A 50,867-nucleotide genomic window follows, 5' to 3' on the forward strand; every position below is an offset into this window, starting at 1 on the left:
CCACCATTTATTAACCGGGTAGCGGTTGTGGTAAACCCTGAACCAGAAGAAGTGGCAGAAATCGAAAAAAGCGGACTATTTGATTATATTCAGTTTCATGGCAGTGAGGAGCCGGAGCTGCTTGACAGTACAGCCTTAAAAAGTATTAAAGCCATCTCAATTGCCGGAGAAAAAGACCTGGATGAGCTTAAAAAATATAGGGAAAGTGCAGATTATCTCTTATTTGATACAAAAATCGGCAGTCAGAGTGGTGGTACAGGAGAGAGTTTTGACTGGTCCTTAATCAGTGCACTTAAGCTTCCATATATATTGGCCGGGGGTCTGGGAGTAGATAATATTGAGGCGGCTCTTAAAAAATTGAACCCGCTGGCAGTTGATATTAACAGCCAGGTAGAAAATGAGCCAGGGAAGAAAAATCACAGGCTGGTTAAAAGGACAGTGGAGAAAATAAAAAGTTTTAAGCCAAAAAATGAAACCAAAATCAAATTAAAATTTATTTAAATTTTGATAAATCGAAGTATAGCAAGTCAGAGAACTACCGATTTAAAAATAAAAACCTGATTCGAAACTATAAATCGAAATCAATAATTTTCAAAAAATGAAAGGAGTAGAGAAGATGAGCAGAGGTTATTTTGAAGAATTTGGGGGACGTTTTGTCCCGGAAACTCTAATGCCGGCTCTGGACGAGCTGGAAGAAGTATATTTAGAGCTGAAGGATGATCCAAAATTTATTAATCAATTAAAGTCACTGCTTGCTGATTACAGCGGCAGACCGACTTCTTTATATTATGCTGAACAGCTGACTAAACACTACGGAGGAGCAAAAATTTACTTAAAACGTGAGGATTTAAATCACACCGGAGCTCATAAAATTAATAATACATTAGGTCAGATTCTGCTGGCCAAAAAAATGGGTAAAAAGAGAATTATTGCTGAGACTGGTGCCGGACAGCACGGAGTGGCAACAGCAACAGTAGCAGCCCGCTTCAACTTAGACTGCGAAATCTATATGGGTGCTGAAGATATAGAGCGGCAGGCACTTAATGTCTATAAGATGGAAATGCTGGGGGCAGAGGTTATCCCGGTGACCAGTGGAACTCAGACTTTAAAAGATGCTACAAACGAAGCAATTCGTGACTGGGTAACAAATGTTGAAGATACCCACTACATTATTGGTTCTGTAGTTGGTCCCCATCCTTATCCGGAAATGGTTCGGGATTTTCAGCGAATAATTGGTGATGAAACAAAAAGGCAGATTAAAGAAAAAGAAGGCAGATTACCGGACTATATTTTAGCCTGTGTTGGAGGCGGCAGTAATGCGATGGGAATTTTTTATCCTTTTGTTGAAGATAAAGAAGTGAAGTTAGTCGGGATTGAAGCTTCCGGGAAGGGAATAGACAGCGGCCAGCATGCAGCTACTTTAACTGCCGGTCGGGTTGGAGTTTTACACGGCAGCAAATCCTATCTGCTGCAGGATGACGGTGGTCAGATTATCCCGGCCTATTCAATATCTGCCGGGCTTGATTATCCGGGGGTTGGCCCGGAACACAGTTATTTAAAAACCATTGAACGGGTAGATTACCAGTCAGCAACTGATATGGAAGCTGTAGCAGCTTTTAAACTATTAAGTGAAAAAGAAGGTATCATCCCTGCTCTGGAGAGTTCTCATGCCCTCTCATACTTAGAAAAACTTGCTCCAGAACTTGATCAGGATCAGATAATAGTGGTTAATCTTTCCGGTCGGGGAGATAAAGATATTAATAATTTTAAGAAGATCAGGGAGGCAGAAAAAGATGAATAAAATAACAGCACAATTTGAGAACAAAAACCCTTTAGTCACTTATATCAGTGGTGGTGATCCCAGTCTGGAGATGACCGAGAAACTGATATATAAACTGCAGGCTGAAGGTGTAGATATTATTGAACTGGGGATTCCCTTTTCTGATCCGCTGGCTGATGGCCCGGTGATTCAGGAGGCTTCTCAAAGAGCTTTAAAGGCAGGCACAACTTTAAAGAAGCTGATTGCAAAGGTTAATCAAATCCAGGATCAGGTTGAGGTACCGCTGGTTTTAATGGGCTATTATAATTCAGTTTTAAATTACGGCGAAAAAGAATTTGCCCGAGATATTTCTGAGGCTGGAATCTCAGGTGTAATTATTCCGGATCTGCCGGTTGATGAGAAAGCAGAACTTTCAGAGCATCTGGCTGATTACGGGATTTCTCAGATCATGCTGGTAACTCCCAATACCTCAGATCAGCGCTTAAAAGAAATAACCGCTAAAAGTTCAGGTTTTCTTTACTGTGTTGCCCATCTGGGAACTACAGGTGATGATAAGCAGGGAGTGTATCCTGGTCTGGAAAACTACCTTCAGCGGGTCCGCAAAACTGCCGGAGATTTACCGCTGGGACTTGGCTTTGGGATTGATGGCCCGGAAAAAGTAAAAAAAATAATTGATTATCCGGATGGAATTATTATTGGAAGTGCTCTGATAAAAGCTATTCAGACAGGGAATACAGAGGCAGAAATGTTGGACAACGCCGGTGAATTTGTAAGTAATATAAAACAGGCAATGATCGAAGAAAATTAAATAAATAGAGCTAATTCAAATTTATATAAATTTTTTTCTTGATAAACCCTCCTTAAAAAGGCCAGATTGATTCTGGTCTTTTTTGTTCTTCAGGAGTAATTGAACTTTTTATGGAAGAGAAAAATTATTTTACAATATATAATAATTATAATATACTTTACTTAAGTGATTACACAAATGATTAGAGGTTTGCTTTAGGCTTTTTGAATTTAAAATATTACAATTGGAGGAGAGATAATATGGAAGATTATATGGAAAACCTTAAAGAAAGAGTAGATAAAAAGATAATGGATATTTTTTCTGCTGGTTATGAGGCTCATTATATGCTGAAAAAGGTTTTGAAAGATGATACCTTATTTGTAGAAAATAAAGATATCATCGATGTTATTTTTATAGAAAGAGAAGAAGTTAGCGGAGGTAGTGATTCTTCCACAAAACCATATGAACCAGCTAAAGTAATTATTGCAACTACTTATGGGATTCTTTTTTTAGAAGAGGGTTTTAGAGAAATAAATGATAATTTACTTGGTTACAGGTTGAAAAAGACTTATTATAATAAAATTGATAGTGTAGAATTGGATATCTGTCTTTTAAATGGTAGTTTTAGGGTTTATAGTGGTGGTAATGTGAGTTCGGAAATTGAGTTTTCTACTGCAAAATATTTCAAAGAGTTTGAGGAATTCATGAGTATTATTCACGAAAATATTATGGAAAATAAATAGAAGTAGTGGAAGTACTAAAAACTTAATATTGTATAAAGGCATCAATTTAAATTTTGAGGCTGTCAAAATTAACTTATATTTGGCAGGCTCTTTTTTTTAATATATAATAATCTTTCATTGAAGCAGGAAAAAGAAAAGCAAAGGTTAATTATAGAAATATAAAGATAATAAATACATTTATTAAGAAAAGAGGTTAGGGAAATGAAAACTCTGATTGTCTACTGGTCTAAAACTGGTTTTGTCAAAAAATACGCAAAATGGCTGGCTGAAGAATTGGAAGCAGATATTATTTCAGGGGAAGAGATAACAGAAGATAAGCTAAAAGAATATGATGGCTATATCTTTGGCGGCAGTCTTTATGCTGTTGGGATCAATGGTGCAGATTTTATTAAAGAAAATATCAAACACCTGGAAGCTAAAAAAACTGCTGTTTTTGCAACAGGAGCTTCTCCGGCAAAAAAAGAAATTATTGAAGAAGTAAAAAATAAAAACTTTAGTCCTGAAGAACAGAAATGTTTTAAATTTTTCTATCTCCGGGGCGGCTTTGATTACAGCAAATTAGGATTTAAGGATAAAGTATTAATGAGTATTATGAAGTGGAAACTAAATAGTAAAAAGAAAAAAGGCGAAGAAATGACAGCAGAAGAAAAAGGAATGCTGGCTGCTTTTGATAACCCGGTGGATTTTACCGATAAAGAAAATATTGAAGAGATAATTTCTTATTTTAAAGAATAAAGTTTATAAATTAAATTGTAGTGTATTATACATAATTACCAAATCCTTATTTATTTACATACCCTTAATAAAATTGAAAAAAGATTGAAATAAAATATAATTTTACAAAAGTTAGAGATTTTTTAGATATTTAAATATTATAATAAAATTAGACTATTATAATGAAAGATAAAAGGAGGAAATAAAAATGTTACAATATGCCATTATATTTTTTGTGATTTCAATTATTGCAGGTATTTTTGGTTTTAGAGGTGTAGCAGGCACTACTCAATCAATCGCAAAATTTCTTTTTGTTTTATTCCTTATCCTTTTTGTCTTAACACTTTTATTTGGCAGTGCTATAATTTGATCAAAGTTAAAAAAGCCCTATTTAAACAATAGGGTCTTTTTATTAGCTAGGAAATTATACCTAAAAGGAGATTTTAAATTTATGGCTAAATATTTTAATAAGAACTTAAACTGGAGGCTAAAACAATGAGAAAAATAAAATTAGATAAAAGTATTTTTAATGATTTTTACTGGTTAAATGAGCCTAAAAAATATTATTTTGAAAATGAACTGGTGATTGAAACAGAACCGCAAACAGATTTCTGGCAGAGAACTCACTACAGTTTTGAAAATGATAATGGTCACGCTCTGCTTACTAATTTTAGTGATGACTTTTCTTTTTCAGCAAAATTTAAATTTGAACCGCAAACTAAATATGATCAGTGTGGTATAATGGTGAGAATTGACAGTGAAAATTGGATTAAAATCTCTACCGAATATGAAAATCAAGAAATCAGCAGGCTGGGTTCTGTAGTTACTAATCTTGGCTATTCTGACTGGGCAACAGAAGATATAGGCTCAGAAGTTAACTCACTCTGGTACAGAGTTAGTAAAAGAGGGAATGATTTTTTAATTGAAAACTCTTTTGACGGCAGTAAATGGTCACAGATGCGGATTACCCACCTGCATCAGGATTTTGAAGAAATAAAAGTTGGAGTTTATGCCTGCAGCCCTAAAAACAGCAGTTTTAAAGCCAAAGTTGTGGAAATGAATATTGACGATAATCACTGGGAAGCAAAATAAATATTTAATTATCTTATGTCATACTCTTTAAGGCTGATGCCGTGAGGTGATCAGCAAAACTATCCTTTTTTTAAGATTCAGGAAAGGCAAACAGGTTATAATTGGTTAGAGCACAGGAGTGAATTTGAATCTATGATTAGTTCAGCCCAAAGCCCTGGGGAGTTTTTTCTTGCGGTTGAAAAAATTGTATTCAGCCTGGCTGGATAAGATTAAAAGTTCCCAGACAAATAAACAAAAAACGAAATCAGTTAAAGAAAATTCACGAGAGTTAAAATTGGAAATTATGCAGGAAAACAAAATTGCTTATCTTAAACTTCCAAGTTTTAGTCAGGATAGGGTAAAAAAAGATAAGAAGGAGCTATTTAACTTTTATAAAAAAATAAAGGATTATTCATTTTTAATTATAGATCTCAGGGGGAATTCCGGAGGTTCTGATTTTTACTGGATGGAAAATATTGTAGGACCTTTGACTAATGAAACTATTAAATTCAAAAGATATTCTACTTATAAGGGTGGTAAATATTCAATGCCCTTTATCAAGGCCAGGGTGGATCAATTATTTTCAATAAGTAAACTACCCAAAAAGCCCAGTTACCCGCCAGAGGTTAAAAAAAGCTTTAAATATTTTAGTCAAGAAATAGTAAAAATTGAACCTAAAAATTTAGCCAATTACAATGGCAAAATCTATGTTTTAACTGATGAAGATAATTTTTCTGCTGCTGAAAGCTTTGCTATGTTTTGCAAGTCAACCAATTGGGCTGCACTAGTTGGAGAAAAAACAGGTGGAGATGGAGTAGGCTTTGATCCTATTTTTTATATGTTACCCAATAGTGGACTCTTAATTAGATTTCCTATTGCTATGGGTTTAAATTCAGATGGAAGTGCAAATTATGAAAAATGTACGGTGCCTGATATAAAAACAGGACAGCCATTAAAGAAGGTTTTAGAACTTACTAACAATAATTAAAACTGGATCCAGACAAATAAAAAATGTATAATTAAATAAAAGGAATTGATAGCCAAAATTAATATTTGAGGTGAGATAAGATGAGGGTTTATTTATTAGTTGCAATTCTGATTTTTTCCTTATTTATTTCTACGACAGTTCTGGCAGTTTCGGAAGAGGAAGTCTTAAAAGATATTTTCAGAGTGGAAGCAGATAATCTGGAATCACTTTTTGCTGCTTCTTTTTTGGAACAGGTTTCTTTAAATCAGATAGAAGCAATTGTCAATCAGTATGGTGGTGCTCTGGGGGCGGTCCAAGCGGTAGAAAAAAATGAATCTGGATATAGTCTGCAGTTTGAAAGGGGAACTGCTCCGGCCCAGATAAGTTTAAACGAAAAAGACAAGATAATTGGACTCTGGTTTGGTAATTACACTCTGGCAGAAGATAATCTGGATGCTATTCTAGCAGATCTAAAAGAACTTCCTGGTCAACTTTCAATTTCGGTAATTAAAAATAATCAGGAAAAAGTATTTAGTTATCATGATCAGAAAAAATTAGCTGTTGGATCGACCTTCAAATTACATGTGTTAAAGAAATTGTATGATCAACTTGAGGCAGCTGATAAAAATTGGAGTGAGGTAGTTGAGTTAGAGGAGAAAAATAAGTCTCTAGCTTCTGGTATTTTACAGGACTGGCCTTCCGGTACACCATTGACTTTGAGAACTTTAAGCAATTTAATGATTTCTCAGAGTGATAATACAGCTGCAGATCATTTAATAGATTATCTAGGTAGAGAAAAATTAGAGACTGGTCTGGATGACCTCAATCTTCCATTTTTAAAGACCAGAGAGTTTTTTATTCTAAAATTTTCTGATGATAATCAGCTGCGTCAGGAATACTTAAATTCAAATCTGGAGGAAAAAAGAGATGTCCTGGCTGAACTTTCCGGACGCAATCTTGAAAATATTTCAGTCGGAAATGAACCAGTTTTGATTGAAGATCTGGAATGGTATTTTAGTACTGAAGAATTAGCTGGATTGATCTATGAGTTAAAAGATGCTCCAGAAATTAAAATTAATTCTGGCCTGGTTGATAAAAATAACTATTATTTAGCCGGTTACAAAGGTGGCTCAGAACCAGGGGTGCTGCAATTTACCCATCTACTTCAGAAAACAGAGAATGCTGATATTTATGCCGTTTCGCTGACAATTAATAACAGTGAAAAAGCAGTTGATAGTCAAAAAGCAGCTCAGCTGACAGCAAGATTAATTTCTGCTGTGGTTGGTCTTTAAATTTATTAATTATCAGCTAGATATTGATAAAGTCAATTTAATCGGTGTTTCTGCAGGGGGACCAACTGCTATTTATCTGGCAGCAAATTATCCAGCGAGAGTTAAAAAGTTGGTTCTAGAGTCTGCAGCTGCCAGGGCCTGGGTAACTAAAAAAGATTTAGAATATAATGTAGGGAAAATTATTTTTAACCCTGAATTCCAGAGAATAACCTGGTTTTTGCTGCGTAAAATTGCCAATAACTTTCCCGATTTTTTTGCGAGAATATTTTTGCCACGATTTTCTACCCTGCCCAAAAGTGAAGTGATGGCTAGAATGGATAACAGCGATACAACAGAATTAGTTAAAATGATTAATCGTTATGGTTCAGATGAGGGATTTATCTATGATTTTGAGCATCAGACCGAAAAAGAGGTGCTGCAGAAAATAGATGTTCCTACTCTAATTATGCACAGTAAATATGATAAATCAGTTTCTTTTGAGCATGCAGAATATGCGGCAGAGAATATAAAAAACTCAGAAATATACTCTGATGATTTCTGGGGACATTTAATCTGGATCGGTAGAAATAAGAAAAATAGAGATAATAAACTACTGAATTTTTTAGTTTAAAATCATCGCTGAAGTCAATCAGAGTACAGCTCTACTCTCTATAGATAAGTTAAAAACAAGCAGAAATAAAGAATAAAAGAGAGAAATACTAAAATAATTTTAAATAATCCTTGACAGTGAGATATCAGAATGCTATACTATGGGAGATGGAGAAAAAACAAGTAAGAGTTCCATCGTTAAAAACTAGGAGGAATTTATTTAATGATTTACACAGGAACAGTTAAGTGGTTTGATGGGAAAAAAGGTTTTGGCTTTATTGAAAGAGAAGACGGAGACGACGTGTTCGCACACTTCTCAGCTATTGAAGAAGAAGGTTTCAAAAACCTTGACGAAGGTCAAGAAGTAGAATTTGAAATCGTAGAAGGCGACCGCGGCCCACAAGCTGCTAACATCGTTAAATTATAAAGCAAATAAAAGTTTTATGAATTTAAGGCTCTGTTCATTAATTTGGACAGAGCTTTTCTAAACAAATTGCTTTATATTAATCGAAGTTAAAATCGGATTCAAAATTGTAATTTAGAATACAAAATGTGTTTGAGCGGCTAAACACCGGTCTATAAAAGAGAAAATTAATGTTTTTTAAAAATAATGGTTGACAGAAGCATTTTATAATGCTAAACTGTAAAAGATGGAAAACAAAAAACAAGTAACACTTCCATCGTTAATAATAGGAGGAATAATTTAATGATTTACACAGGAACAGTTAAGTGGTTTGATGGGAAAAAAGGTTTTGGATTTATTGAAAGAGAAGATGGAGACGACGTGTTCGCACACTTCTCAGCTATTGAAGAAGATGGTTTCAAAAACCTTGAAGAAGGTCAGGAAGTAGAATTTGAAATCGTAGAAGGCGATCGCGGCCCACAAGCTGCTAATATCGTTAAGTTATAAAGCAAATAAAAGTTTTATAATAGAATTGAAAGCCCTGATTGCTTTTTTAAGTGGTCAGGGCTTTTTTGATTATAATAGAAAAATTGTAATATTTTTATATTACTGCATTATTATAGACAAAAGTTTTATATTTTTTTGGTTGAACGTTAGTGAATATGAATAAGTATAGAAAATAAGGAAGTTAAATTTAACTTTATAAGGGAAAGGGTTTTTAGTGTGGATAAAAGAGAAATAATAAATTTAGCGGTTATTGCCCATGTTGATGCTGGTAAATCAACCCTTGTTGATGCTTTTTTAAATCAGAGTGGAGTTTTTAGAGAAAACGAAGAAGTTGTAGACTGTATAATGGACAGCAATGACCTTGAACGCGAACGTGGAATTACAATTTATTCCAAAAACTGTGCTATTGAGCACAATGGAGTTAAAATTAACATTGTTGATACTCCAGGTCATGCGGATTTTTCTTCCGAGGTAGAACGGGTTATTAAAGCCGTGGATTCTGCAATTTTAATTGTAGATGCAACTGAGGGTCCAATGCCCCAGACCAGATTTGTCCTTAAAAAATCTTTAGAAAAAGGCATTAAACCGATTGTCTTTATTAATAAAATTGATAAAAATAATCAGCGGGCAGAAGAGGTACATGATGAGATCATTGATCTTTTTATCGAGCTTTCTGCAGATGATAATCAGTTAGAATTCCCTGTAATTTATGGAATTGCAGTGGAAGGAAAAGCATTTTTTGAGCTGGATCATGAGAGTGAAAACCTGGATCCGCTTTTTGAAACAATTATTGAGAGTGTTGACAGTTATCCAGATTTAGATAATGAGCCACTGCAGATGCAAATTTATGACCTTGCTTATGATGATTATCTTGGAAGAATGGGTATTGGTCGAGTTTATAAAGGAACACTCAAAGATGGACAGCAGGTAGAAGTTTACAAGCGTGATGGTTCTACTAAAAAGGGTAAAATTACTAAACTATCTGTATACGAAGGTTTAAAACAGAATGCGGTTGAGGAAACTCACAGTGGAGAAATTGTATCGATTGCCGGTTTACCGGATATCTCGATTGGAGAAACAGTCTGTGAGGTAGGTAAAGTTGATCCACTGCCAATGATCGAAATCGCCGAGCCAACTCTGGCCATGTATTTTCTGGTCAATGATTCACCATTTGCCGGTCTTGATGGTGACTACCTGACAACCCGTCATCTTAAAGCACGTCTGGAAAGAGAATTAGAAGTAAATGTTGGGCTGCGGGTTGAAAAAGCCGAGAATACCGAAGCTTTTAAAGTTTCCGGTCGTGGTGAGCTGCACCTTTCAATTTTGTTAGAAAATATGAGGCGTGAGGGTTATGAGGTTTCTGTTTCCAAGCCCGAGGTTTTAATGAAAGAAATTGACGGTAAAAAACATGAGCCGATTGAAAAAGTAATGGTTGAGCTGCCGGAGAAATATTCTGGAACTGTAATTAATAAATTGAATCAGCGGAAGGGAATTATGCAGTCTATGATGCCCGAAGGTGATTATGTACATTTAGAATATCTGGTACCAACTAGAGGCTTAATTGGTTTTAGAAGTGAATTTATCAATGATACCAGTGGGGAAGGTACTCTGATCCGTTCATTCGAAAAATATGAACCCTTTAAAGGTGAGGTTCCAAAACGTAAAAATGGTGTTTTGATTTCCAATCAGGAAGGAACTGCCATGGGTTATGCACTTTCTAATCTGGAAGATAGAGGCCAGATGTTTATTGAACCTGGAACCAAAGTTTATGAAGGAATGATCATTGGTTTACACAACCGTGATAATGACCTGACAGTTAATGCCTGTAAAAACAAGAAGCTGACAAATGTTAGAGCTTCTGGTTCTGACGATTCTATTAACCTGGCACCTGCCAAAAAGTTCACCTTAGAGCAGGCACTGGAGTTTATAGAAGATGATGAACTGGTAGAAATCACACCGGAGGCAATTCGTCTGCGCAAAAAGATTTTAGATGAAAAAACGAGACTGAGAAATAAAAAATAAATTTTGTTTAGTATCAATTAAATAAAAATGAATTTTGAGTTTCTTTTCATCCGACTGGAGTCAAATCTGGTCGGTTTTTTTCATTTTTAAAAAATCAATCTGCTGCTATTTGACCAACAATTAAAATATTGACATTAGATAGTAGATATGATAATTTTAACTTGATAATAATAATCACTCTCATAAAACTAAAAAGTTTTAAAAGTAAAGTACTATAAATAACTAAAAGAAGGTGTTAATTAATGAAAGCAATTGTTATTAATCAATATGGTGATAAAGAAGAATTAACAGAAGAAGAGTTAGCAAAACCGGAACCTGAAGCTGATGAAGTTTTAATTGAAGAACATGCTGCAGCAGTTAATCCAATTGACTGGAAATTAAGATATGGTTATCTAAAGGAAAAACTGAGCTTTGATTTTCCCATTGTGTTAGGCTGGGATGTAAGTGGGACAGTTGCAGAAGTTGGAAAAGATGTAAGTGCTTTTGAGAAAGGAGATCGGGTTTTTGTTCGACCTGAACTTACAAATAGAGGTGCCTATGCTGAATATACGACTGCCAGAGAGGATTTAGTAGCCAGAATGCCAGATAACATTGATTTTAAAGAAGCAGCTGCAGTTCCTCTTGCCGGGCTAACTGCTTATCAATGCCTGGTAAATGTTGGTGAACTAGACTCAGACCGCAAAGTATTGATTCATGCTGGTGCTGGTGGTGTTGGTAGTTTTGGGATTCAAATAGCTAAGAGTCTGGGTGCCTATGTTGCAACCACAGGCAGCACAAAAAATGTAGAGTTTTTAAAGTCCCTGGGCGCTGATGAAGTCATTGATTATACTAAAGATGACTTTTCTCAGATCCTTGAGGATTATGATCTAGTTATTGATACTCTTGGAGGAGAAATCCAGGATAAAAGCCTCAATATTTTAAAGGAAGGTGGAATGCTGGTTTCGATTGTTGAAGAACCTGATCACAAAAAAGCCAATGAGCTTGGTGTAACAGCTAAATTACACTGGTTAATACCTGATGGAGAAGAACTTGCTGAACTGGCTGAAATGATGGAAAATGAAACTCTAAAACCAGTTGTAGGATCAGTCTTTCCATTTTCAGTACAGGGAGTTAAAGATGCTCATGAGTTAAGTGAAACCCATCATGCCAGAGGAAAAATCATTATTGAAATCCGTTATTTGTAAGTTTTTTCTTTTTGACCTGGTTTAGCGAATGAAAAAAATTACTAATAAAACATTAAAATTAAGTTAAAATTTAACTATTTTAAATTTTAAAGCAGGAAAATTGATTTTTAGATAGAAATAATATATTAAGTGGAAGTATTCTGTTTTACTGAAATTTATCAGTAATTGTTCTTGACAGAACTTATTTTAGGATGCTATACTATTAACAGGAATTATTATTAATAATTGGAGGTATGTAAAAATGGTAAAAAATGATCAGACGGCTCAAAATTTACGTTCCGCATATGCTGGAGAAAGTATGGCTTATCAGCGCTACATAGCCTGGGGCAGAAAAGCAAAAGAGGAAGGCTTCGAAAATGTAGCTCTACTTTTTAAAGCGATTGCAAATGCTGAACAGGTTCATGCTGGAAATCACTTTGAAGCACATGGAAATGTTGACGGAGGCTTTTTAGTTGCCGGTGGAGGAGAATTTGGCTATGGAACAACTTCCGAAAATCTTGTTGGTGCTATTGCAGGTGAAGAAGGCGAAATTGAGCAGATGTATCCTTCCTATAGTTTAGTTGCTAAAGATCAGGGAGAATCGGATGCAGTACGTTCATTCCACTATTCTTTAGAAGCTGAGCAGATTCATGCTAAACTTTTCAGAGATGCTAAAGAACATGTTGATAATGGCGAAGATATTGAATTAGAATATGTTAGTATCTGTCAGGTTTGTGGACATACAGTTGTTGATGATCTACCGGATAAATGTCCTGTTTGTGGAGAGCCTAAGTCGAAATTCCGAAAGTTTACCAAACAAATAGTTGCTGAGTAATTAAATTGGATTTTTTAAATCACTTTCAATTTAGGAAGTTGATTTAGTTAATTAAATAAACAACAAAACTATAAGGAGGAATTTTTAATGGGTTACTATGATCTTAAAAAGTTAGAAAACACTGGTGAAGACAAGACAGCCTTGGAGAAAAAACATGTTCCTTATATTCAATGTCCTGATAAAGTTCAAAAAGGCGAATATTTTGAGGTAACTGTTACTTTTGGTAAGGAAATCACTCATCCAATGGGACCAGATCACTATATTCAATATTTTGATCTCTATGCTAATTATGCAAGTCTGGCAAGAGTAGATTTTACACCTGATATGAAAGCAGAAGCTACTCTAACACTTAAGTTAGAGGAATCCTGTGATTTAAATGTATATGCATTCTGTAATTTACATGATCACTGGGAAGGTTCCAAATCAATTGAAGTTGTAGAGTAAAAAAACATATAATTTAATCTAAGTATTTAAATGCCGCCCCTAGTGGGCGGTTTTTTGTAGTTTTAAAGAGAAAATTTAAAAAAAGATTTACAAAATCAAAATAATCTGTTATACTTAATTTAAACTAAAATTTAGTTACTTAAATAAATATTTAAAAATGGAGGTGCTGGCAATAGATAAGTTAACTGAAAGGGAGAAGGAAGTTCTGGAACTAATCAAAAAAGATGCCACAGTCAGCAGAGAAGAAATAGCAGATCAGCTTGCTATTTCTGAATCGGCTGTAGGTACTTATATTCATCACTTGAGCAGCAAGGGCTATCTTCTGGGCCGGGGATATATTACTGCTCCCGAAAAAAAGGTTGTTGTTGTGGGAGGGGCTAATCTTGATATCAAGGGTTACAGTCCCAATTATATCAAAGGAAGTTCCAGCCCGGGCTGGATAGAAGAAAGTTCTGGTGGTGTTGGGAGAAATATTGCAGAAGATCTGGCGCTTCTGGGTCAGGAAGTAGTTTTACTGACCACAATCAGCAGTGATCACTTTGGTCAAAAATTAAAAGAAGAAACAAAAGATGTAGGGGTTGATATTTCACATTTTAAAATCACCTCAGCTCAGGAGTATAAAACTGGAGTTTATCTTGCCCACCTTGATCAAAATGGAGATTTAATCGGAGCTGTAAATGATATGCGGATTTTAAAAGAAATTGACCGTAATTATCTGCAGGAAAAGAGAAAAATCATTGAAACTTCAGCTATGATTATTTTTGATACAAATTTAGAGCAGAGTACTATTAACTTTTTAGTTGAGCTCTGTTCAGAAAAGAAAATGACAAAAATTGCTGATGCAGTTTCAGTCGAAAAAGCGCTTAAATTAAAGGGTAAGTTAGAATCTCTTGATTATCTAAGAGGGAATCTGGATGAAATCGAAGTAGCAATGGATATTGTAAAAATTGAAGAAACTGAGAAAGCTCAAAAATTAGAGATTGTTGATAGAATTGATCGGATTAAGAATTATTACGAAAAGAATCAATATCTGCCGGAACTTGTGATTAGTGCGGGTAAAGATGGTGCTTATTATATCAGCCGTCAGGACGGTAAAGTAAAATTAAAACACTTTAATGCAGTAGAAATTAACAGTGAAGAAATTGTCGAAACAACTGGGGCTGGAGATGCACTTACAGCCGGTCTAGCAGCAGGAATTATGAATAAATATTCTGTCGCAGAAGCAATTGAACTGGGGATTAAGGCATCTGCTCTGACGGTAAAATCGGAACTGACATGTAATCCTGATCTGGCTGAACTAAAATAAACTACAATATGGAGGTAATATAATGAAAAACTTAGAAAAATATTTAGAAATTAAAGATGAGGTTAAAGAGGCACTTGCAGCTGGCAAACCGGTTGTGGCCTTAGAATCTACAATTATAGCTCACGGGATGCCCTATCCACAAAATATAGAAACAGCATTGGAAATTGAAGATATTATTAGAGACAATGGTGCGGTTCCAGCTACAATTGGAATTATTGACGGTAAAATAAAAATTGGTTTAACTAAAAAAGAAGTTGAGTTTTTAGGTGAATCAGACGAAGTAATCAAAGTCAGCCGCCGTGATCTACCGGTAGTTCTGGCCGAGAAAAAGCATGGTGCAACTACTGTTGCCGGGACAATGATTGCAGCTGACCTGGCTGGAATTAAGATTTTTGTGACCGGTGGAGTTGGAGGAGTACACCGGGGAGCCGAAAAAAGTTTTGATGTTTCTGCTGATTTAGAGGAATTAAAAAAGACTTCAGTTGCTGTAATTGCAGCAGGAGCTAAATCAATACTTGATCTTGGTTTGACCCTGGAAAAATTGGAAAGCTTTGGAGTTCCTGTTCTGGGTTATCAGACAGAAGAACTGCCGGCATTTTACAGCCGTCACAGCGGATTTAACTGTGACTATAAATTGGAGAGTCCGGAGCATACAGCAGATATTTTAAAAGCAAAGTGGGAACTTGGATTAGAAGGTGGAGTTTTAATTGCCAATCCTGTTCCAGAAGCAGATGAAATTGAATACTCTGTAATCAACGAAAAGATTGAGCAGGCATTAGCAGAAGCAGAAGAGCAGGGAATTAGCGGTAAAAAATTGACTCCCTTCTTACTGGATAGAATTAAAGAAATTACAGATGGCCAGAGTTTAGAAACCAATATTGCTCTGGTTAGAAATAATGCAGTAGTTGGTGCGAAAATAGCAAAAGCTTTTTCCAATTAATCCAGGTACCGTTAACCACCCGATTTATGTCAACAATTGTCGAAAGCCACCGTTAATCCGGTGGTTTTTCGTGATTTAAGAGCATTTTTGACAAAAGACGACATAAATCGGGTGGTTCCCGGTAGGAGAAAGTAATAGTAAATTTATAATTTGTAAATTTACTTAATTGATATAAAAAGTTTGTTGTGATAATATTAGTTAAAAGATATAGAGATGTCATAATCAGGAAGTGAAAAAATGCGGAATTATATAATAAAAAGAATACTACTTTTGATTCCAATAATATTTATTGTAGCTGTAATTGCCTTTTTTATTACAAATTTAATGCCTGGAGATCCGGTCAGAGTTATTCTCGGTAATATGGCTACAGAGTCAGAGGTAGCAAGACTGGAACAAACTTTAGGACTTGATCAGCCGCTCATTGTGAGATTTTTTAGATGGCTGGCTAATATAATGAGGGGTGATTTTGGTGACTCACTTTATTTAAATGCCCCGGTGGCAGAAGTTTTAATCAAGCGGCTGCGGCCAACATTTTTAATTGCTATTCTGGCTGAGATTTTAGGGATTGCTGGTGGTATGCTGCTGGGAATTCTGGCAGCAGTTAAACACAGAAAATTTTTAGATCAGTTTTCAATTACTCTTTCACTTTTCGGAATTTCGATTCCCAGTTTCTGGCTGGCTTTAATGCTGATGTATCTTTTTTCCGTAAGACTGGGTTGGTTTCCGGTAAGCGGCTATGAGCCCTTTGCAGAAGCTGGATTTGGAACTTTAAGATATATAATTTTGCCGGCGGTAACACTGGCTTTTATGCAGGCTGGTTTGATAGCCCGGATGACCCGAAGTGCTATGCTGGACACACTTAAACAGGATTATATTAGAACCGCAAAAAGTAAAGGCCTGTCAACTAAAAGTATAGTTTTTAAACACGCACTTAAAAATTCTATGATGCCGGTGATTACAGTAATTGGTCATAACTTTGCAGTGCTGCTTGGAGGAACCTGGATTGTAGAAACAATTTTTGTGATACCAGGTACTGGTTTTATGGCAATCAATGCAATTATGCGCCGTGATATCCCTGTAATTCAGGCTTCGATTATTTTTGTGGCAGTAATTTATATAATTTTAAATTTATTTGTGGATTTAAGTTATGCTTTTTTAAACCCAAAAATTCGTTATAATTAAGGGGTAATAAATTGCTTTTTTTAAAAAGATATAAAAAATATGAGCATCCGTATATTACAGCATCGATAATCATCTTAATTTTTTTAGTATTTTTAAGTCTATTTGCTCCGGTACTTACAGATTATAGCCCTGTAAGGAACAATGCCCGCAACAGACTGCAGCCTCCTTCCAGGGAACATCTGCTGGGAACAGATCAATTTGGGCGAGATATCTTTACCCGTATTCTTTATGGTATTCGGACCTCGATGCAGGTTGGACTGGCAGTTGTGCTCCTGACCGTAATTTTTGGCGGTGTTGTTGGGGTGGCAGCCGGATATTATTCGCAAATTGACAGGGTGGTTATGCGTATTTTGGATGCAATGATGGCTTTTCCAGGTATAATTATTGCGATTTCACTTGCTGCTATCTGGGGAGCAGGAAAATTGAATATTATTCTGGCTTTATCTTTTGCCTATTTTCCAAAAATGGCAAGGATTGTTCGCAGCTCGGTAATTTCAATTAAGGATCTGGATTATGTAGATTCAGCTCGGGCAGCAGGAGCTAAAGATTCAAGAATTATAGTTAAGTATATTCTTAAAAATTCGGCATCTCCGATTATGGTTCAGGCTACTTTTAATTTTGCTTTAGCCATTCTGGATGAGGCGGCACTCAGTTTTTTGGGGGTCGGTATTATGCCACCTGCTCCAAGTTTGGGAGCCATGGTTACAGATGCCAGGACATATATGGTAGTTGCACCCTGGATGATATTAGCACCAGGAATTATGATTGTACTTGCAGTGCTGTCTTTAAATTTATTGGGAGATGGTCTGCGCGATTTGTTGGATCCGCATTTAAAAAATACATTCCAAAAATAAAGAGGTGGAAAAATGAGAAAAGAAATAAAGATTACTTCAATTGTTGTGCTGGTATTAGTTTTTTCACTATTGTTAAGCGGCAGTGTGCTGGCTCAGGAAGAGGACCGTTATGGTGGTACACTTAATGCTGCACTTCAGATGTCAGTAGCACATCTTGATAGTGACAATTCTACTGATTCGATGATTACAGCGATGATGAACCATGTTTATGAGGGCCTTTTTGAATTCGATGAGAATTTAAACTTAGTGCCCCACCTGGCAGAAAGCTATCAGGTAGGAGAAGATGGTTTAGTTTATGAAGTTAAGTTAAGAGAAAATGTAATGATGCATAATGGTCAGACTATGGATGCTGACGATGTGGTTGCTTCCTTTAGAAGATGGCTGGAGCTGAATAATGGCGGCCAGCTGGTTGCTCCATATTTTGATCAGGTGGAAAAAATTGATCAATTCAATGTTCGTTTTACTTTTGAAGAAGCCTATGCTCCATTTTTAAATATTCTGGCTTCACCGGTTTCCAATCAGAAGTTTGTGGTGAGAGCAGAGGAAGTTGTAGAAGAATTTGGTAGTGATGTTATTGACAGGCATGTTGGTACTGGACCCTATAAGTATGAGGAATGGGTACCTGATCAAAAACTGACCCTGACTCGTTTTGAAGATTATACCCCTAGTTCACGAGAAGGATCATTTTTTGCAGGTGAGCGAATTCCATATTTAGATAAAATAGTTTTTAACTTTATACCTGATGCTCAGGTTAGAGTTTCTGGAGTTCAAACAGGACAGTTCCACTTTGCGGAAGAGGTTCCGAGAGATCAGTATCAGATTTTTGAGATGGATCAGAATATAAAAAATGAAATCATTTATCCTGACCGGATGTCAATGCTGATTTTCAATAATGCAGAACCACCATTTGATAATAAGTATGCACGTCGGGCAATTGCCTATGCTCTAGATTTTGAAGAGCTGGGTTATGCAATGATTGGTGATCAACAGTTCTGGCGTCTGGAACCGGCTCTGCATGAAGATGGGAACCCCTGGCATGTTCCTGATGCAGGTGAAGGTATTTACGGAGTTTATGATCCGGAAAAGGCTAAAGAGCTGCTTGATCGGGCAGGTTATGATGGTCAGCCGCTTGTTATTTTAAGTGGTCAGGATAATCAGATGGAAAGACAGGGAGCAATTGCAATTCAGGATCAGTTAGAAAAGATTGGAATTGAGGTTGAGCTGCAGTTATTTGACCGTCCAACTGTAGTAGAGAGAAGATCTAGGGAGGAAGGATGGCATATGCACCTTTCCCCATTTATAAAAGTAGTCCCCGATCCTCAGATTCATGAAGGCTGGACCGGGACCAATAAATGGATCAGCAACTGGGATAGTGAAGACTCAAGACAGATGGATCAGATTTTTGCAGAAATGCTGAAAGAGGTCGATCAGGAGAAGAGATATGAGATTGTCGAAAGAATGCAGGCTGAACTCTGGGATTCTGTCCCTTACTTTAACATTTTAGATTACAGCCGCCTGCATATTAGGAGAACAGAACTTAAAAACTTCCAGGCAGGCTGGCAGCCGTTCTTCTGGAATACCTACCTGGAGTAAAACATCTGTACCAGGTACTTGTAAATTGTTGGAAATGATTAAAATTGCATAAATAATAAAAGCAGCAGTTTTGAGGAAAGTTAAAACCTCCTGACTGCTGCTTTTTTAATATTATATTTGGAAATAAATGGGCCTGTAAACGGTAGCTGCACACTATTCCGCTTTTGGTATTTTATAACCAATTCTGGTGAAGAAATTACCTAAAATAATTGAACTGATAATTACCAGTGGTAGTGAAACCCCGATTCTGATTGCAGTAAACTTAATTCCAAGTATTGAAGCTTCCATAATGCTCATCGGAATCATCACCAGTGAGGCAGCGGTAACATAGGTAAAGATGGAAGAATAATTTGCTCCCTTATGGTATAAAGTATTTGCTACCGGGAAGGCAACAAAGGTTCCCCCAACAGTAGTAGCTGCCAGCAAAATTGCATAAATGTATTTTTTAAAGCCGGAAGTATGGCCGAAGTTATTTTCGATACTTTCTCTGCTGACCCAGACATCAAATAAACCGATCAGAATAAAAGCTGGTGGTAAAATTGAAATCATATCCCGGGCAAAAATCATAAAATTAGAACCGATTCTGGCTCCGAGATCAAAATTTAAAAAATATGATCCGATAATAAAGGCCACAAAAACTGTAAATATAAGATAATTCCACCTGTTTATTTTCTTTTTGTTTTTAGCCATTAGACTAACACCTCTCCGTATAAGACTCCTGTAGCAACAGCGATTAAGGCCGAAATGATAAAGCCGGCAATATTACGCCAGATAGTTGCTTTAATTCCGAAATATTCTTTTTCTACCGGATAAGTCGCAACTCCAACAAGCATTAAAGTTGTAATAAAGGCAGCAACAACCATGTAATTAACTCCCCTGGAAACTAAAATTCCTGCCAGTGGATAGGCAATAAAACCGGGCATCATAGTAATAGAGCCGATGATCAGCCCCATAATAAGACCGACAAAGGGAGCCTGTCCCCCGAGATAATTAATGATAAACTGATCCGAAATTAATAAAATAAATGACAAAATAATCAATAACTTAAGATAGGTACCCAGAATTTTAGAAAATTTCTTCCAGCCAATCTTTAAGCCTTTAATAGTTTTTTCGCGATCTGCAAAAAATGAAATTAAGACTGCAATACCTGCAATGTAATAAAGTGTGTACATTATTTTCCCTCCCTGATAATACCCTCATGGGGTATCTTTGTAGTAATCATATGATTAAAACAGCAGAAAAAAAGTAAAGCAGATAACAATTTTGTAAATTATATTTAAAAAATGCGATATTATTCTCAAAATGAACCTTAAGAGCTTGTTTAAAAACCCCAATTGTATTATAATTAAACATAGAATAGAAAAAGGGGGTAATAAAAAAATGAAGAAGAAATTAAGTATCTTATTGATCATAACAGTAATGCTTTTTGCCTTTGTACCTGCCTTAACACTGGCTCAGGATGAAGAAACAGCAGTAGAAGAGGAAACCGATCAAATTTCTACAGAATTAGAAGAAATTTTAGCAGCAGATTATGCAACTGTGGAAGAGTACTTGGCTGCTTTAGAAGAAAATGAAATGCTTTCAACTGTTGAAAAAATAACCTTAGAGAAAAAATTGAGCTCATATGAGGAAAATTTAAGTATGGACAGCATAACTTCAGTTGTTGACAAAGTATTAAACAAAGAAATTGATCTGGGACAGGGCTTTGTGATCTTAAATAATTTAGAAGAGAGCACAGTAAATGGTTATGACGAGGAAAAGGCTTTAGAAATGATCAATAGTTATCAGAATCAGGAAAACTCCGGTCACTTGGCTTTCCAGACCGCTCTGGAGCTGCGCAAGTTGAGCCGTGAAGATCTATCTGGAGAACAAACAGATGCCTTTTCTGAGCAGATAGCTGCTATTATTGAAGAAAACGGAGAGATTCAGACTTCTGAATTAAAACAGCTGGCAGCAGAATATAGAAAAGAAGCCAGAGAAGAGGGAAGAGAGCAGAGAAAAATCGCTAAATCTGAAAAGGGAAATTCAGCTTCCGAAAATGCTTTAGAAAATGGGAACCCCAATAAAGCAGCAGATAAAGATCAAAATAAAGATAATAAAGGTAAAGGTAATTCCAATAATTCAAAAGCAAAAGACAAGAGTAATGGTAACTCTTCAGGAAAATCTTCAAATTCCAATGCAAAAAATTAGATAATTCCAATCCTCACTTTAAACGGTGGGGAATTTTATTTTTGGAAGGATTTTATAAAAATAATTTGGAAAAAATTGGTTCGGTAAACGGTAGGTGCACATAAAAAATCTTGCAAAATTGTGCTGAAAAATATATACTTGTGATAGTATTATTAATCTAGGCAGCAATATAAGAATATAAGGAGGAATTACGATGTCTGCAGAGAAAAAAGTTAAGTCACAGGATGAGTTAAGACTAAAACTGGATATTAACAATGTTTTTGCGGAAATGATTGGTCAGGAACATGGAATAACAGTAGAAGAATTAGAGGAAGCAAAGGATAAAGCAATGGAGGCACATCAGAATATTCTTGAGGCAGAGGCTGAGGGTAAGATGGGCTTTATGGAACTTCCATATAAACAGAAGGAAGTTGTGGAAGAGCTGAAGCAAACTGCGGAAGAATTAAAGGACAAATTTGATAATTTTGTGGTTCTGGGAATTGGAGGATCTGCACTCGGTAATATTGCCGTTCAGACTGCAATCAACCACCCCCACTATAATTTATTTAAAGAAGAACGGAATGGTTATCCACGTCTTTTTGTAAGTGATAATGTTGATCCAGAAGGAGTTAAGGCTCTGCTGGATAAACTTGATCCTGAAAAGACTCTTTTTAATGTGATTTCTAAATCAGGAAGCACACCTGAGACAATGAGTCAGTTCTTAGTGGCCCGTAAATTTGTGGCCGATGCTGTTGGGGAAGAAAATGTCGGAGAGCATTTTATTGCTACCACAAGTAAGGACTCTGGCTACTTAATAGAAATTGCTAAGCGGGAGGGAATGAAGAAATTCTTTATTCCGGATAATGTAGGAGGAAGATTCTCTGTTTTAACACCGGTAGGCCTTCTGTCGGCTGCAATGACAGGAGTAGATATCGATCAACTGCTCGCAGGTGCAGCTTATATGGATCAAATCTGCCGTGAAAGTGATTTCTGGGAAAACCCTGCTTTAGTTAATGGTTTAATTCAGTATCTGGCCTATAAAAAAGGTAAGGTGATGTCTGTAATGATGCCTTATTCTGACCGCCTGCGTGATGTAGCTGACTGGTACAGACAGTTATGGGCAGAATCTCTGGGTAAAGAAGTTGATCTGCAGGGCAATACGGTAAATGTAGGTCCAACCCCAATCAAAGCTTTAGGTGCCACCGATCAGCATTCACAGGCACAGCTTTATATGGAAGGTCCTTTTGATAAAATTATTACCTTCCTTGAAGTAGAAAATTTTGCTGAAGAACTTGAGATCCCTGCAGCTTATGAGGATTTAAATGGCCTGGGTTATTTAGGCGGCAACAGCTTTGCGGAGTTAATTAATACCGAAAAGTGGGCGACAGAGCTGGCTTTAAATAAAAGAGAGAGAATGAACCAGACTGTTAAGGTACCGGAAGTTAATGAGTTTACCCTGGGTCAGTTATTCTATTTCTTTGAATTCCAGACAGCTGTGACAGGTGAATTACTAAATATCAACACCTTTAATCAGCCTGGAGTTGAACTTGGTAAAAACTATACCTATGGTATTTTTGGACGTGATGGTTATCAGGAGAAGAAGGAAGAATTCGAGAACGCTGCAGATCATAAAGATGATCTGATTCTCTAATTGAGATAACTAATTTAAAAGAAATTATTTTAAATGGATGTCAGCTTATTTTCATCTATTTTTAATAATTATTTGTTATAATTATAATAAGTAGAGAAGTTTATCCACCCGCAGTAATTCTGGGTGGATAACTTTGCTTATTCTAATTTAATTAAGGCCGGGGGAATTGCTATGAGTAATCAAGGACAGGAAGAAAAAAAATTGCATAAAGAAAAATTGTTTAAAGATGTTGTACCTCGTTCAAGGGTACAGCTTGATATTGTAAAAAGAGTAAGAACTGCAATAGAAAATTTACCAGCAGAACTCCCTGCAAAGATAATTTCTTATCAGGATGTTGTTAGAGAAAATGGGGAATATTATCTGCTCTATCGGGGTAGTGAAAATTTACAGCCGTTAGCAGAGTATTTAAATAAAAATTCAGCTAACTCTCAAGAAATCATCAAAGAATTTACGGAAATACTGGAACTGCTGGAAGATGTTGAACTGATACGCAAACTCTTTCCAGCCGGAATCAATGCAGCCAACTTCTGGATCGATGAGGATCAAAATGTTTATTTGATGCCCGAAGAAATGCTGCGCAGCAAGAGAAATTATAAGGAGTTTGAGCTGGAAATACCGCTGGCAGACTATTTTATGCCGCCTGAGTTAATTGCAGGTGAGGAATGGAATCTAAAATCCTATATGTTTAACACTGCAGCGGTCTTTTATTATTTTTTGAGTGGGGAAACAATTTTTAGTGACCGGGATAATGCAAAAGTTTTAAATAAAATCCAGAGCGAAAAAATTTTGAACATTAAAGCTTTAGTACCGGAGTTGAGCGATAGTTTAAATGAGTTGATCATGAAAATGCTGGCTAAAGAGCAGTCAGAACGTCCGGACTTAAATTTTGCTGTAGAAGATCTTAAAAAAAGTGTGGGAGAAAACGACTTTAAATTAGAACCTTTTTTAGAACGGGAAAATATAGTTGACAGCAAGATAGTAAAAAAGAAAAGAAGAAATGAAAATATTAAGCTTTTTTTCCGCCAGAGCTGGAAGGTTATCCTCTTTTTTGCAATTATAGGTGGAGGATTTATCTGGGGTCTGAGTTCGGGTTCGCCGACTACAATTACGCCTGACCATTCAGCCGCAGAGGTTGTCAACTATTTTTATGAAGGAATTGCAACCAAAAATATTAATCTGGCAAATGAAGCTGTAACCTTTGACCTGGGTGAGATGGAAAGGATGATTTCTGAAACCCATGTTATAGAAAAAATGCAGCAGGCCTATGGTGGTGGTCTAGAACAGGGTGAAGAAGTTAACGAAGTTTACAGCCTTGAAAACCTGGAAGTTGTAGAACTTTCCACCACAGGAGATAAATATAGATTTAGAGCTTCCTATGACTTTAACTATAGAGATCGGGAAGGTCGTTACAGTAATCAGGTTGTGGATCAGCTGGTGGTTGAAGAGATTGATGGAATCTGGAGAATTACAGCAATCGAAGGTGATTTTCAAGATATGATTGCAGGAGAATATCCCTGGAGGGAAGAGTAATGGATAAAAATATTATTAGAGAAAATGATTATACAAAAATTAAAGATAATTTAGTCAGCTGGCTGCAGACAGAGGTTCAAAATGCAGGCTTAAAAGGAGCAGTTGTTGGTTTGAGTGGAGGAATTGACTCTTCTGTTACCGCCCGGCTCTCACAGCTGGCATTTGGGGAAGATGTACTGGCAGTAATTATGCCCTGTCATTCCAGCACCCAGGATCGAGAAGATGCACTTATGGCAGCCAATAAATTTGGACTGCAGGTAGTTGAAAATGACTTAAGTGAAATTTATGACCATTTTTTAGCTAATTTAAAGGAAAGTGGAATTGAAGGCGGAAAACTGGCTGCAGCAAATATTAAACCCCGTCTGCGGATGACAGCTCTGTATTATTATGCTCAGGCCAAAAATTATCTGGTTGTCGGTACAGACAACCGAAGTGAGTTAAAGATTGGCTATTTTACCAAACATGGTGATGGTGGAATAGACCTTGCTCCCCTGGGTTCTCTGGTCAAACATGAGGTCAAGGAACTGGCAAAGGTGCTTGAAATCCCAGCTGAAATTATTGAGAAAAAACCTTCTGCCGGACTCTGGGCAGGACAGACAGATGAATCAGAGATGGGATTTAGTTATCAGGAACTGGATAAATATATTCTGACAGGTGAGGCTGAGCCTGAGGTTAAAGAGAAAATTCAAAAACTGGCCTCTAAAAACAGTCATAAAGTTGCACCAATTCCAATTCCAGCCAGAGATGAGATAGTCAAGTAGAGATGGGGTAGATATTAATGAAAAATAAGAAGTTAATATTTTTTTTTGCTGATATTTTTTATTTTTGCGGTTTCAACTCCCTTATTAGCTCAGAATTTTCCGATTCATTATACTGATGATCTGGGCAGAGAGATTACAATTGAAAAAGAAGTCGAAAGGATTATTTCGCTGGCCCCGGGTATAACCGAAGTGATTTATGCTCTCGGTCTTGAAGATAAACTGGTGGCAGTAAGTTCTGCCTGTGATTATCCGGAAGAAGCTCTGTCTAAAGAAGATATAGGAAGAATTGATGAGCCCAATCTAGAAAAAATAGTTGCTTTAGAACCAGATCTGGTGATTGCTGCGTCTGTAACTAAAGTTGAAAGCTTAAATAGGCTAACAGAATTGGGTATTAAAAATATTGGTTTTAAACCTGCTTCAATTAATGATACAATAGATATGATTGAAGATATTGCTTATTTGACTTCTGCCGGCAGGACAGGAAATGAAATAACTTCGGAAATGCAGGCAGAATTTCAGCGGCTCAAAGATTTAGTTGATCAGAAACTAAAAAACAATGATCGAAAAAAAGTTTTTTACGAAATTTGGTCAGATCCTTTATACACAGCAGGTAAAGGAACTTTTATTGATAGTTTAATCCAGGCTGCTGGTGGTTATAATATTGCGCGAGAAGCAGAGGGAAGCTGGCCAACTTACAATCTGGAAAGTCTGATTGCTGCTGATCCGGAAGTTTATATCAGCAGTGCCCACAGTACCCCAGATGGTTTAACTCTGGCTGAACTTCGCCAGCGTGATATTTTCAGAGAAATTTCTGCTTTTAAAAATGACCGTTTATATTTAGTGGATCAGGATTTAGTTAACAGACCTTCACCCAGAATTATTGAAGGTTATAAGGAATTTATTAAAGCTATTTTTCCAGAACTAAAAGAGGAGATCAATTAGTTTTGTTGAATAGCGATAGTGGCAGGTAAAGTTTAGGCGTTTTCAAGCCTTTTTTAAAAGGACATAAGTAAGAAAATAAGACTAAGAGGTGATTTGATGAATTTATCAGATTTTACAATTGATGATTTTACAGAAATTGATGGTGGACAGTCAATCGGGAAGGTGGCTGTACTGCTTTCTATGGTTAATGACGAATATGACGGCAAGATTATTGATGCCTATAAAAATGAAGGCTATAAGGCAGTAATTACTAGAGCAGGAGGTAAAGGCTCTAAGTTAAAAGATAAAGTTTTACGCAACTGTCTGGGGGCGGCAATCAAAGGTGATGTAATTACCGAATCCGTTCAGGACCAGCGTATTTTAACCCGCTGTGTGGAGAGAGCAATGATTGACTTTGACAAACCTCTTTCCGGAATCTCAGGTGCAGGAATTAAAATTGGAATCGTAAGTAAGGAGCCTCATTTAGCAGTAGCTCTCTATGGAAAACTCGGTATCCCTGGTTTAGATGTTGATCACGAAATCTCAGGAATGGGGATTCACTACTATGGACTCAGCAAAAGATAACAACCAATTTGATTTATTAAAAAGAGTATTTAAATATGTTTTACCATATAAAGGCAGGCTGGCAGGGGGAGTAATCTCCATGCTGGTTCATGCCTTTTTAACAGTTTTTTTCGTCAGGGTTTTTCAGGGACTTCTGGAAACAATTATCTCAGATATTCATATGGGTCGAGAAGGGATGATTCAGTTATCTCTGGTTGCAGGAATGATGATTGTGGTCTATTTTCTCAAAGGAGTTTCTTACTACGGAAAAACCTATCTCGTTTCTTATGTTTCCCAGAAGTCAATTAGAGACATCCGGGATGACCTTTATTCTCATCTCCACAACCTGTCGCTGAGTTTTTACAGTAAAAATAAAACTGGAGATATTCTCTCAAGAGTGACCAATGATGTACAGCAGCTGGAAAGCTCGATAATTAATACTACTGTGGGAACCATAGATAAAGTATTTACTCTGATTGGAGGAATTATTTATCTTATTTATTTAAACTATCGACTTACAATCTTTTTGATTATAATTTTACCTTTTATTACCTATGTAATAACAAAGTTCAATTATAAACTTAAAAAGGTCAGCCGCAGGGTACAGATTAAAATTGCAGATGTCTCAGATGTACTGCAGGAGACACTTTCGGCAGTCAGGGTTGTTAAATCTTTTGGTCGGGAAGAATATGAGTTTGACCGTTTTAGCAGTGAAAACCAGGCCAATTTTAGGGCCAAGATGAAAAAAACTCAGTATGGTGCTATTTTAACTCCGCTGGTAGAGTTCCTGGCTGCAATTTCTTTTACAGCCATTCTCTGGTATGGAGGCTATGAGGTAATGCAGGGGAGGATGACAGCTTCTGAGCTGATTGCCTTTTTCACTCTGCTTTTAACTATCAGTGAGCCCCTGCGCTCACTTACCAAATTAAGCAAAAGACTGCAGAATTTATTTGCTTCTGCCGAGCGAGTTTTTGAGATTATGGACACCGAAAGTGAGCTGCGGGAAGATGATGAGAATAAAATTGAGTTAGAAGAGGTAGAAGGTGAGGTGGTCTACGATAAAGTCACCTTTGCCTATAATAGAGATGAAGTAGTCTTAAAAAATATCAATTTAACTGCTGAACCGGGTGAGGTTGTAGCCCTGGTAGGGCACAGTGGGGCTGGTAAAACAACAATGGTGGATTTAATCCCCCGCTTTTTTGATCCGATTGAAGGACGGATGCGCCTTGATGGTCATGATCTCAAGGATTTAAAAATAGACAGCCTGCGTGATTTTATTGGAATAGTACCCCAGGAAACAATTTTATTCAGTGGTTCTTTAAGAGATAATATAGCTTATGGTGACTTAGATGCTGATGAAGATGCTATCAAAAAGGCAGCTCAGGCAGCAAATGCGCATGAGTTTATTATGAATTTTCCTGACGGCTATGATACAATGGTTGGAGAAAGAGGAGTTGGTCTCTCCGGTGGTCAGAAACAGCGGATTTCTATTGCCAGAGCTATTCTTAAAAATCCAAGGATTTTGATTTTAGATGAGGCTACTTCTTCGCTTGACTCGGAGTCTGAAGCTCTGGTTCAGGAAGCCTTAGAACATTTAATGGAAAATAGGACAACCTTTATTATTGCCCATCGACTTTCTACTATCAAAAATGCAGATAAGATTGTGGTCGTAGAACAGGGTGAGATTATGGAAATGGGAAGTCATCAGGAACTGCTTGCAAAACAGGGGAAATATGCTTCCCTGTATCAGGGTCAGTTTATTGAAGACCCCAATGCTTAATAAATAATGCTCAAACAAATAATAAGTAATGCTCAAATAAAGAAGGAGGGAGACGATTGTCAGCAGGAAAAAAAGTTTTAAAAGATAAGATGATTCCTCCTTTTGCCTATAACCTGATTAAATTAACAAATCAGAGTTATCGGCTGGAAGTTGCAGGTTGGGAGCCGGTAAAGAAGGCCCTGGAAGCAGGGGATTCTCTGGTTTTTTCCAGCTGGCACGGTAAAAGCTGGGTTCCCGCCTATTTTTTAAGAGACCTGGGAATTTATGCGCTGACCAGTTTAAGCCGGGATGGTAGTTATATGACCGAGATTCTGCATAAACTGGGCTGGAAAACAGTTCGCGGCTCCAGCAGCAGAGGTGCAAGTCGTTCACTGCTGGCTCTCTATCGCAAGTTAAAAACAGGGGCCAGTACTGCCTTAACTCCGGATGGCCCAACCGGACCAATCTATCAGATTAAACCAGGAATTATTTTCCTGCAGGAGAAGGCCGGTTCAATGCTGGTTCCAATAGGGGTAGATGCCCGCTGGAAAAAGAATTTTAACAGCTGGGATCAGTATCTGCTGCCGCTTCCTTTTAGCAAAACTGCTCTGGTTTTCGGTGAGCCCTTTTCTTTTGAGGCTGATCTGGAAATGGAAGCAAAACAGGAAATATTAAAAGAAAAAATGGAAGCAGTTAATTTAAAAGCAGCTGAAATAGTCAGAGAACAGCCGAAATAGTCAAAAAGTAATGGTGGTATTAAATATATGGATAAACTGCAGAGGTATTTAGAAAAAATAATAGATGGTTCAAAAAAGGGCAAAATGGCAGCTGTAATCCGTTTCATTTTATTTCTGCTTTCACTTGTTTATTCACAGCTGGCTAAGATTAGATCAGTCTTATATCAAAATAATATTTTAAAGAAAAAAGAAGCCGAGGTACCGGTAATCAGTATTGGTAATATTACTACCGGAGGAACCGGGAAAACCCCTTTTACAGCTTTTTTAGCGGAAGCATTAAAATCGGAATATAAGACAGCTATTATCAGCCGCGGTTATGGAGCTGCCACAGATGTAGAAGAGCCATTTTTGATTAAAGATGATAATCAGCTCTATGCCGATGCCGCAGAGGCCGGAGATGAACTTTTTATGCTGGCCCGCAGTAATGATCAGCTGATTTTTATCCGTTCTGCCAACAGATATCAGGGTACAAAACTTGCAGAAGACCGGGGGGCAGAATTAATTTTGCTTGATGATGGATTTCAGCACTATCAATTAAAGAGAAATTTGGACATAGTTTTAATTGATGCCGAAGAACCCTTTTCTAATAATCGAGTGCTGCCAGCAGGGTTATTAAGAGAACCTTTTGCTGCTTTAAAAAGAGCCGATCTTTTTCTATTAAATAGAAGTGAAAATGTTGATTTAAGCCGTGTTAAGGAGCTGAAAAAATCTTTAAATACTCTCAGTCCTTCCAATAAAGGTATCTTCAGAGCAGAAACCAGATTAGATAATTGTGTTTCTGTAGCTTCTCAGGAAAAAGAATCTCTTGACTTTTTAAAGGAGAAAAAGGTTTTTGCTTTTTCTGGAATTGGAAGTCCTGAAGCTTTCAAAAAAAGTATAGAAAGTGCTGGAGCAAAATTGGTAAGTTATAGGATCTTTAAAGATCATTACAATTACCAAAAAGAGGATTTGTTGACTCTGCTTGATCAGTATTCTGACTCACAGGCAGATCTGATTTTGACCACAGAAAAAGACGCTGTTAAATTATTTGAGTTTGCAGAGATGATTGGAGAATTACCTTTTTATTATCTTAAAATTTCTCTGGTGATTGAGAACAGGGAAAAATTACTGGAGATTGTTAAAGATGGAATTAAACACGGGAAAGCAAAATAAGGATTTGAGGTGGATTTTGAATGTCTAAACTAAAAACTGCTGCCGTGATTCCTGCCCGTTATGCTTCTAGCCGTTTTCCGGGGAAAGCGCTGGCGGAAATTATGGGTCAACCAATGATTGTGCGGGTGCTGAAAGCAGCAGAAAAATGTGAATTAATAGATGCGGTTTATGTTGCTACAGATGATGTGAGGATTAAAAATCAGGTCGAAAAAGCAGGTGGCAGTGCAATTATGACTTCAGCCCAGCATCAGAGTGGAACTGATAGAATTGCTGAGGCTGCTGCTGAAATTGAAGCTGATTTAATTGTGAATATTCAGGGGGATGAACCTCTAATTAAAGCAGAGAGTATTGCCCGGGCTTTAAAACCTTTTGCCAAAGAAGCTGAGCTTAAAATGAGTACTTTAAAAAGAAAAATTACAGCTGAGGAAGCAAAAAATCCAGATCTGGTTAAGGTTATCACTGATCAAAATGACTATGCTTTATATTTTTCTCGCTCGCCAGTTCCCTATTATCGAAGTGCTGAACCAGAGGCTCAGAATTATTATCAGCATATTGGACTTTATGTTTACCGTAAAGACTTTCTGCTGCAGTATGCCGGGATGGAGCAGACTCCTTTAGAAAAGGCGGAGTCTTTAGAACAGCTGAGGGCCCTGGAGAATGGTTTTCAGATAAAGGTTCTGGAAACAGAGTCGAAGTTAATCGGGGTTGACCGCAGAGAAGATATTGAGCTGGTTGAAGCAGAGATTAAGGCCAGAAGATTTGATAGTTAATTTTGATTCAGTCAGATATTTGTTCTTTTTACTATTGATTAGCAAAAAACCTGGTTTAAGAGAAATTTAAATTTGAGATGGAGGTAAATAATGCAAAAAAAGGTCAAATTAAATGATGATATTATATTTGGTGATCAGGAAAGACCATTTGTACTTTTAGCAGGTCCCTGTGCAATTGAAGAAGAAGATAGAGTGCTGAGAATTGCAGAAGGAATCAAAAAGATTACAGAAAAGCTGGGAATTCCCTATGTTTTTAAGGCTTCTTTTGATAAGGCCAACCGTTCTTCTATAGAATCCTACCGGGGACCGGGACTGGAAGCGGGTTTAAGAATTTTAGAGAAGGTTAAAAAAGAATTTGACTTAGCTGTGATTTCGGATATTCATTTACCAGAGCAGGCAGCAGCAGCGGCTGAAGTTTTAGATATCATGCAGATTCCTGCCTTTTTGTCCAGACAGACAGATATGCTGACCGCAGCAGGTAAAACAGGCAGTATAATCAATGTTAAAAAAGGACAGTTTTTAGCTCCCTGGGATATTGACCAGGTTGTAAATAAAATTGAGAGCACAGGTAATGAGCGGATTCTGCTGACCGAAAGAGGAGTTTCTTTTGGTTATAATAATTTAGTGGTAGATATGCGTTCACTGCCCCGGATGCGCAAAACTGGTTATCCGGTTGTTTTTGATGCCACTCACGCTGTCCAGCTTCCCGGAGGCGCTGGAGATAAATCAGGTGGAGAAAAAGAATATGTCCCTTATTTAATGAGGGCTGCACTGGCGGCCGGGATTGATTCTTTATTTATGGAAGTTCACGATAATCCCGCTGTTGCTAAAAGTGATGGTGCCAATATGATTCCCTTAGAACAGCTGGAAGGAATTTTAAAGCAGGGTCTGGCAATTGATTCAGCGATGAAAAACTGTGAGGAAATAAATTATTAAATACGGGTGAATAAAATGACAAAAACCAGTAGAGATGATAAATTAAGAACAGGAATTGAAGAAGCAAAAAATGCCCTGCAGATAGAGGCAGAGGCAGTCTTAAAATTAAAAGAAGAATTGGACGGCAGCTTTAAACGGGCAATGGAACTGATTATTGATGCAAAAGGGAGAGTCGTTTTCACTGGAGTTGGCAAAACAGGACTGGTGGCCAAAAAGCTGGCTGCAACATTTTCCAGCACGGGTACTTCAGCCTTTTTTGTCCATGCAGGAGAAGGCTTACACGGTGATCTGGGGATGATTCGAGAAGGTGATGTAGTAATTGCTGTTTCCAATAGTGGGGAAACAGATGAGGTGATTTCCTTAATCCCTTCTTTGAGGAGAATTGGGGTAACTCTAATTGCTCTGACAGGTAATGGTGATTCAACCCTGGCTGAACATGCCGATTTAATTTTGAAGGCAGATGTAATTACAGAGGCCTGTCCTCATAACCTGGCACCTACTGCCAGTACAACTGCTGCTATTGCACTGGGAGATGCCCTGGCAATTGCACTCTCAACTTACCATGGTTTTACCCCCGAAGATTTTGCGCTTTATCATCCTGGAGGTTCTCTGGGGAGAAAACTGCTGACCAAAGTTAGAGATGTAATTAAAATCAGAGAGCAGAACCCGGTGGTAAAGATTGAGACTTCAGTCAGGGAAGCCTTATTTAAAATGACCAAAAGCCGGATGGGTTCAACCTCTATTGTTGATCAGGAAGGTAAGCTGAAGGGAATAATCACTGATGGTGATATCCGCCGACTTTTAGAAAAATCATCAGATTTTATTGATCGTCCGGTTAAAGACTACATGACTGTCGATCCAATTTCTATTGCACCGGACAGACTGGCAGCAGAGGCCTTACAGATTATGGAGGCCAAAGAAATTAATGATTTACCTGTTGTAGAAGATCAGAAGCCGGTAGCTATGCTCAATTTCCAGGACTTATTGCGCGCAAAAGTTTTTTAGAAATAAATTTTATTTTGAAATTATGAAAGTTAAAAGAGGTTAAAAATGAAGGATAAACTCAGTATTTTTTTATATAATATTTTCAGATTTGTTTTAAAAAAACTTCCTGATCAGGCCGGTCGTTATTTGGGAAAGTTAATTGCTTTTTTAGCTTATTTTATTACACCGGGGCGGCGGGAACACTCTCGTTTAAATTTAAAGCGAGCCCTAAAGGTCAGTGATCAAGAATCGAAAAAACTAATAAAAAAAGTTTATCAAAATCTGGGCTATGATTTTACAGAATTTTTAATGGAAGATAGTTTTACTGAGGAAGATATAGATAAAATGGTTGATTTTGAGGGTTTAGAATATCTTGATCAGGCTTTAAAAGAAGAAAGAGGAGTTATTATATATACAGCCCATCTTGGCAACTGGGAACTGATGGGAGCTGTTTTAGCAATTAAAGGTTATAGGGTTCATTCAATTGCTCAGGAACAAAACAATTCTCTTTTTGATGAGAAGATAAATGAAATACGAAATAATGTTGGAGTCGGAATTATTCCCAAGGGTTTATCAATTAGAAAAGCATTTAAAGTTCTAAAGGCTAATGAAATTTTAGCTATTTTAGGAGATCAGCATGCGAGAAAGGATGGCTGGGAACTTGATTTTTTTGAACGGCCTGCGTTAACATTTCCTGGTGCTGTGAAATTTGCTCAGAGAACAGGAGCTTTAATTGTCCCGGCCTTTTTTCACCGCCAGGGCTGGCTTAAACATGAACTTAAATGCTATCCACCGCGGAAAATTGATAAAGATGCTCCGGAAACAGAACTGAAAGCAGAACTGCAGTCTCTGCTTGAGCTGACCGAAGCAGAAATCAAAAAAGAGCCTGCTGATTGGATGTGGCTTCATAAACGCTGGAAGACATACAGTTAAATTTTGAGTAATAAATTTTTTAGTATCATGGAGGGGGAGAAATATGTACTTTGTTTATAATTCATTATTGTCTATTCTGACAGTTTTTTTACTTCCCTATTATTATTTTAAGAGCAAAAAGAGTGGAGAAAAACTTAATTTAAGAGAGCGTTTTGCTTTTTATGATCAAAATTTAGATCTTCTATTTCCAGCACCACAGGTGATCTGGATTCAGGCTGCTTCTGCAGGAGAAACTCTTGCAGCTCAAAAATTAACGGCTGAGATCAGGGAAAAGCATCCGGAAGCAAGAATCATTTTTTCTACAATGACCGCCAGCGGTAAGAATCTGGCTAAAAAGAAAATTAAGGGTGCTGACTTAATTATTTATCTACCCTTTGATTTAAACTGGGTTGTCAAAAAGTCAGTTAAGATTTTTCAGCCTGATCTATTTATTATGATTGAGACTGAACTCTGGCCCAATTTAATCAGAGCCCTGGATAAACAGGGTGCACAGATTATGCTGGCCAGCGGCCGAATCAGTGATGATTCTTTTGGACAGTATAAATATCTTGGCTCACTTTTGGAAGATATGTTAGAGCGAGTTGATATATTTAGTATGCAGCATCAGGAAGCGGCGGAGAAAATTAAGGATCTTGGAGCAGCAGAAGATCATGTCTGTATCAATGGAAATTTAAAATATGATATTGATTTGAACCTACCAACCAAAGAAGAATATTTTCAAAAACGAAAACTTTTCCAAATTAAGGATCAGACAAAAGTACTGGTTGCCGGAAGTACTCATCAGGGTGAAGAAGAGATGATTATAGATCTTTACCAGCAGCTTAAACCAGATTTTGAGAAGCTGAAGGTTTTACTTGCTCCCCGCTATGTTGAACGCAGGGAAGACCTTTTAGATCTCTGTAGGGAAAAGGGAACTGCAGCGGTGCTCTATTCGGAACTTAAAAGAAATGAGATTCAGCTGGCAGAGGATACAGATGTAATTATTATTGACACTATGGGGGAGCTGGCTCAACTTTATTTTTATGCTGATTTAGTTTTCATTGGCGGTTCTCTAATTGATCGGGGTGGTCATAATGTAATTGAGGCTGCTGCCAGAGCAAAAGTTGTGTTATTTGGTCAGAGTATGTATAATTTTAAAGAGGAAAGAGATTTTCTTTTAGAAAATGAAGTAGCCTTTGAAATAGAAAATGCTGATGATTTTTTTGAAAAAACATATCAGCTGCTGGCCAATGACCAGTATCGAAAGCAGAGAGCAGAAAAAGCGGCTGAATTAATTGATCAAAATCGTGGTTCAGTTAGAAAACAGCTGCAGCTGGTTGATGTGCTGTTAGAGCAGGGAGAAGATTATAATGGTGGATAATGATGTAGAAAAAATATTAATTGTGAGATTGAGTGCTATTGGGGATGTAATCCATTCTTTACCTACTGCTTATGCTTTACGCCAGAAATATCCAGAGGCTCAGATTGACTGGCTTGTTGAAGAGCAGTCTTATCCCCTGGTTGATTTGAATCCGTATTTAGATAATGTGATTATTCTACCTCGTGATCACTGGAAAGAATTAATAAAAAAAGATGTTATCAAAGGTCTTAAGTCATTTTTTTCATTTTTTAAAGATCTGAGGGCTGAAAATTATGATATTGGTTTAGATTTACAGGGTCTTTTTAAGAGCTCTATAAGTTCCTTTTTGGTTAATCCTGATTTGCGTATGGGACCAGCTGACGGAAGAGAGTTGAGCACTTTATTTTATCAGGCAGAAATAGATGTTCCAGAAAACAAAGTTCATAGAATAAAGAAATATCTTCATTTTGCTGGAGCTCTTGCTGCTGAGATGAATAAAATAAATTATGGACTTAAAATGACTCCGATTATTAAAAGTAGAGTAAGCCGGCTCTTTGAAGAAAATAAAATTGTTACTAATAAAAAAAATATTATCATCAACCCCTTTACAAATTGGGAGTCTAAAAATTGGTTTTTGGAACGTTATTTTAGTCTGGCTAATGAACTTATTAAAAACGGTTATTATGTTATATTTACTGGAAGCAGAGATGATAAAGAAGCTATTGATAATTTTATAGCTATTAATGAAGAGAGTTATAGCAATCTGGCTGGAAAAACTGATCTGCAGGAATTAGCCGAGGTCTATAATCGAGCAGATTTATATATTGGTGGGGATACTGGACCTACTCATCTTGCAGCAGCAGTAGGGACACCTGTAGTAGCTTTAATGGGACCTACTGACCCAGAAACTAATGGTCCCTTTGGTGAGGGGCATACTGTGATTCAGGATAATAGTTTAGAATGTATTCGCTGCTGGGACAGGCACTGCAGCCGGAAGATGCAGTGTATGAAGTCGATAAGTGTTGAACAGGTGCTCAGGATAGCTAAAAAGAAATTAAATGATTAAGTGGAGTAGTTTTAGGCTAACAGCACAAATTTTAAAATATGATTATAGATATAAGTATTTGCTAAAAAGAAAATAAATCTTCTTCCAAATTATCTTTTAAATCACAACTAAGATTCATAAACTATTTAAATTTAGCTTCCTTCCCGATTGCCACCTCCTGTGGCACGGTCAGCAAAAAACGTCCTGTTTTTTGGCTTAATTTAGATAGTTTATTCTTCAAGTTGTATTAAAAAAAGATACTAAGTCATCAGCTTGATTTTCTTTTTAGCAAATATATGATTAAAATATATCTAAACATAATTTGTACTGTTAGCCTAAAACATTCAGCTAATATGAAAATCAATTAATTTCTTTTAACATTAATTTAACCTGTTCAACTCTTATCTCAAAGTTAGATAGTCTATTTTATACAGGGAATGGTTATTATGGAAACTATCAAAAGAATAATAGTGGTGGATCTTTTGTATTTGGGAGATTTATTATTTGCGCATCCATTTTTTGCAGGCTTAAGGCAGCTTTTTCCTGAGGCCAGGATTGATCTGGTGGCAAATAGTAATTTCGCAGAAATTATGAGAGCTAATCCCAATTTAGATCATGTTTACAGCTATAATAAAGATTGGACTGCTGCCCGGTCTTATAAGTTTGCTAAAAAGCTGAAAATGAATAATTATCAACTGGGAATTAATATTCAGGGAAACTGGAGAACTGCTCTGCTTTTAAAACTAATTTCGGCTGATAAAAGTATAGGTTATGGAGGTAAGGGTAGAGGATTATTTTTAGATGAGGAAGTTGAAAAAAATATATCTTCTCATATGATAGAATTTTACCTTGAATTTTTAAATCAAATGCAGCAGAGTCGACTGCTGAAAAATTATTTTAATGGCAAGAAAAAAGAACTCAACTCTGAAGAAGATGTTTTTCCAGTCTTAAGTGTTGACCAAGCTTATCAGCAGAATGCAGAAAGAAAGCTGAAAAAGATCGGGCTGAAAGATGAGTTTGTTGTTTTAAATACAGGAGGCAGCTGGAAAACAAAACGCTGGCCGGAAGAATATTTTGCAGAAATTGCCAACCAGCTGATGGAGAAAGGATATAAAATTCTTTTTGTCGGTGGTCCTTCTGATACTGAAAGAGTAAGTTATATTCTGAATAAAATTGAGAATAAAAAGATGATCTATAATCTAAGCGGTAAAACTTCTTTATTAGAACTAGCTGCTGTTTTAAAAAAAGCCATTTTAGTAATTAGTGGTGATACAGGACCGGTTCATGTGGCTGCTGCAGTTGGAACTAATACAGCTGCTATATTTGGACCTTCTGATGAAAAAAAGTATGCTCCCAGAGGAAGCGGCAAGAATATTGTGATTAAAAATTCCGGCCTGGAGTGTCGTCCCTGTGGTGAGCACGAATGTCCTCTTGAACATTTTAAGTGCATGCGGGAGCTGAGCCCTGAGATAGTGGTCGAAAGAATTGAAAATGGGGGAATGATATGATGAAAAACCTTACAGCTTTAGTATTAACTTATAATGAGGAAGATAATATAGCTGACTGCCTGGACAGCATTAACTGGATCGAGAGGGTTGTTGTAGTTGATTCTTATAGTGATGATCGAACAGAGGAAATTTGCCAACAGTACGATAAAGTAGATTTTTATAAAAATGAATTTAATGATTTTGCCTCTCAAAGAAATTTTGGTCTGGATAAAATTGAAACAGAATGGGTCTTTGTGATTGATGCTGATGAGAGAGTTACTGAGGAATTAAGAGATGAAATAAAAGATGTTTTAAATAAGCCTGAGGCAGAAGGTTATGAAATCTCCCGCAAAAATTATTTTTTAGGTAAATGGATTAAATACTGCGGCTGGTATCCTGATTATACTTTAAGATTATTTAGAAGCAAATATAAATACAAGGGTTTGGTACACGAGTCACCTCAAATACATGGAAGAATTGATAGGTTGAAGAATGACTTTATTCATTATACGTATAAAGATTTAACAAGTTATGTAGCTAAAATGAATCAATATACTACTCTTGATGCTGAGAAGAAATATAGTGCTGGCAAAACAGTTGGAATTACTTATATTTTAAGTAGACCTTTTTTAGAATTTATAAAAAAATATGTATTAAAAAGAGGATTTTTGCTTGGAAGTCAGGGGCTGATTTTATCTATATTATCAGCATATTATCAGTTTCTTAAAAGTGTTAAACTATGGGAACTAAATAAATTTGGAGATGGGAATTTATGAAAAACATAGTATTTTTAAATACCTGCCCTGTTTGGGGTGGTGGCGAAAAATGGACTTTTACAACTGCTAAAATTCTAAATGAAGATCCAGAATTTAATGTTTATATTGCTACAGGAAGTGATACGGAATTATTTAAGAGAGCAGAAAAAGCAGGAATTAAAACTAAAGAAGTTAAAGTTAAAAGCGGAATAACAGTTTTAAACTTGTTTAAAGTTTTCAGATTCAAAAATTTTTTGAAAGAAAAAGATATTGATATATTGTTTTTAAATATGTCTCAGGATTTGAAATTTGGTGGGATTACCGGTAAATTAGCTAGTTTGGATAGAATAATTTATAGGCGTGGTAGTGCAATCCCGATTAAAGATAGATTTTATAATAAATATTTGTTAACTCAGTGTGTGACAGATGTTATTGCTAATTCTAAAGCTACAAAAGAAACAATATTAAGGAATACATCACATTGGTTAAATGAAGATAAAATTGAGTTAATTTATAACGGGATTGATTTAGACAAGGTAGATAAAGCATTAGAAAATCCGGTTGATATAAGCCAGGAATTTGGAATTGCTGATAATAAGAAGATCATAGGAAATATTGGACGCCTCAGTTATCAAAAAGGGCATGAATTTTTAATTGAAGCTGTAGAATTATTAAAGCAAGAAAGAAATGATTTTGTTGTTTTAATAATTGGTGATGGAGAAAGAAAAAAAGAATTAAAAAATTTGGTTAAAGAAAAAGAATTGGATGATTATATAATTTTTACTGGTTTTAGAGATGATGTGTATAATCTTTTACCAGGACTTGATTTTTTAGTACATACTGCAAGATGGGAAGGTTTTGGTTTTGTAATTGCAGAAGCAATGGCAGCAGGAATACCTGTTGTTAGTACGGATGTTAGTAATATTTCGGAGATAGTTGTTGATGGTAAGTCTGGTTATCTTGCTAAAGCTGAAGATGTTGAAGATATAAAAGAAAAAATTTTTAATTTAATGCAAAGTGATTATAATTTAAAGAATAAAATGGGTAATAATGGAAGAAATATAATTGAAAATAAATTTTCAATTGATTTAATGATTAATAAATTAAAATTATTTTTAAAGGGGAAGTTTTATGTTTGCGATTAGTCAAGAAAAATATTTATTTATTTTAAAGACTTTAATTTACTTGTTAGCTTTTGTTATTCCAATTTCTTTAGGTGGGTTAAATACTGTTTCAGTAATATTATTTTTGCTGTTTATATTTTATATAATTCGTTATAAAACATTAAAATTTTGGGATGATGATTTATCGAAAGGTATTTTTTTATTTACCTTATCAATATTGATCTCATATTTTTTTGCTTATAATAAAAAATCTGTTGTTGAATTCTTTGTTAGTCCATATTTAAAATATTTTTTACTTTTCTTTGTTATAGTAAATACTTTGAAAGAAAAAAAAGATATTTTAAATGTATTAAAGTTATACTGGATCTCGAGTTTGATTGGAGCTTTGTTTTCTTTATATGAATATTTGGTTTTAAATATTAATAGGGTAAGTGGTTTTACACATAATGCAAATCGTCTAGGATCTTCTATGATGATTTTTGCGCTATTTAATTATGGAATTCTATTGAATTCAAAAAAGAAGAGTGTTAAATTAATAGGTTTTATAGGTATAGTTATTTCTGTATCAAGTTTATTTGCTAGTGCATCTAGAGGTGCTCTATTGGGATTGTTATTTGGTTTATTTATAATGACTATTATTACTAGAAAGAAAAATTTTATTATATTAATAATATTGTTAATCCTGATATCAGTGTTTATGCCCACTTCTTTTTTAGTAAGAATAAATAAGATAGTTGATTTCGAAAGCAACAATGTTCAGCAAAGATTATTGATGTATCCGGCTGGACTGAAAGTTTTTAAAGATAATTTCCTTACTGGAATAGGTTTAAACAACTCTAGAAATATTTTTGATCATTATAAATTTCCGAGGCTAACAAATAATTACAAGCATTTACATAATCTGTTTTTAAATACAGCAGTAGAGCAGGGAATATTAGGTTTGATTTCATTAATATATATAATTTATGTTGTGTTTAAGTACACAGTAAAAGATTACCGAAAAAACATAGATTTTTATAATCTTTCATTTATGGGTATTTTTGCTGGACAAATGATCCAGAATATATTTGATGTCACTATGTATGGAGATGAAGTTGGATTTATAATTGTATTATTAGGATCGATTATGTTTATAAAAAGTAAGTATATTATTAAGTTTGAAGAATTTATTGATATTAAGTAGTAAATAGGAGAGATTCAAAGTGTATATAAAATATGTGTTTGGTGAAAAATGGCCAAGTCAATCTGCTGGTATAAGTTTTACGACGTTTGCTAATTATGGAATAGCACAGGCAAATCCCCAAAATGATATTGAATTAATAGTAACAGGTCAAAGGCAACAAGATGAAGTTTTAAATAACTACTTTGGTTTAAAACCACTTAACAATTTTAATATAAAATATATAAAAGACAAATCAATATTAAGTAAGACAACAAAATTTTATTGGAATACCTATAATTATCTAAAAAATAAAGCTAAAAATAAAGAATTAGATGTTATAATAACGAGAAAAATAGGGTTTTTCCCTTTTTTATTAATGCTGAAAAAGAAATATGATATAAAAATATTTTATGAAGCGCATAATTTTTATTTAGATCTATCTTTAAAAGAAGAAAAACATTACAAAAAAAAGTTATATCAAAAATTATTTTTACCTTATTTTAATGGTATAATTTGTCATCATGAAACTTTGAAAGATTTATATAATAATTATTTACCAAATCAGAAGTATATTATTGCAAGAACCGGTATTAAAAATATTTATAATTATAAAAAAACCAACTACAATTTGGCTTACATTGGAGCACTTGGAGATAGAAAAAATTTAAAAGATATGTTCAAAGCTCTTTCAAAAATAAAAAATCAAAAGTCAAAGCTAATTATTATTGGAGGAACAAATAAAGAAAAAATAAAAAAATGCAAAAAAATTGCTGAAAATTATAATGTTGAAGATAGAATTGAAATAACTGGTTGGATTAATAGAAAAGAAATAGACGATGTTTTAAGAAATGTTATGATTGGTTTAGTACCTTTAGAAGACATATTTTTTAATAGATATTTAACTTCTCCGATGAAAATTTTTAATTATTTTTCACATGGAATTCCTGTGATTGGAACAAATATACCAACTGTTAAAGAAATACTTAATAATAAATATGGACTATTATATAGACCAAACGATTATATTGATTTGGCTGATAAAATTGATATTTTAATGGAAGATAATAAATTATATAATAATATTTCTAAAAAGATCATAAATGATTATAGCTCAATGAAGTGGAAAGATCGAGGAGAAAAGATACTTAATTCTATAGAAATAATTGGGGAGTAAAAAAATGAAAAAGATATTATTTTTAAACACAGGTATTATTTGGGGAGGAGTTGAGGGTTGGCATTATAAAACTGCAAAAGAATTACTGAAACGAGGCTATAATGTTAAAATACTAGCTGTAAAAAATACACCTTTCCATAAGAGATGTCAATCAGCTGGACTTGATGTTGATTTTATAAAAAAGATAAATAGTGGTACTTTTTTAAATCCAATAAGAATATTCAAACTAAGTAGATATTTTAAAAAAGAAAAAATAGATATAATGTTTTTTTGTCAATCTTCACATTTTAAAATTGGATCTGTGGCTGGATATTTGGCTGGAGTTGAAAGAATTATCTATAGAAGAGCTTTAGCCAAGCCAATAAATAATCATTTTTATAATAGAATTTTTTTAAACAAGTGTATAACCGATTTTATGGCGATTTCTAAAACAACATTAGAAAAAAGCTTTGAGAAACTTCCGGAAAATGTTATTTCGAACAGTAATATAAAGTTGATTTATAATGGAGTAAAAAAGTCAGACTTTTTGGAATCAAAAGCAGATTCAAATTTAAGGAAAGAATTTAATATTAAAGATGATGAAGTATTAATAGCTAATATTGGAAGACTTGGGAATCAGAAAGCACAACAAGATTTGTTATATGCAGTTAGTGTTTTAAAGAAAGAATTCACAAAATTTAAGGTTTTGATTGTTGGAAAAGGGAATAAGATTAATGAATATAAAGATATTGTGAATAAATTAAACTTGAATGATAAAGTTATTTTTACAGGTTTTCGTAAGGATATACCATCAATTTTGAAACAAATTGATTTTGTTGTTCATACTGCATTATATGAAGGATGTCCTTGGATTGTTTTAGAAACAATGGCAGCAGGTAAGCCAATTGTAGCTGTAGAAATTCCAAGTATAGATGAATTAGTTATAGATGGAGAGACAGGTTATCTTTCTCCAAGAAATAGAAATGAATTAGCAGACAATATTTTTCGAATGATTAAAAGTAAAAATAAAGAAGAAATGGGAAAAAAAGCAAAAAATATTTTTGAAAACAATTATACTTTTGAATTGATGATTAATAAAATAGAAGATTACTTTTTAAGTTGATAATAGATAATAAAATACAGGGGTGTTTATAGGTGAAACATTTAATAACAGGATCAGCAGGTTTTATTGGATCAAATTTAGCTAAAAAGTTACTGGCAGAGGGCGAAGAAGTCATAGGTATAGATTGTTTTACAGATTATTATGCCAGAGAATTAAAAGAAAACAACATAAAAGAAATTTTAAATGATCCTAAATTTACTTTTATTGAAAAAGATCTTTTAAAAACAGATCTAGAAGAGTTAATAAAAGGTGTAGATTATATTTATCACCAGGCAGCCCAGGCAGGTGTGCGTTCCAGCTGGGGAGAAGACTTTAAAATTTACAATCAAAATAACATTCTCTTGACTCAAAAACTTTTAGAAGCTGCAAAAGAAAGTAAAAGATTAAAGAAATTTGTTTATGCTTCTTCATCTTCAGTTTATGGTAACACAGATCAGATGCCTATGACAGAAGAACAGAGGCTGCAGCCGGTTTCACCTTATGGTGTTTCAAAACTTGCTGGAGAAAATCTCTGCTATTTATATTATAAAAATTTTAAGGTACCCACAGTATCATTAAGATATTTTACTGTTTTTGGTGAAGGCCAGAGACCTGATATGGCTTTTCATATATTTATTAAGGCTTTTTTGCAGGGAGAAAGCATTAACGTTTTTGGTGATGGTGAGCAAAGCCGAAATTTTACTTATGTAGGTGATATTGCCCGTGCTAATATTCTTGCAGCTCAAAAAGCTCCGGCTGGAGAAATTATTAATATCGGGGGGACTAATACTGTTAAATTGAATCAGAGTCTTGAATTAATGGAACAAATAATTGGCAGTGCTCCAAAAATCATTTATTCAAACAAAGTTAAGGGTGATGTTAAACATACTGCTGCAGATATTAGTAAGGCAGAAAAGCTGCTGGACTATTCTCCTCAGGTTACCTTTAAAGAAGCTTTAGAAAGGGAAGTTAACTGGCTTAAAAAAATTTATTAATTACTTTTAATTAGAAATGGTAATTTAAAGAAAGGAGGAATTTGTATGTCTTTACTTAATAAAGATGTAAGGAATACTTATATTTATCTGCTAATATTAATTGCTTTTAGTATTATTTTATTTGTTCCCTCAACTCTGGATCGAGATCTTCACTATCGTGATGAGTTAAGATATACAGAGGTTGCCAGAGAGATGGAAAATAGTGGAGATTATTTTGTTCCACATCTTGGTGGTAGAAATTATACAGATAAACCTCCCTTTTATTTCTGGTTTTTAATTTTAAATAAAAAGATTTTTGGTGAGTATTCTGCTGCGGCAATGGTTAGTCCCAGTATTATTTCTGCTGTAATAATCATATTACTGACTTTTTATTTCGCTAGATCTTTTTTAGAAGAAAAATATGCTTTTTTAGCCGGTATAATTCTGGCCACGACTGTATTATTTTTTAGTTTATCTATATTTGTCAGAATGGATTTATTGATGATGGTTTTTATAACAGCTGCTTTATTTACTTTTTTTAAAGCATATCAAAATCAAAAAGACTATTTATATTTTCTAACTTATTTATTTATTGGTTTTGCAACTGCTATTAAGGGACCTGCTGGATTTTTGATTCCTTTAATAACTATTCTTGGATTTCTTATCTGGGATAATAAGCTAGAAAAATTAAAAGAAATCAAATTGATTCAGGGAGCAATTATTTTCTTATCTGTAATTTTATTATGGTTAATACCTGCCTTTATTTTTGGTGGTAAAGAATATATTTATCAATTGGTAGTTCTGCAGACTTTTGGGAGAGCGGTTAATTCTTTTGCTCATAGTGAACCATTTTATTATTATTTTACTACACTTCCACTAACTCTTTTACCCTGGACATTTTTATTAATTTCAAGTTTTTTTTACATAATTAAATATTACAGAAATATTAATCAAGAACTTAAATTTATATTAAGCTGGTTTTTCTGGCCTCTGCTTTTATTTTCTTTTTTTAGTGGTAAATTGGTATTTTATCTGCTTCCAATCTATCCGGCAGCTGCAATTTTGATTGCATATTTATGTCAGCAGATTATAGTCAATCAGGATAATAAGAAATTTATAGTTATTCCAGTTCTGTTAACCATAATAGTAATTATAGCTGGCAGTTTTTTTGTTCCCGAAAATATTGAAGGTTATAATCTTAGAAATTTATTAAAGCCAACAATTATAGCAGCTGTTTTTATTTTATTGGCAGCCGCGGTTTTATATTTTAAAAACAAATATTTATCTCTGATTTATCTTCTACCGGCTTTGATGCTGTTTTTTTCTCTTAATTTAAGCCTTGTAATAGTTCCCACAGCAAGTCAGAATTATAGTAAAAGACCAATTTCTGAAGAATTAAAAAATCTTAGAGAACAAAAAAATATTGAAAATATTGCTGCTTTCAGATATGGACAGCCGGAAACTCTGGCAGTTTATACAGACTTTTTTATTAAGGACCTGGGTAATGAAGACAGACTTATTAATTATCTTCAAGAAAAGCAAAAAGCTGTTATTTTAATCAGTGAAGAAGATTTTAAAAGAGCCAGAGATATTTTCATTCAGAAAGAAGTTATATACCATTCAAATGGATATAATCTGGTTTATCATTTAGTTAAATAGAAATAAACATCAACTTTATAGGCGTATATAAATTAAGGGTGGTGGAAATGCAGAATTATAAATATGATTTTTCAATAGTGGTACCCATTTATAATGAAATCAAAAATTTGTCTCCTCTAACAGATAGTATAATGAATGAATTAAAGGAGGATAAATATAATTATCAAATAATTTATGTTGATGATGGAAGTCAGGATGGCAGCAGTAAAAAAATTGATTTATTGCAGAAAAAAACAGATAAACTTTCAGCAATACATTTTACTGAAAATAATGGACAGACTGCTGCATTTTTAGCTGGTTTTAAAGAAGCGGAAGGAAAATATATAATAACTTTAGATGCTGATCTCCAGGTTAGTCCGGCTGACATTCCAAAACTGATTCCCTTTTTAAAAGATTATGATATGGTAATAGGGATGAGGACAAATCGGAATGATGGTCTGATAAAGAAATTATCTTCAGTAGTTGGTAATGGGGTTCGAAATTTTATTACTGGTGAAAAGATTACTGATACCGGCTGTCCTTTAAAAATTTTCAAAAATGAGATTCATAAAGAATTTTATCCTTTTAAAGGCATGCACAGATTTTATCCTACTTTAGCCAGAATTAATGGATATAATGTGAAGCAGGTTCCGGTTGACCATTATCCCCGCAAGTATGGTCAGTCTAAGTATGGGATTAATAATAGGATGTGGAGAGGATTATTTGATACTCTGGTTATGCTGTGGATGAAAAAAAGAATTATTAATTATAATATAAAGAGGGATTAATTTATGATATGGATAATAATTGGTTTTGTTGGTCAGGCAATGTTCACCTTACGTTTTGTTATTCAGTGGATTGCGTCAGAAAGAGCCAAAAAAAGTATAGTCCCAAATGCTTTCTGGTATTTTAGTATTGCAGGAAGTCTTACTTTATTAGTTTATGCAATTCATCGGCGGGACCCGGTCTTTATTGTAGGACAGTCAACCGGTTCTTTTATTTATCTGCGCAACTTATATTTAATTAAAAAAAATAGAAAAAGCGCAAATAATAGTTAATATAATTAGATCATTTTACATAGTATTTTCTGGTGATGTGAGAAGCAGGAAAACAAACTAATTATTTTGCTTCTGCTTGAGTACTTTTAAAGTATGCTCAAGAATTCTTTTAGATGCACCTCTATTATTCAGAATTACTTTTCTGGCCTTTTCACCTTTACTATTTAAATCATTTAAATGATTTAAATAATATAGAAGTTGTTCTTTTAAACTCTGCCAGCTATTGACCTGTATTCCTGCATCATTTTTAAGTAAAAGATCTCTGCTGTCTTTAAAATTAGACATATCAGGACCAAAAAATACTAGTTTTCCCTGGGCTGCAGGTTCTAAAATATTATGTCCACCTTTTCCCATCATGCTGCCTCCGACAAAAACCAGATCAGCTATACTATATATTTGTGCGAGTTCTCCAATCGTATTTAAAATAAGAGCATCAATTTTATCAGGGTTTTGATTTTTAAGCTCTGATTTTTTTATGGGATCGATATTATTTTTTTGGAAAAGACTTTCAATTTCTGCTGCTCTTTCAATATCACGGGGAGCAATGATAAAATATAAACCTGGAAAATTCTCTTTTAAATCTTTATAAATTTGAATTAGATGTTTTTCCTCATCATCATGGGTGCTCCCGGCGACAAAAACTAAATTATCTTCATTAATTTTAAATTTGTTTCTATAATCTTCTTTTTTACTTTCAGAAATTGAAGAATAGTTCTGATCAAATTTGGTGTTACCTAAGTTAAGTACTTTTTCTGCATTAGCGCCAAGTTCTATCACTCTTTCTTTATCCTGTACCGACTGCATTGCCAGACAGTCAATATTATTAAGCATATCAGGCAAAATTGAACCTAAATATTTATATTTTTTAAAGCTGCTGTCGCTAATTCTACCATTTGCATAGATAATTTTATGACCCTTATTTTTTGCTATTTTGATAAAATTTGGCCAGAGCTCTGTTTCGATGATCATGATGAGCTCAGGATTAATCGCTTTTAAAGCTTTCCTAACCGCAAAGGGTAAGTCAAAAGGAAAATAAACAACAGCGTCAGCGTCATCAATGATTTTGTGAGCCATATTTTGTCCGGTGTAAGTAGTGGTTGAGAAAATTACTTTATGTTCAGGTAATTCTTTTTTTAACTCTTTTACAATTGGGCTTGCGGCAACAGTTTCACCAACAGAAACTGCATGGATCCAGATCACCTTATTATTTTTTGCTAATTTTTTTATATCTTTAGAATAAAAACCAAACATCTCTTTGATGTTTTTTTTGTTTGTATTGGTGATTTTTTTATATATTAAAATTGGTGAGTAAAATATTAAAATTATAAAAAGTAATAGATTATAGATTAAGTACATTTTTAAAAACTCCTTATTATCAACTGCTAAATGAATTATATCAGAAGTTAAAAATTAAGACAAATTTATTAAAATTGAATAAATTTTAAATTAAGAATATTTATTATAGATTATAACATATAATTAATTAGCTGTTAGGAAATCGACAAAAACCGATAGGTTCACGGTGCGTGTACATAAATACACATAAATAAACATAAACGCACAAAAAAAAGACAGCCGATTGGCTGTCTTAATCTCAAAATGGTACCCTCAAGGGGATTCGAACCCCTGCCGCTAGGATGAAAACCTAGTGTCCTAGACCCCTAGACGATGAGGGCAAATTTTTATACAGTTTTGTTGACTGCAATAAATATAATAGCATAAGAAATAGCTTCCGTCAAGAAATTTTCTGAAGAAATATAATTTAAAATTTTCGCTCTATTATGGCTGTGAGTATAGTAATTCTGGGGGGCCTAAAATTTATATTTTAATCTGAATTTGTTAATTAATAATGAGAACCAATTTTAGGACAAGGAAGTAACCGATAAATCTAGAATAATATATTTAGAGCAGAAATTACTTATAATATTTTTCAACTGGGGGAATTTAAAATGAAAATTGCAGTTATAGGTGCTGTAGCAGCAGGTACAAGTGCAGCTGCCAAGGCAAGACGAACAGATAAAGATGCAGAAATAGTAGTTTTTGAAAAAGATACAGATATTTCCTATGCGGGCTGTGGACTTCCTTATTATATTTCAGGAGTAACTCCAACTCGGGATAAAGTTGTAATGAATACGGCTCAGGATTTTAAGGAAAAATATAATGTAGAAGTACGTCTGCAGCATGAAGTAACTAAAATTAATAAAGATGATAAAAAACTTTATTATAAAAACCTTAATAGTGGAGAAAATGGAGAATATCAGTTTGATAAATTAATTATTAGTACTGGTGCTTCAGCAATTAAGCCGCCATTTGCTGGACTTGATTTAGAAAACATATTTACACTGAGATCAGTAGAAAGTGCTGATCAGATTAAAGTAGCTGTCAGTAGACAGGAAACGCAAAAGGTTGTAATTATTGGTGCCGGTCTGATTGGCCTGGAAATGGCAGAGGCTTTTAGTAAATTAGGGTTGGAGCTTACAGTTGTTGAACTTGAAGACCAGGTTTTACCACCATTTAGTAAAGAAATGGCTGATCTTGTAGCTGAACATTTAAAAGAAAAGGGTGTTAATTTAATTTTAGATGATGGTATAGACCATTTTGAAGGTTCAGGCAGGGTAGAAAAAATTGTAACAGCTTCTGGTAGAGAAGTTGAAGCTGATCTGGCACTGCTTTCAATTGGAGTTAAACCTAACTCGAAACTGGCCCAGGAGGCTGGAATCGAAGTTGGTGAGACAGGGGCAATTAAAGTCAATGAAAAATTAGAGACTAATGTTAAAGATATTTATGCTGCCGGTGACTGTGCTGAATCAACAGATCTGTTGACAAATAAAGATGTCTGGGTTCCGCTTGGTTCAACTGCTAATAAACAGGGAAGGACTGCCGGCGAAAATGCTGCTGGGGGAGAGGCAGAGCATTATGGAATTTTAAAAACTGGAATCACCAAGATTTTTGATCTCACAGCTGCTAAAACTGGTTTAGGATTAAAAGAAGCTAAAGAAGAAGGTATTGATGCAGTAGCAGTTAAAATTAAGGCCCACAATCATGCCAGCTACTATCCCGGAACAGACTCTATTCATCTCAGAGGTATTTTTGATAAAGAAAATGGTGTTATAGTGGGAGCAGAAGTAATTGGTGGTGATGGCTCTGATAAAAGAATTGATGTTCTGGCAACAGCAGTTTATAATCGTATGACAGCAGATGAGCTTTTCCAGGTTGACCTTGCCTATGCACCTCCTTATTCCGGCCCCAAAGATGCTGTGGCTATTCTGGGAATGGTTGCTGAAAAGAAATTATGATTTTGTTCTTTTCTCCCTAATCTGTTATAATAAATATATCAAAGTATTTTACTTAACTTTAAATAAATGTAACAGGAGTGGAGATTATGGCACGTCCAACCAAAGATCGAATAATAGAGAAATTACCAGAAATCAGGTTTTTTAAGCCGGCGGGAGTCCCCGGGCATCAGCTGGAAACAGTAGAGATGACTATGGAAGAAGTGGAGGCCCTGCGCTTAAAGGATGTTGAAGGTTTAAAACAGGCCGAAGCTGCAGAGGTTATGAATGTATCCAGACCTACTTTTCAGCGGGTACTGACTTCAGCTCGTCAGAAGGCGGCAGAAGCCTTAACCTGTGGAAAAGCGATTAAATTTGCAGGTGGAGATTATAGATTAGTCCGTCCCGGTCACTGTCCCAAATGTGGTAAAAAAATGAAAAAGGGTAGAACTCGGCAAGATGGTGAGGACTCCCGGAAAAAGCCATGTCATGATTGTGATGGCAGTCAGGATTCTTAAATTTGTAGCTTAATTTTTGGCTCAGCATTAATAATAGTTTATAAAGTTAATTGAAGTAAATTGTCCTGAAGAGATTAGAGCAAATCCGGTACTGTCTAAAAATCTATGAAAAAGTGATATTGAAGTTAGAAATTAAATTTTGAGTAAATTTTAATGGTTGGATGACCGCATTGCCCTTGACA

At 35.1% G+C, this 50,867-nt stretch carries 51 protein-coding genes and 1 tRNA gene (1 of these 52 only partly in view); 48 read left to right on the forward strand and 4 right to left on the reverse strand.

Annotated elements, in window-relative coordinates:
- The 21 genes from C7958_RS02665 to C7958_RS02765 all read left to right on the forward strand — a co-directional run.
- On the forward strand, positions 1–501 hold the 3' portion of the coding sequence (locus C7958_RS02665; protein ID WP_111571124.1) for a phosphoribosylanthranilate isomerase. 159 nt of this gene lie to the left of the window's left edge; the window shows 501 of its 660 coding nt (coding positions 160–660); its start codon lies beyond the left edge, outside the window; the stop codon is at positions 499–501.
- A 115-nt stretch (positions 502–616) separates the two neighbouring features.
- The gene (trpB, locus tag C7958_RS02670; protein ID WP_111571125.1) at positions 617–1,801 is read left to right on the forward strand and encodes a tryptophan synthase subunit beta; all 1,185 of its coding nucleotides are present in this window, start codon (positions 617–619) and stop codon (positions 1,799–1,801) included.
- Positions 1,794–2,588, forward strand: coding sequence for a tryptophan synthase subunit alpha (gene trpA / locus C7958_RS02675; RefSeq protein WP_111571126.1), 795 nt, complete (start codon positions 1,794–1,796; stop codon positions 2,586–2,588). Before trpB ends, trpA begins: the two co-directional genes overlap by 8 nt.
- A 239-nt stretch (positions 2,589–2,827) precedes the next feature.
- Positions 2,828–3,310 (forward strand): hypothetical protein, encoded by a 483-nt coding sequence (locus C7958_RS02680; RefSeq protein WP_111571127.1) that lies wholly within the window; start codon positions 2,828–2,830, stop codon positions 3,308–3,310.
- A 201-nt stretch (positions 3,311–3,511) separates the two neighbouring features.
- Complete coding sequence (locus C7958_RS02685) at positions 3,512–4,045, forward strand: flavodoxin domain-containing protein (RefSeq protein WP_111571128.1); 534 nt, start codon at positions 3,512–3,514, stop codon at positions 4,043–4,045.
- 187 nt (positions 4,046–4,232) lie between these two features.
- A complete protein-coding gene (locus C7958_RS02690; RefSeq protein ID WP_111571129.1) occupies positions 4,233–4,394 on the forward strand; it encodes a DUF1328 domain-containing protein in 162 nt (53 codons plus the stop codon).
- 125 nt (positions 4,395–4,519) lie between these two features.
- Positions 4,520–5,116, forward strand: a complete 597-nt coding sequence (locus C7958_RS02695; protein ID WP_111571130.1) for a DUF1349 domain-containing protein — start codon at positions 4,520–4,522, stop codon at positions 5,114–5,116.
- A gap of 175 nt (positions 5,117–5,291) precedes the next feature.
- Positions 5,292–6,083 carry a S41 family peptidase gene (locus C7958_RS02700; RefSeq protein ID WP_133960262.1) on the forward strand — a complete coding sequence of 264 codons (792 nt, stop codon included), beginning with the start codon at positions 5,292–5,294 and terminating at the stop codon, positions 6,081–6,083.
- 80 nt (positions 6,084–6,163) lie between these two features.
- On the forward strand, positions 6,164–7,354 hold the full coding sequence (locus C7958_RS02705; protein ID WP_111571132.1) for a serine hydrolase: 1,191 nt from the start codon (positions 6,164–6,166) through the stop codon (positions 7,352–7,354).
- Positions 7,344–7,964, forward strand: coding sequence for an alpha/beta fold hydrolase (locus C7958_RS02710; protein WP_166668442.1), 621 nt, complete (start codon positions 7,344–7,346; stop codon positions 7,962–7,964). The genes C7958_RS02705 and C7958_RS02710 overlap by 11 nt, the downstream gene beginning before the upstream one ends.
- Before the next feature lie 201 nt (positions 7,965–8,165).
- Positions 8,166–8,369, forward strand: a complete 204-nt coding sequence (locus tag C7958_RS02715) for a cold shock domain-containing protein (RefSeq protein ID WP_013406635.1) — start codon at positions 8,166–8,168, stop codon at positions 8,367–8,369.
- 282 nt (positions 8,370–8,651) lie between these two features.
- A complete protein-coding gene (locus tag C7958_RS02720) occupies positions 8,652–8,852 on the forward strand; it encodes a cold-shock protein (protein WP_208107117.1) in 201 nt (66 codons plus the stop codon).
- A gap of 216 nt (positions 8,853–9,068) precedes the next feature.
- Complete coding sequence (gene typA / locus C7958_RS02725; protein ID WP_111571134.1) at positions 9,069–10,874, forward strand: translational GTPase TypA; 1,806 nt, start codon at positions 9,069–9,071, stop codon at positions 10,872–10,874.
- Positions 10,875–11,116: 242 nt separating this feature from the next.
- Positions 11,117–12,058, forward strand: a complete 942-nt coding sequence (locus C7958_RS02730; protein ID WP_111571135.1) for an NADP-dependent oxidoreductase — start codon at positions 11,117–11,119, stop codon at positions 12,056–12,058.
- Positions 12,059–12,299: 241 nt separating this feature from the next.
- The gene (locus C7958_RS02735) at positions 12,300–12,872 is read left to right on the forward strand and encodes a rubrerythrin family protein (protein ID WP_111571136.1); all 573 of its coding nucleotides are present in this window, start codon (positions 12,300–12,302) and stop codon (positions 12,870–12,872) included.
- 87 nt (positions 12,873–12,959) lie between these two features.
- Positions 12,960–13,316, forward strand: a complete 357-nt coding sequence (locus C7958_RS02740; RefSeq protein WP_111571137.1) for a desulfoferrodoxin family protein — start codon at positions 12,960–12,962, stop codon at positions 13,314–13,316.
- 157 nt (positions 13,317–13,473) lie between these two features.
- Positions 13,474–14,622 (forward strand): carbohydrate kinase family protein, encoded by a 1,149-nt coding sequence (locus C7958_RS02745; protein WP_111571138.1) that lies wholly within the window; start codon positions 13,474–13,476, stop codon positions 14,620–14,622.
- A gap of 22 nt (positions 14,623–14,644) precedes the next feature.
- Positions 14,645–15,562: a pseudouridine-5'-phosphate glycosidase gene (locus tag C7958_RS02750; protein ID WP_111571139.1), complete on the forward strand. Its 918-nt coding sequence runs from the start codon at positions 14,645–14,647 to the stop codon at positions 15,560–15,562.
- A 237-nt stretch (positions 15,563–15,799) separates the two neighbouring features.
- Complete coding sequence (locus C7958_RS02755) at positions 15,800–16,744, forward strand: ABC transporter permease (RefSeq protein ID WP_111571140.1); 945 nt, start codon at positions 15,800–15,802, stop codon at positions 16,742–16,744.
- 11 nt (positions 16,745–16,755) lie between these two features.
- Positions 16,756–17,598, forward strand: a complete 843-nt coding sequence (locus C7958_RS02760; protein WP_111571141.1) for an ABC transporter permease — start codon at positions 16,756–16,758, stop codon at positions 17,596–17,598.
- A gap of 12 nt (positions 17,599–17,610) precedes the next feature.
- On the forward strand, positions 17,611–19,191 hold the full coding sequence (locus tag C7958_RS02765; protein WP_111571142.1) for an ABC transporter substrate-binding protein: 1,581 nt from the start codon (positions 17,611–17,613) through the stop codon (positions 19,189–19,191).
- A 153-nt stretch (positions 19,192–19,344) separates the two neighbouring features.
- Here C7958_RS02765 and C7958_RS02770 read toward each other — a convergent pair whose 3' ends face one another.
- A complete protein-coding gene (locus C7958_RS02770; RefSeq protein ID WP_111571143.1) occupies positions 19,345–19,881 on the reverse strand; it encodes a permease in 537 nt (178 codons plus the stop codon).
- On the reverse strand, positions 19,881–20,363 hold the full coding sequence (locus tag C7958_RS02775; protein WP_111571144.1) for a hypothetical protein: 483 nt from the start codon (positions 20,361–20,363) through the stop codon (positions 19,881–19,883). The genes C7958_RS02770 and C7958_RS02775 overlap by 1 nt, the downstream gene beginning before the upstream one ends.
- Positions 20,364–20,571: 208 nt before the next feature.
- Between C7958_RS02775 and C7958_RS02780 the strand changes: the two genes are divergently transcribed.
- The 25 genes from C7958_RS02780 (at position 20,572) to C7958_RS02900 (ending at position 46,895) form a co-directional block, all read left to right on the forward strand.
- Complete coding sequence (locus C7958_RS02780; RefSeq protein WP_111571145.1) at positions 20,572–21,381, forward strand: hypothetical protein; 810 nt, start codon at positions 20,572–20,574, stop codon at positions 21,379–21,381.
- Positions 21,382–21,574: 193 nt separating this feature from the next.
- A complete protein-coding gene (locus C7958_RS02785; protein ID WP_111571146.1) occupies positions 21,575–23,011 on the forward strand; it encodes a glucose-6-phosphate isomerase in 1,437 nt (478 codons plus the stop codon).
- Between the two features lie 171 nt (positions 23,012–23,182).
- Positions 23,183–24,541 (forward strand): protein kinase domain-containing protein, encoded by a 1,359-nt coding sequence (locus tag C7958_RS02790; protein WP_133960263.1) that lies wholly within the window; start codon positions 23,183–23,185, stop codon positions 24,539–24,541.
- The gene (nadE, locus tag C7958_RS02795) at positions 24,541–25,302 is read left to right on the forward strand and encodes an NAD(+) synthase (RefSeq protein WP_111571148.1); all 762 of its coding nucleotides are present in this window, start codon (positions 24,541–24,543) and stop codon (positions 25,300–25,302) included. The genes C7958_RS02790 and nadE overlap by 1 nt, the downstream gene beginning before the upstream one ends.
- Before the next feature lie 45 nt (positions 25,303–25,347).
- Positions 25,348–26,244, forward strand: a complete 897-nt coding sequence (locus C7958_RS02800; protein WP_111571149.1) for an ABC transporter substrate-binding protein — start codon at positions 25,348–25,350, stop codon at positions 26,242–26,244.
- Between the two features lie 96 nt (positions 26,245–26,340).
- On the forward strand, positions 26,341–26,808 hold the full coding sequence (locus C7958_RS02805) for a HutP family protein (RefSeq protein WP_111571150.1): 468 nt from the start codon (positions 26,341–26,343) through the stop codon (positions 26,806–26,808).
- Complete coding sequence (locus C7958_RS02810) at positions 26,789–28,567, forward strand: ABC transporter ATP-binding protein (RefSeq protein ID WP_111571151.1); 1,779 nt, start codon at positions 26,789–26,791, stop codon at positions 28,565–28,567. The genes C7958_RS02805 and C7958_RS02810 overlap by 20 nt, the downstream gene beginning before the upstream one ends.
- 56 nt (positions 28,568–28,623) lie before the next feature.
- Positions 28,624–29,283, forward strand: a complete 660-nt coding sequence (locus C7958_RS02815; protein WP_111571152.1) for a lysophospholipid acyltransferase family protein — start codon at positions 28,624–28,626, stop codon at positions 29,281–29,283.
- A 27-nt stretch (positions 29,284–29,310) separates the two neighbouring features.
- The gene (gene lpxK / locus C7958_RS02820) at positions 29,311–30,435 is read left to right on the forward strand and encodes a tetraacyldisaccharide 4'-kinase (protein ID WP_111571153.1); all 1,125 of its coding nucleotides are present in this window, start codon (positions 29,311–29,313) and stop codon (positions 30,433–30,435) included.
- Between the two features lie 20 nt (positions 30,436–30,455).
- Positions 30,456–31,205 (forward strand): 3-deoxy-manno-octulosonate cytidylyltransferase, encoded by a 750-nt coding sequence (gene kdsB, locus C7958_RS02825; RefSeq protein ID WP_111571154.1) that lies wholly within the window; start codon positions 30,456–30,458, stop codon positions 31,203–31,205.
- A gap of 90 nt (positions 31,206–31,295) precedes the next feature.
- A complete protein-coding gene (gene kdsA / locus C7958_RS02830; RefSeq protein WP_111571155.1) occupies positions 31,296–32,141 on the forward strand; it encodes a 3-deoxy-8-phosphooctulonate synthase in 846 nt (281 codons plus the stop codon).
- 15 nt (positions 32,142–32,156) lie between these two features.
- The gene (locus C7958_RS02835) at positions 32,157–33,146 is read left to right on the forward strand and encodes a KpsF/GutQ family sugar-phosphate isomerase (protein ID WP_111571156.1); all 990 of its coding nucleotides are present in this window, start codon (positions 32,157–32,159) and stop codon (positions 33,144–33,146) included.
- A 45-nt stretch (positions 33,147–33,191) separates the two neighbouring features.
- Positions 33,192–34,058 carry a lysophospholipid acyltransferase family protein gene (locus C7958_RS02840; protein ID WP_111571157.1) on the forward strand — a complete coding sequence of 289 codons (867 nt, stop codon included), beginning with the start codon at positions 33,192–33,194 and terminating at the stop codon, positions 34,056–34,058.
- A 43-nt stretch (positions 34,059–34,101) separates the two neighbouring features.
- Positions 34,102–35,418, forward strand: a complete 1,317-nt coding sequence (locus C7958_RS02845) for a 3-deoxy-D-manno-octulosonic acid transferase (protein WP_111571158.1) — start codon at positions 34,102–34,104, stop codon at positions 35,416–35,418.
- Positions 35,408–36,463: a lipopolysaccharide heptosyltransferase II gene (gene waaF / locus C7958_RS02850; protein ID WP_111571159.1), complete on the forward strand. Its 1,056-nt coding sequence runs from the start codon at positions 35,408–35,410 to the stop codon at positions 36,461–36,463. Before C7958_RS02845 ends, waaF (C7958_RS02850) begins: the two co-directional genes overlap by 11 nt.
- Before the next feature lie 425 nt (positions 36,464–36,888).
- Positions 36,889–37,950 carry a lipopolysaccharide heptosyltransferase II gene (gene waaF / locus C7958_RS02855; protein ID WP_111571160.1) on the forward strand — a complete coding sequence of 354 codons (1,062 nt, stop codon included), beginning with the start codon at positions 36,889–36,891 and terminating at the stop codon, positions 37,948–37,950.
- Complete coding sequence (locus C7958_RS02860; protein WP_166668444.1) at positions 37,950–38,705, forward strand: glycosyltransferase family 2 protein; 756 nt, start codon at positions 37,950–37,952, stop codon at positions 38,703–38,705. Before waaF (C7958_RS02855) ends, C7958_RS02860 begins: the two co-directional genes overlap by 1 nt.
- On the forward strand, positions 38,702–39,829 hold the full coding sequence (locus tag C7958_RS02865) for a glycosyltransferase (protein WP_111571162.1): 1,128 nt from the start codon (positions 38,702–38,704) through the stop codon (positions 39,827–39,829). Before C7958_RS02860 ends, C7958_RS02865 begins: the two co-directional genes overlap by 4 nt.
- Entirely contained in the window at positions 39,816–40,991 is a 1,176-nt protein-coding gene (locus tag C7958_RS02870) for an O-antigen ligase family protein (protein ID WP_111571163.1), read from the forward strand. Before C7958_RS02865 ends, C7958_RS02870 begins: the two co-directional genes overlap by 14 nt.
- A 19-nt stretch (positions 40,992–41,010) precedes the next feature.
- Positions 41,011–42,144 carry a glycosyltransferase gene (locus C7958_RS02875; RefSeq protein WP_111571164.1) on the forward strand — a complete coding sequence of 378 codons (1,134 nt, stop codon included), beginning with the start codon at positions 41,011–41,013 and terminating at the stop codon, positions 42,142–42,144.
- A gap of 4 nt (positions 42,145–42,148) precedes the next feature.
- Positions 42,149–43,246, forward strand: a complete 1,098-nt coding sequence (locus tag C7958_RS02880; protein ID WP_111571165.1) for a glycosyltransferase — start codon at positions 42,149–42,151, stop codon at positions 43,244–43,246.
- Between the two features lie 32 nt (positions 43,247–43,278).
- On the forward strand, positions 43,279–44,220 hold the full coding sequence (locus C7958_RS02885; protein ID WP_111571166.1) for an NAD-dependent epimerase/dehydratase family protein: 942 nt from the start codon (positions 43,279–43,281) through the stop codon (positions 44,218–44,220).
- 45 nt (positions 44,221–44,265) lie between these two features.
- Positions 44,266–45,858 (forward strand): ArnT family glycosyltransferase, encoded by a 1,593-nt coding sequence (locus C7958_RS02890; RefSeq protein WP_111571167.1) that lies wholly within the window; start codon positions 44,266–44,268, stop codon positions 45,856–45,858.
- Positions 45,859–45,905: 47 nt separating this feature from the next.
- Complete coding sequence (locus C7958_RS02895; protein WP_111571168.1) at positions 45,906–46,625, forward strand: glycosyltransferase family 2 protein; 720 nt, start codon at positions 45,906–45,908, stop codon at positions 46,623–46,625.
- 3 nt (positions 46,626–46,628) lie between these two features.
- Positions 46,629–46,895 carry a lipid-A-disaccharide synthase N-terminal domain-containing protein gene (locus C7958_RS02900; protein WP_111571169.1) on the forward strand — a complete coding sequence of 89 codons (267 nt, stop codon included), beginning with the start codon at positions 46,629–46,631 and terminating at the stop codon, positions 46,893–46,895.
- A gap of 57 nt (positions 46,896–46,952) precedes the next feature.
- Here C7958_RS02900 and C7958_RS02905 read toward each other — a convergent pair whose 3' ends face one another.
- Positions 46,953–48,251: a 3-deoxy-D-manno-octulosonic acid transferase gene (locus C7958_RS02905; protein WP_111571170.1), complete on the reverse strand. Its 1,299-nt coding sequence runs from the start codon at positions 48,249–48,251 to the stop codon at positions 46,953–46,955.
- Between the two features lie 244 nt (positions 48,252–48,495).
- Positions 48,496–48,571, reverse strand: a tRNA-Glu gene (locus tag C7958_RS02910).
- Between the two features lie 273 nt (positions 48,572–48,844).
- Here C7958_RS02910 and C7958_RS02915 point away from each other — a divergent pair.
- Both C7958_RS02915 and C7958_RS02920 read left to right on the forward strand, forming a co-directional pair.
- The gene (locus C7958_RS02915) at positions 48,845–50,191 is read left to right on the forward strand and encodes an FAD-dependent oxidoreductase (protein WP_111571171.1); all 1,347 of its coding nucleotides are present in this window, start codon (positions 48,845–48,847) and stop codon (positions 50,189–50,191) included.
- 86 nt (positions 50,192–50,277) lie between these two features.
- Positions 50,278–50,685: a DUF134 domain-containing protein gene (locus tag C7958_RS02920; protein ID WP_111571172.1), complete on the forward strand. Its 408-nt coding sequence runs from the start codon at positions 50,278–50,280 to the stop codon at positions 50,683–50,685.
- Positions 50,686–50,867 lie beyond the last annotated feature (182 nt).

The organism is Halanaerobium saccharolyticum (assembly GCF_003259895.1).
GTDB lineage: Bacteria > Bacillota > Halanaerobiia > Halanaerobiales > Halanaerobiaceae > Halanaerobium > Halanaerobium saccharolyticum_A.

Coding starts and splice junctions, on each gene's coding strand:
- trpB (WP_111571125.1), top strand. CDS start 617: ATGAGCAGAGGTTATTTTGAAGAATTTGGGGGACGTTTTGTCCCGGAA.
- trpA (WP_111571126.1), top strand. CDS start 1,794: ATGAATAAAATAACAGCACAATTTGAGAACAAAAACCCTTTAGTCACT.
- C7958_RS02680 (WP_111571127.1), top strand. CDS start 2,828: ATGGAAGATTATATGGAAAACCTTAAAGAAAGAGTAGATAAAAAGATA.
- C7958_RS02685 (WP_111571128.1), top strand. CDS start 3,512: ATGAAAACTCTGATTGTCTACTGGTCTAAAACTGGTTTTGTCAAAAAA.
- C7958_RS02690 (WP_111571129.1), top strand. CDS start 4,233: ATGTTACAATATGCCATTATATTTTTTGTGATTTCAATTATTGCAGGT.
- C7958_RS02695 (WP_111571130.1), top strand. CDS start 4,520: ATGAGAAAAATAAAATTAGATAAAAGTATTTTTAATGATTTTTACTGG.
- C7958_RS02705 (WP_111571132.1), top strand. CDS start 6,164: ATGAGGGTTTATTTATTAGTTGCAATTCTGATTTTTTCCTTATTTATT.
- C7958_RS02715 (WP_013406635.1), top strand. CDS start 8,166: ATGATTTACACAGGAACAGTTAAGTGGTTTGATGGGAAAAAAGGTTTT.
- C7958_RS02730 (WP_111571135.1), top strand. CDS start 11,117: ATGAAAGCAATTGTTATTAATCAATATGGTGATAAAGAAGAATTAACA.
- C7958_RS02735 (WP_111571136.1), top strand. CDS start 12,300: ATGGTAAAAAATGATCAGACGGCTCAAAATTTACGTTCCGCATATGCT.
- C7958_RS02740 (WP_111571137.1), top strand. CDS start 12,960: ATGGGTTACTATGATCTTAAAAAGTTAGAAAACACTGGTGAAGACAAG.
- C7958_RS02745 (WP_111571138.1), top strand. CDS start 13,474: ATGGAGGTGCTGGCAATAGATAAGTTAACTGAAAGGGAGAAGGAAGTT.
- C7958_RS02750 (WP_111571139.1), top strand. CDS start 14,645: ATGAAAAACTTAGAAAAATATTTAGAAATTAAAGATGAGGTTAAAGAG.
- C7958_RS02755 (WP_111571140.1), top strand. CDS start 15,800: ATGCGGAATTATATAATAAAAAGAATACTACTTTTGATTCCAATAATA.
- C7958_RS02765 (WP_111571142.1), top strand. CDS start 17,611: ATGAGAAAAGAAATAAAGATTACTTCAATTGTTGTGCTGGTATTAGTT.
- C7958_RS02770 (WP_111571143.1), bottom strand. CDS start 19,881: ATGGCTAAAAACAAAAAGAAAATAAACAGGTGGAATTATCTTATATTT.
- C7958_RS02775 (WP_111571144.1), bottom strand. CDS start 20,363: ATGTACACACTTTATTACATTGCAGGTATTGCAGTCTTAATTTCATTT.
- C7958_RS02780 (WP_111571145.1), top strand. CDS start 20,572: ATGAAGAAGAAATTAAGTATCTTATTGATCATAACAGTAATGCTTTTT.
- C7958_RS02785 (WP_111571146.1), top strand. CDS start 21,575: ATGTCTGCAGAGAAAAAAGTTAAGTCACAGGATGAGTTAAGACTAAAA.
- C7958_RS02790 (WP_133960263.1), top strand. CDS start 23,183: ATGAGTAATCAAGGACAGGAAGAAAAAAAATTGCATAAAGAAAAATTG.
- nadE (WP_111571148.1), top strand. CDS start 24,541: ATGGATAAAAATATTATTAGAGAAAATGATTATACAAAAATTAAAGAT.
- C7958_RS02805 (WP_111571150.1), top strand. CDS start 26,341: ATGAATTTATCAGATTTTACAATTGATGATTTTACAGAAATTGATGGT.
- C7958_RS02810 (WP_111571151.1), top strand. CDS start 26,789: ATGGACTCAGCAAAAGATAACAACCAATTTGATTTATTAAAAAGAGTA.
- lpxK (WP_111571153.1), top strand. CDS start 29,311: ATGGATAAACTGCAGAGGTATTTAGAAAAAATAATAGATGGTTCAAAA.
- kdsB (WP_111571154.1), top strand. CDS start 30,456: ATGTCTAAACTAAAAACTGCTGCCGTGATTCCTGCCCGTTATGCTTCT.
- kdsA (WP_111571155.1), top strand. CDS start 31,296: ATGCAAAAAAAGGTCAAATTAAATGATGATATTATATTTGGTGATCAG.
- C7958_RS02835 (WP_111571156.1), top strand. CDS start 32,157: ATGACAAAAACCAGTAGAGATGATAAATTAAGAACAGGAATTGAAGAA.
- C7958_RS02840 (WP_111571157.1), top strand. CDS start 33,192: ATGAAGGATAAACTCAGTATTTTTTTATATAATATTTTCAGATTTGTT.
- C7958_RS02845 (WP_111571158.1), top strand. CDS start 34,102: ATGTACTTTGTTTATAATTCATTATTGTCTATTCTGACAGTTTTTTTA.
- waaF (WP_111571159.1), top strand. CDS start 35,408: ATGGTGGATAATGATGTAGAAAAAATATTAATTGTGAGATTGAGTGCT.
- waaF (WP_111571160.1), top strand. CDS start 36,889: ATGGAAACTATCAAAAGAATAATAGTGGTGGATCTTTTGTATTTGGGA.
- C7958_RS02860 (WP_166668444.1), top strand. CDS start 37,950: ATGAAAAACCTTACAGCTTTAGTATTAACTTATAATGAGGAAGATAAT.
- C7958_RS02865 (WP_111571162.1), top strand. CDS start 38,702: ATGAAAAACATAGTATTTTTAAATACCTGCCCTGTTTGGGGTGGTGGC.
- C7958_RS02870 (WP_111571163.1), top strand. CDS start 39,816: ATGTTTGCGATTAGTCAAGAAAAATATTTATTTATTTTAAAGACTTTA.
- C7958_RS02880 (WP_111571165.1), top strand. CDS start 42,149: ATGAAAAAGATATTATTTTTAAACACAGGTATTATTTGGGGAGGAGTT.
- C7958_RS02890 (WP_111571167.1), top strand. CDS start 44,266: ATGTCTTTACTTAATAAAGATGTAAGGAATACTTATATTTATCTGCTA.
- C7958_RS02895 (WP_111571168.1), top strand. CDS start 45,906: ATGCAGAATTATAAATATGATTTTTCAATAGTGGTACCCATTTATAAT.
- C7958_RS02900 (WP_111571169.1), top strand. CDS start 46,629: ATGATATGGATAATAATTGGTTTTGTTGGTCAGGCAATGTTCACCTTA.
- C7958_RS02905 (WP_111571170.1), bottom strand. CDS start 48,251: ATGTACTTAATCTATAATCTATTACTTTTTATAATTTTAATATTTTAC.
- C7958_RS02915 (WP_111571171.1), top strand. CDS start 48,845: ATGAAAATTGCAGTTATAGGTGCTGTAGCAGCAGGTACAAGTGCAGCT.
- C7958_RS02920 (WP_111571172.1), top strand. CDS start 50,278: ATGGCACGTCCAACCAAAGATCGAATAATAGAGAAATTACCAGAAATC.